At 46.7% G+C, this 42,858-nt stretch carries 36 protein-coding genes, 1 pseudogene and 2 CRISPR repeat arrays; of the genes and pseudogenes, 28 read left to right on the top strand and 9 right to left on the bottom strand.

All coding sequences use genetic code 11. The annotated features are described in order from the left end of the window. On the bottom strand, positions 1–1,275 hold a 1,275-nt coding region (locus tag B2899_RS18525; protein WP_414631792.1), incomplete at its 3' end, for a heparinase II/III domain-containing protein. A 1,354-nt stretch (positions 1,276–2,629) separates the two neighbouring features. Continuing rightward, positions 2,630–3,469, bottom strand: a complete 840-nt coding sequence (locus B2899_RS17835; RefSeq protein ID WP_146811214.1) for a YihY/virulence factor BrkB family protein — start codon at positions 3,467–3,469, stop codon at positions 2,630–2,632. Positions 3,470–3,576: 107 nt separating this feature from the next. Here B2899_RS17835 and B2899_RS17830 point away from each other — a divergent pair, with 107 nt between their 5' ends. After that, positions 3,577–4,872, top strand: coding sequence for a class I SAM-dependent rRNA methyltransferase (locus B2899_RS17830; RefSeq protein WP_146811215.1), 1,296 nt, complete (start codon positions 3,577–3,579; stop codon positions 4,870–4,872). A gap of 276 nt (positions 4,873–5,148) precedes the next feature. After that, a CRISPR array of direct repeats spans positions 5,149–5,918; the repeat unit is 30 nt; unit sequence GTTTAGAGACTACCTATGAGGAATTGAAAC. 672 nt (positions 5,919–6,590) lie between these two features. On the opposite strand, the gene B2899_RS17825 is transcribed toward B2899_RS17830, so the two are convergent. Then, positions 6,591–7,436 carry an IS4 family transposase gene (locus tag B2899_RS17825; protein WP_286887517.1) on the bottom strand — a complete coding sequence of 282 codons (846 nt, stop codon included), beginning with the start codon at positions 7,434–7,436 and terminating at the stop codon, positions 6,591–6,593. Positions 7,437–7,705: 269 nt separating this feature from the next. Here B2899_RS17825 and B2899_RS18520 point away from each other — a divergent pair. From B2899_RS18520 to cas2, 10 genes and pseudogenes are all read left to right on the top strand, one after another. Continuing rightward, positions 7,706–7,888 (top strand): annotated as a pseudogene (locus B2899_RS18520) (transposase); the annotation flags it as partial. 80 nt (positions 7,889–7,968) lie between these two features. After that, a complete protein-coding gene (locus tag B2899_RS17820) occupies positions 7,969–8,160 on the top strand; it encodes a hypothetical protein (RefSeq protein WP_286887515.1) in 192 nt (63 codons plus the stop codon). 10 nt (positions 8,161–8,170) lie between these two features. After that, positions 8,171–8,905, top strand: coding sequence for a CRISPR-associated endoribonuclease Cas6 (gene cas6 / locus B2899_RS17815; RefSeq protein WP_286887513.1), 735 nt, complete (start codon positions 8,171–8,173; stop codon positions 8,903–8,905). A gap of 19 nt (positions 8,906–8,924) precedes the next feature. Next, complete coding sequence (locus tag B2899_RS17810; protein WP_286887512.1) at positions 8,925–10,991, top strand: TM1802 family CRISPR-associated protein; 2,067 nt, start codon at positions 8,925–8,927, stop codon at positions 10,989–10,991. 20 nt (positions 10,992–11,011) lie between these two features. Continuing rightward, positions 11,012–12,076: a type I CRISPR-associated protein Cas7 gene (locus B2899_RS17805; protein WP_286887510.1), complete on the top strand. Its 1,065-nt coding sequence runs from the start codon at positions 11,012–11,014 to the stop codon at positions 12,074–12,076. A gap of 1 nt (position 12,077) precedes the next feature. After that, complete coding sequence (gene cas5, locus B2899_RS17800) at positions 12,078–12,845, top strand: CRISPR-associated protein Cas5 (RefSeq protein ID WP_286887508.1); 768 nt, start codon at positions 12,078–12,080, stop codon at positions 12,843–12,845. 75 nt (positions 12,846–12,920) lie between these two features. Beyond that, a complete protein-coding gene (gene cas3 / locus B2899_RS17795; RefSeq protein WP_286887506.1) occupies positions 12,921–15,416 on the top strand; it encodes a CRISPR-associated helicase Cas3' in 2,496 nt (831 codons plus the stop codon). A gap of 15 nt (positions 15,417–15,431) precedes the next feature. Then, on the top strand, positions 15,432–15,932 hold the full coding sequence (gene cas4 / locus B2899_RS17790) for a CRISPR-associated protein Cas4 (protein WP_286887504.1): 501 nt from the start codon (positions 15,432–15,434) through the stop codon (positions 15,930–15,932). Between the two features lie 28 nt (positions 15,933–15,960). Beyond that, positions 15,961–16,953 (top strand): type I-B CRISPR-associated endonuclease Cas1b, encoded by a 993-nt coding sequence (gene cas1b, locus B2899_RS17785; protein WP_146810865.1) that lies wholly within the window; start codon positions 15,961–15,963, stop codon positions 16,951–16,953. A gap of 14 nt (positions 16,954–16,967) precedes the next feature. After that, positions 16,968–17,231, top strand: coding sequence for a CRISPR-associated endonuclease Cas2 (gene cas2, locus B2899_RS17780; RefSeq protein ID WP_286887501.1), 264 nt, complete (start codon positions 16,968–16,970; stop codon positions 17,229–17,231). A gap of 168 nt (positions 17,232–17,399) precedes the next feature. Then, positions 17,400–18,969: a CRISPR direct-repeat array (repeat unit 30 nt; unit sequence GTTTGTAGCATACCTATGAGGAATTGAAAT). A 148-nt stretch (positions 18,970–19,117) separates the two neighbouring features. Here cas2 and B2899_RS17775 read toward each other — a convergent pair. Then, a complete protein-coding gene (locus B2899_RS17775; protein WP_286887499.1) occupies positions 19,118–20,053 on the bottom strand; it encodes a DMT family transporter in 936 nt (311 codons plus the stop codon). Between the two features lie 311 nt (positions 20,054–20,364). Here B2899_RS17775 and B2899_RS17770 point away from each other — a divergent pair, with 311 nt between their 5' ends. The 4 genes from B2899_RS17770 (at position 20,365) to B2899_RS17755 (ending at position 23,868) form a co-directional block, all read left to right on the top strand. Beyond that, on the top strand, positions 20,365–20,643 hold the full coding sequence (locus B2899_RS17770) for a hypothetical protein (RefSeq protein WP_286887497.1): 279 nt from the start codon (positions 20,365–20,367) through the stop codon (positions 20,641–20,643). A gap of 218 nt (positions 20,644–20,861) precedes the next feature. Further along, positions 20,862–21,605: an ABC transporter ATP-binding protein gene (locus B2899_RS17765; protein WP_146810853.1), complete on the top strand. Its 744-nt coding sequence runs from the start codon at positions 20,862–20,864 to the stop codon at positions 21,603–21,605. Further along, the gene (locus B2899_RS17760) at positions 21,602–22,816 is read left to right on the top strand and encodes an ABC transporter permease (RefSeq protein WP_286887495.1); all 1,215 of its coding nucleotides are present in this window, start codon (positions 21,602–21,604) and stop codon (positions 22,814–22,816) included. The genes B2899_RS17765 and B2899_RS17760 overlap by 4 nt, the downstream gene beginning before the upstream one ends. Positions 22,817–22,992: 176 nt before the next feature. Continuing rightward, positions 22,993–23,868 carry a cation diffusion facilitator family transporter gene (locus tag B2899_RS17755; protein ID WP_286887494.1) on the top strand — a complete coding sequence of 292 codons (876 nt, stop codon included), beginning with the start codon at positions 22,993–22,995 and terminating at the stop codon, positions 23,866–23,868. A 60-nt stretch (positions 23,869–23,928) separates the two neighbouring features. Here B2899_RS17755 and B2899_RS17750 read toward each other — a convergent pair whose 3' ends face one another. Then, positions 23,929–24,813 carry a helix-turn-helix domain-containing protein gene (locus tag B2899_RS17750; RefSeq protein ID WP_146810847.1) on the bottom strand — a complete coding sequence of 295 codons (885 nt, stop codon included), beginning with the start codon at positions 24,811–24,813 and terminating at the stop codon, positions 23,929–23,931. A gap of 178 nt (positions 24,814–24,991) precedes the next feature. On the opposite strand from B2899_RS17750, the gene B2899_RS17745 reads away from it, so the two are divergent. Both B2899_RS17745 and B2899_RS18515 read left to right on the top strand, forming a co-directional pair. After that, complete coding sequence (locus B2899_RS17745; protein WP_170230290.1) at positions 24,992–25,141, top strand: hypothetical protein; 150 nt, start codon at positions 24,992–24,994, stop codon at positions 25,139–25,141. A gap of 32 nt (positions 25,142–25,173) precedes the next feature. Then, positions 25,174–25,329: a transposase gene (locus B2899_RS18515; RefSeq protein ID WP_146810845.1), complete on the top strand. Its 156-nt coding sequence runs from the start codon at positions 25,174–25,176 to the stop codon at positions 25,327–25,329. A gap of 180 nt (positions 25,330–25,509) precedes the next feature. Here B2899_RS18515 and asnB read toward each other — a convergent pair whose 3' ends face one another. Continuing rightward, positions 25,510–27,354 carry an asparagine synthase (glutamine-hydrolyzing) gene (gene asnB, locus B2899_RS17740; protein ID WP_286887491.1) on the bottom strand — a complete coding sequence of 615 codons (1,845 nt, stop codon included), beginning with the start codon at positions 27,352–27,354 and terminating at the stop codon, positions 25,510–25,512. Positions 27,355–27,512: 158 nt separating this feature from the next. On the opposite strand from asnB, the gene B2899_RS17735 reads away from it, so the two are divergent. Both B2899_RS17735 and B2899_RS17730 read left to right on the top strand, forming a co-directional pair. Beyond that, the gene (locus tag B2899_RS17735) at positions 27,513–27,863 is read left to right on the top strand and encodes a DUF3905 domain-containing protein (RefSeq protein ID WP_146810814.1); all 351 of its coding nucleotides are present in this window, start codon (positions 27,513–27,515) and stop codon (positions 27,861–27,863) included. A gap of 164 nt (positions 27,864–28,027) precedes the next feature. Then, positions 28,028–28,252 (top strand): DUF1450 domain-containing protein, encoded by a 225-nt coding sequence (locus B2899_RS17730; RefSeq protein ID WP_146810812.1) that lies wholly within the window; start codon positions 28,028–28,030, stop codon positions 28,250–28,252. Positions 28,253–28,383: 131 nt separating this feature from the next. On the opposite strand, the gene B2899_RS17725 is transcribed toward B2899_RS17730, so the two are convergent. Next, the gene (locus B2899_RS17725) at positions 28,384–28,680 is read right to left on the bottom strand and encodes a spore morphogenesis/germination protein YwcE (protein WP_286887488.1); all 297 of its coding nucleotides are present in this window, start codon (positions 28,678–28,680) and stop codon (positions 28,384–28,386) included. Positions 28,681–29,097: 417 nt separating this feature from the next. Here B2899_RS17725 and B2899_RS17720 point away from each other — a divergent pair, with 417 nt between their 5' ends. From B2899_RS17720 to B2899_RS17705, 4 genes are read left to right on the top strand one after another with little or no spacing between them, the layout of a single operon-like run. Next, the gene (locus B2899_RS17720; protein ID WP_286887486.1) at positions 29,098–29,865 is read left to right on the top strand and encodes a sporulation protein; all 768 of its coding nucleotides are present in this window, start codon (positions 29,098–29,100) and stop codon (positions 29,863–29,865) included. A gap of 32 nt (positions 29,866–29,897) precedes the next feature. After that, a complete protein-coding gene (locus B2899_RS17715; protein WP_246147342.1) occupies positions 29,898–30,845 on the top strand; it encodes an RluA family pseudouridine synthase in 948 nt (315 codons plus the stop codon). An 11-nt stretch (positions 30,846–30,856) separates the two neighbouring features. Continuing rightward, positions 30,857–32,158 (top strand): HD domain-containing protein, encoded by a 1,302-nt coding sequence (locus B2899_RS17710; RefSeq protein ID WP_146810807.1) that lies wholly within the window; start codon positions 30,857–30,859, stop codon positions 32,156–32,158. A 16-nt stretch (positions 32,159–32,174) separates the two neighbouring features. Beyond that, the gene (locus B2899_RS17705) at positions 32,175–32,672 is read left to right on the top strand and encodes a YwhD family protein (protein WP_146810805.1); all 498 of its coding nucleotides are present in this window, start codon (positions 32,175–32,177) and stop codon (positions 32,670–32,672) included. Positions 32,673–32,935: 263 nt separating this feature from the next. Here B2899_RS17705 and B2899_RS17700 read toward each other — a convergent pair whose 3' ends face one another. Continuing rightward, positions 32,936–34,966, bottom strand: coding sequence for a transglycosylase domain-containing protein (locus B2899_RS17700; protein ID WP_146810803.1), 2,031 nt, complete (start codon positions 34,964–34,966; stop codon positions 32,936–32,938). A gap of 212 nt (positions 34,967–35,178) precedes the next feature. After that, positions 35,179–36,777: an alpha/beta fold hydrolase gene (locus B2899_RS17695; protein ID WP_286887482.1), complete on the bottom strand. Its 1,599-nt coding sequence runs from the start codon at positions 36,775–36,777 to the stop codon at positions 35,179–35,181. A gap of 248 nt (positions 36,778–37,025) precedes the next feature. Here B2899_RS17695 and speE point away from each other — a divergent pair, with 248 nt between their 5' ends. From speE to B2899_RS17670, 5 genes are all read left to right on the top strand, one after another. Then, complete coding sequence (speE, locus tag B2899_RS17690) at positions 37,026–37,856, top strand: polyamine aminopropyltransferase (RefSeq protein ID WP_146810799.1); 831 nt, start codon at positions 37,026–37,028, stop codon at positions 37,854–37,856. Between the two features lie 12 nt (positions 37,857–37,868). Continuing rightward, positions 37,869–38,735: an agmatinase gene (speB, locus tag B2899_RS17685; protein WP_286887479.1), complete on the top strand. Its 867-nt coding sequence runs from the start codon at positions 37,869–37,871 to the stop codon at positions 38,733–38,735. Between the two features lie 237 nt (positions 38,736–38,972). Then, complete coding sequence (locus tag B2899_RS17680) at positions 38,973–39,422, top strand: DUF1934 domain-containing protein (protein ID WP_146810795.1); 450 nt, start codon at positions 38,973–38,975, stop codon at positions 39,420–39,422. An 11-nt stretch (positions 39,423–39,433) separates the two neighbouring features. Continuing rightward, on the top strand, positions 39,434–41,104 hold the full coding sequence (gene argS / locus B2899_RS17675; RefSeq protein WP_286887476.1) for an arginine--tRNA ligase: 1,671 nt from the start codon (positions 39,434–39,436) through the stop codon (positions 41,102–41,104). A gap of 465 nt (positions 41,105–41,569) precedes the next feature. Continuing rightward, the coding region (locus B2899_RS17670) for a methyl-accepting chemotaxis protein (RefSeq protein ID WP_286887473.1) at positions 41,570–42,858 on the top strand (1,289 nt) is incomplete at its 3' end.

The raw sequence follows: 42,858 nt of genomic DNA, 5'->3' as shown, positions 1-42,858 counted from the left end.
CCAGCCGCTGCCGGCTTCCACCGCAAAAGCGGTCACTTCTCCGCCGCGGGCATTAAGCCGGTGCAAGCCTGTTATCCGCAGTGGATTTTCTTTTTTCGTCGTATGGATAAGCGCGGTGTACTGTTTGGTGGGCCGGTGGCTGCGCACGATGAGAATCGGATGCTGCTCTGTTCCAGACAGGTTCGGGTATTTCCCGGTCATGACCCGGTCGTCCGCATCCATAAGTCCATGCCAGGCCATCTCATACCCTTCTTCCGATTCCCAGCGCGCTTTTATACAGGATAACTGCGGGTGGTATTGCCGGATATCATAGATAAATCCGTAGCCATTATTTGGTGCGGGCGTCCAATACTGCGTTTTCTCACCTTCCAGCAGCGGCACGAATGTCTCTCCCGTTGTCAACCGCTCCCCGAAACTCTTGCCCGGTTCGTCAAAGTAAAGTTTGGCGCTGCTTTCGACCCCGGCCAGCGTCCAGCCGCCTTGTTCTTCCGTTAGCTGCCGTACGCCTTCGAGGGTCAGCTCCGCTTTTTCATGAAAGGCGCGGAATGAGTAATCGCATGTACCGGCTCCGCGAATGTAGAAGAAATCAACCAGATATGAAGAGCCGTCCGGAAGCGGAACGAGTCCTACCATGCGCTGAAACGCATCGGTTCCGTACAGAGATGGCGCTTTCCCCTCATATACCACAGCTTCGGGCGAGCGATACAGAAGCGAGAACTCCCCGCCGGAAAAGGGTTTGTAAAGCTGGCCTTTTTTCATTTGATTGTCTTTATTTACAACCACCGTATTATGAGCGATGGATTTCGTTGTCCAGCCATAGTGTCCGTTGGATCCGTATACGCTATAGCCCAGGTCGGCGGAGATTTCCTTGCCGTAGGCATAGCAGGTAAGGGCAAGCGCATCGTCGTGTGCGTGCGTATGGTTGGCTCCTGTTCGCATGAGAACTGTTGTTTCATTGGTGTCCCGCAGAATGCCGATACCGGCCTGCCCGGTGATGGTTACGTCTTTCGGCAAGTGCAAAGGCGCCGCATGTTTCCACACCGGATGCCAGAGAAATAAGTCGATGCCCTTCTCTCCCAGCTGGCTAAAGACAAGAGGGTACAGGCGCTTAAGCCAGTCGGCCGCTTCATCACGTATATTGGATTGAGGGGAAACGTGATAGAAATGAAGCGCGGCCCGGTATGTGTCCCTGAGCGTTTTCGCATCGGGTTCTCGACTGCGTACCCGATCCTGTCCCCAGTCTCCGTAGCAGGGAAGGTGGCCCTGACAGAGCATCTCCATCGGATTCTGTACGGCAAACCGGAAAAATCTCTCGCTTGCGAAAGGGTGGGAGGGGACGGAGGGTGTGCCGGAAACGGCCCGCACGGAGAGAAGAGCCATATCGAGAAAGACGGTAATGGTAAACATGGAGTAGCCGTACGACCCTTCGAAATACATGCCGTCCCGTCCTACCGCGTTGGAGAGAAACACTTCTGTAGCGTTGATGCCCCATTCGCAGTACTCCCGCTGTTCCGTGACAAGTCCTACCGCCAGCATGGCACGCACCCCGTCCGCCTCGTGGTTGTGCAGCTCCGTCAGGTTTCCGTCTTTGAGATTGTAGGCGGGTCCGCCCGGCTCTGTCAGCATATAATCATGCAGCATTCTCTCGATATTTTCCCGCACCGTTCCCGGCTCGCCGAGCAAAGTGAGCGCGGGTGAGAGTGTATCCATATCTTCCAGGTGATAGAGCCAGTCATAGTCATGGGCGAGAAAGACCTTTACACGATGGACAATGCTTGTCAGCAGATGCAGCCGTCCCATTTCGACTTTGCTTGCGTACGGAGTGAAATCGCGGGGCCCAAGCGTACCCGGAAACACGGCGGCAAACGCATCCAGAATCACAATCGCTTTTTGGGCGTATTTTTTCTCTCCTGTAAGCATATACATATAGGTTAGCTTTGTGACCATGCCCTCATGGTCACGTACGCCGCCCAACAGCCAGCCGGCGGTATAGAAATTCCACATGCCAACCGGATAGTATGCGCTGCCTTTATGGACGAAACCGCGGCCGTCGTCGGGAAAATCCGTATTTGGAAGCGTATGTGAACAGTTGGGGCAGGTTAGTGTTTTATCGGGAAAAAGAGAAAACATCCGGCTTTGCGCTTCCGGTGAGAAAGGGAAGGATTTTTGGCAATACGGGCAGCCGGAGATACCGTAGGCAAATGTCTGTCCCCGCATGGACAGTGTGCACTGGTAAATTACTTCATCGGAATATCCGGCAAGAAAGTCGTCGCATTGCTGCCGCATCTGCTCGAAGCGTCGTTTTGCCCATTCGTGCGTCTCGATATTGCGTCGTGCCATTGCCACGTTGTCCGGCGAGAAGTAAAAACCGATTTTCGGCACAGGCGTCTTCATCCATACTTCCTCCCTATTCTGTTGAGATAAGGAAAAAAGAAAGAGAAGAGGAGGAAAAAATATTCAGGGAAGAAAAAGGCGTTCACCTTTTTCCTCATTGAAATCATTCTCTTCTCTCTTTCCCCTCCATTCGTAAGCAAGGAAAAAACCATGGGGCGTATGATGGCCGTTGCTTTTTCCGTGTGGAGCGTGTGGCCCGAAGGGAGGAAAAAGACCGGCACCGCCCGCGAGTTTTTCAGCTTTTCCCTGTGTATTTTTCGATCAGGGCGTTAATCTGTCCGCCCATAATCAAAATCATCGCCGAGAGGTAAAACCAGATCATCAAAATAATGACGCCTCCAAGGCTTCCGTACGTGAGCGAGTAATTGCCGAAGTTGTTAACGTAATAAGAGAATCCGTAAGAAACGGCCAGCCAGCCAAGACCGGCGAACAGCGCACCGACAATCGTCACCTTCCAATTCACGTCGCAGCTGGGAGCGAAATAGTAGAGAAAGGCAAACAGGCTAATCAGAAACATCAGGCTGACCACCCAGCGCAGCAAGTTCCATATAAGCAGCACGTAGTCGGGCACATGCATACGCGAAGTGAAAAACACTTCAATCGTTTTGCCGAAGACGGGCAAAAGCAGCGTTACGAAAATTGCCATGACCATGCCAATGGTAAACAGAATGGCCAGGAGCCGTGACATGAAGTAGGATCGTTCGTCCGCCACATTGTACGCCCGGTTAAGCGCCACAATGATCGCGTGGATGGCACTTGAGGAGGTCCAAAGCGTACCGGCCAGACTCAAAAACAGCAGCCAGCCCCGGCGGGTATTCAAAAAGCTGTGCAGATTCTGCTGCAGAAGCTCGGTCACTTTCTCCGGAGCGATTACCTGGATGATCGCCAGTGCATTTTCTGTCGAAATGGGCATGTAACCAATCAAAGTGAAAGCAAAAATAAAAAAGGGGAAAATCGACAATAAAAAGTAATAGGCCAGCTGGGCGGACATGCCGGATACGTCGTCTTTTATGAAGCGGTCCACCAGTTCGTAACCGAACCGGACAAAACGGTTTTGTTTCCAAATTCTAGTCATAGGAATCTCCATTGACATTCAAGATTGTTATCGTTATTTTACCATTATGTCTATTGTATGCTATAAGTTTGTAAGACAGACGATTTGAAATATGGAGGATTATGATTGTGACAAAAGTTTTTCTTGTGCGGAATCGACGCAAACGTCTCGAACAGGGACATCCGTGGATTTTCCAGAGCGAAGTGGAGCGGATCGAAGGCGACGTTGTGCCCGGAGAGATTGTGGAAGTTGTGAATCATCAGGGACATTTCATGGGCAGGGGATATATTAACCCCAAATCGCAAATGATTGTGCGGTTGCTGACGTGGAATCCGGATGAAGAGATAAACCAGGAATTGTTCACGTCCCGTATTCGGGAGGCCTGGAAATTTCGACAGCGCTTCCTGCCGGGCATTCGTTCCTGCCGTGTCCTGTATGGTGAAGCCGATTTTATGCCGGGTCTGGTAGTGGACAAGTTCGAAGACGTACTTGTCGTGCAGATTCTCTCCCTCGGCATGGAAGTGCGCAGAGAATGGATTCTGAATGCGCTGCTGGATGTGTTCGCGCCAAAAGCCGTATATCTGAGAAACGATGTGTATGTGCGCGAGTTGGAAGGGATGGAGCAGGAGAAGGGATTCTGGTACGGAGAATCGGAAACGGAAATCGAGATTGAAGAGAATGGTCTGAAGCTGATCGTCGATATCGAGAATGGACAGAAGACCGGATACTTCTTCGATCAGCGGGAAAACCGTTCGGCGATTGCGCCCATCATGACCGGATGGGGAGAGGCACATGGCATCCGTATGCAGGAGGTTGAGGTGGATGGAATAAACGAACTGCGCCCGGTAGACCGCCGCGGCAAGGTTGTGAAGAATCCGTTCTGGGACGGCGCGGAAGTGCTGGACTGCTTTACGCACACCGGCTCGTTTACGCTGAACGCATGCAAGCATGGCGCGAAAAAAGTAACGACCCTGGATATTTCTGACCATGCGATCGAGACGGCGAAACGGAATGTAAAGTTGAACGGCTTTCTGCATCGCGTCGACTTTGTGGTTGCCAACGCATTCGATTATCTGCGCGAATCGGTCAAAGAAGGCAAGCTGTGGGATGTAGTTATCCTTGACCCGCCGGCGTTTGCGAAATCCCGCGGTGCAGTCAAAGGCGCGCAGCGCGGCTACAAAGATATCAATCTGAACGGCCTGAAGCTCGTGCGTGACGGCGGCTATCTGGTCACGGCGAGCTGCTCCTACCATATGAGTCCGGAACTGTTCGCAGAGACGATTCAGGAAGCAGCGGTGGACGCCAGGAAAGTACTGCGTCTCGTACACTGGAGCGGCGCAGGCATCGATCATCCGAAACTGACCGGCATTGATGAAGGCGATTATCTGAAGTTTGCGATTTACGAAGTGCGGTCGCGGGGATAACGCGCGAAGGAAAAACGAAGCGCAGGCGACCGGATTTTTCGCTATGATAAGAATAGAGAGGTTGGCCGAAGGCAATAGGAAGGAATTGTCGTCGATCTCCGGTAGTGCGAAAATGCCGGGGGATCGACGACAATTTTATTTTTGATGAATGTACGCGAGAAATAAAGTTTAAAAGAGGAAGAGCGGGAAGACGGGATTTTTTGTTTGAAGTATAGAAGGAGTTTATCTGTAGAAGGAGAATATCATAGTATACAGATTCTATAAGGGATAAAATGGGTTTAGAGACTACCTATGAGGAATTGAAACTCTTTGTCGGAGCCAGCCACGGCAACCGGGTTTTCGCGGTTTAGAGACTACCTATGAGGAATTGAAACTCTGCAATACCACCTAATGCTATAACAAAAATGGATGGTTTAGAGACTACCTATGAGGAATTGAAACGTGACTGAGCGAAACAAACGGCGCACCGTTGATTTCCTCGTTTAGAGACTACCTATGAGGAATTGAAACGAATTTGATGTGAATGATATTTCTTTAGAAGACTTAAAGTTTAGAGACTACCTATGAGGAATTGAAACAAGGAAAGATCGAGAAAAACCAGGATATAAAAATTGCCGTTTAGAGATTACCTATGAGGAATTGAAACTTGGGAAAGGTTGGTCTAAAGCATATCAAAATTATCTGGTTTAGAGACTACCTATGAGGAATTGAAACGATAAATTGAATGAATCTCATATTGAGGAAATTGAGTTTAGAGACTACCTATGAGGAATTGAAACGATTTTGAGAATATTTTTGATAACAAAAAAGCGCAAAGTTTAGAGACTACCTATGAGGAATTGAAACTCATCAATTTCACACGCTGGTTGATTTCTATAATCCGTTTAGAGACTACCTATGAGGAATTGAAACAGTTTGCAATGAATTTTCTCACAGAGAAGTTTGCGGGGTTTAGAGACTACCTATGAGGAATTGAAACCTCTCACACAGCTTATCCAAAAGATCATGAATGTCCCGTTTAGAGACTACCTATGAGGAATTGAAACAATTGGAGAACATCAAACCGGATGTAAATGCCGCCAAAAACATTCTCAAGTGGGCATTACAGCAACTACAAAACGTGTCATAAGACACGCCAGGCTAGGAACTAGTCTTCGTGGAGAGTACGACAATGGTCGGCTCGATGAAGCGAGAAGCTCTCCAATTTATTGGAGAGAGGTTCACATACCCAAACCAACACTGGTAGGAAATCCTCTGCCTTTGAAAATTTAAATAATAAGTCTGAGTAACCGGTTCAGCGCAGTCTGGGTCGGTTTTTATTTTATCTGAAAGTCATATGTCCTACCTTTCGGGGATAGGATTTAACTTAACTTAACAGCCAAGAAGTCTCCCGCTTCTATAAGCGGTGAGATGAATTGGCTTCGGATAAGGACAGGCTGTAGCCTGTTCAGTTATCCAACATCATGGTAAAATTAAGTTATGATGTTCTTTGATAACTGGATATATGGGGTTGCATGGAGAAATAAAAAATGCGAAAACCAAGCTGTTCCTTCCATGCGTAAAATATCCAAGGTAATAAAGAACTCCGAATGTCGGACATCCAGGGTAGGGACTACCCGAAGTAACGCTCAGGGAGACGAAGGGTTGCTTTCATCATGGAACTGAGAAGCTCCCGCTTCAAGCGTTAGCTAAGTGGCGAGTAGTTCACATACTGTAACTCAACTTTCGTACACAGAAACACCTAATAAACCCTTGATATATTTGGGTAAACTGGATAAAAATTTATCAAAAATCTCTTGAAACTTCTCCTCGGTGAGGATAAGGACTTCCTTACCTTGTTCATCGGTTCCCAACGTGATGATAACGGAAGCTAACATTTTAGCTTTTCCACGTTTCTTGCGAACTGCTCTGTATAGGGCGTTCAAATTGAGTTTTTGTTCGTCGTGGACATAGTACACTCTAGGTATGGCCCTGAGCATACAAATGACGTGAACACCCTGCTCCAGCACGTTCAAAATGGTCAGGGGGAAGTTAAACCAGCTGTCAAACAAAACATACGAAGCCTGTACTCCCGCATGCAATGCTTGTTTTAGAAGACCCTGCAGGGTTTCCGAAGATTTCTTGACAGCCTCTTTTCGACGCTGGTATTCGGCTGTCCGTTTGTCAATGCCGTCATTCATTTCGACGTAGCGACTGCTTTTCTTATGGGAACTGAGCAAGGAAAAGCAGAGTGGAACAAACGTATTCCCGTCTGACCAGCCTAAGGTGAGCATGCGGAATCCACGAATATACTTGCCCGTCGTATGATCATGCACATTCGCCAAAAGCTCTACCGCCTTGCTGCGGGTACGAGAAAATAGGGAATCGTCAAAGATGAGTACCTTCACACGCTCTTCTTTTGTTAATGAATTGACCTTTGTTTGAATCAAACCGCAGCCCAGAAGGAGCAAGAACCTTCGCCAATTGCAGCGGCTGGAATTGAGGAAGCGATACAAGGGTTTAAGGTGTTTTTCAAGGTGCGAAAATTGGGTACTGTAAGCAACAATGTTAAATTGAGTTTTCACTATAGCCTACCTAATTATAAGGATTTGAAACATAGTAATTTATTTATATGTGTGAAAACTCTAACTAAATATAGCCTTCCTATAAGGATTTAGAGAAGACACTTCTTTGTATTACAAAAATAAAGGTGTCTTTTATTTTTTTATTTTTTGAAATTTAATATTGATTTTCCATCCAAAATGTGTAAATATTAATATACATAGCAGATAATTAATATACACATATAATAAATAACTATTAAAAGCGGAAGGAGACAGTAAGGTAGGGAATTATGCAAAAAAGGAAACGATATACCCCGGAATTTAAGGCTCAACTTGTACTTGAAATTCTGAAAGAAGAGAAATCCTTGGCTCAACTTTCTTCGGAACATAGGATCCATGTGAACCGACTTCGACAGTGGAGAAATGCAGCTTTGGAGCAGCTGCCCGGCCTCTTTACTAACGAAAACAAGAAACAAGAACAGATGAAAGCCGAGTACGAAGAAAAAATCGAAACCCTCTACGCGGAAGTCGGACGCTTAACCACGCAATTGTCGTGGCTCAAAAAAAAAATCTGGCCTCCGAGACGACTAGAGCCAAACGCATCGAGATGGTGGAATGGGAGCATCCTGAACTTCCGATCAAGACGCAGGCGGAATGGTTAAGCCTGAACCGTTCCAGCCTGTACTACAGGCTTACTATTGAGGAATACAGGGATAAAACAAAATTAAAGAAAGCTAAAAAATAAGGGAGAATTCATGAGATTTAGTATTTCGCTATCTGGAAATGGTTCTTATATCAAGTTGCCTATTCACTATAACGCGCTAATTCAGGCGGCCCTTTACAATCAACTAAGCCCTGAAGTAGCAGATTTCCTACATAACAAGGGGTTTATTGTAGATAACAGGCGCTTTCCTCTTTTCGCTTTTTCGCGCATCATTGGGGATTATCGTTTATTACGAAAAGAAAACAAAATCGTGTTTTCTAATCCGGTCCAACTTATCGTTTCCTCGCCTGTTCCTGAGTTTGTGAGAGATATTGCGCAAATTCTGCTTAAAGATGGATTTCGTGTTGGAAATCAAATGTTGACTGTAACATCTCTTAAGATGGATGCTCCTACTGTAGATAATGATGAGATTATCGTTCAGACTTTGTCTCCGATTGTTGCTTATTCCACAATGAAGCGTTCGGATGGTCGAAAGTATACGGTGTACTTTGAACCGAAAGAAGACGATTTTCAATCTATAGTAATCAATAATCTGCTTCGAAAAGGCAGGTTGCTTTATGGAGAAAATACACCGTTTCAACCGATTACCATTCGTCCGGTATGTAAATATAAACAGCATGTTGTAATGTACAAGCAAACGATCATTAAGGGGTATAGCGGAAAATTTTTATTAAAAGGAGACCAACGCCTGCTTCAAGTAGCAATTGATGCCGCCCTTGGAAGCAAGAATGCGATGGGGTTCGGTCTTGTGGAGATGAAACAGTAAAATTGAAAGGAGGGAGCATATGAATCTTCCGCAAATTACGGCTCAGATTGGCCAAATGGAAAGTCAAAACGAAAACGAGCTGCATTCGCTTGTTAAGAAACTAAAATTTAAGCCGAAAGCTGGAGAGAGCGCCTATGCAGTATATATGACGTTTGATCTTCAAACACAAGACATTATTTTCGAAGCACCTATGAAAGTATCGGAAGATTTGTTGTATCGTATTCACTATTTTGGCAATAATGCAGCTGCTGCGGCACAAACCTATATGGTTCGGGAAACAGACTCGCTGAATTATTTGCTGACCAGCGTGTGGAATGATTTTCACCTATCTTTAAAGCAAAACGGGTTTGCTGATTGCGAGCTGACACATTTGATTGAAGAAGTACAGAAAGCCGGGTTGATAAGCGTAAGCGAAAAAAAAGGCGAAGGAAATGTTTCGTTTAACCGGCTGCGCCTTCCATTCATATCTGCACTCTCCGATATCAGAATTGACAAACAGAAAAAGGCAGTTATTATCGATGGAACAGAATATAAGTATGAAGCTTTTATACGATTGTTTATAGCGGATGATAATAAGAAAAACCGCATTGTACTGATAATTCCCCGCATTCGTAATGTATCAGGTGAAGAAATTGTTCTGTCCACCCATCAGGATTATATTCAACTCGTTAAAAAGCTGAATAATCTTGAAAAAAGTGAAACTGAACATCAGGTTGATGATACCGCATTACGTATATGCTATGTCTGCCAGCAAAACAAACCGAATGTCTCAAGTGAGTATACGAAAAAGTTCAGCCGTTCGGGAATCAACAAAATATTTATCACACAGAAAACGAACATGGCTCCTTTTTTTGAAAAAAAAAGATATGATGATAACTATTCTATCTGTTTAGATTGTTATCAACAATTGTTAGCCGGTGAAAAATTAATCGAAAAAACGTTCAAAGGACGGATTGCCCGCGAAAATGCGTATATTTTGCCGGAAAGTTTAATGGGGACGTTTAATTACAAATATATAAGCACACTGAAAGAAAACGTGGATTTAGCGTTTAACCAGGAAGATGCACAGAAATTTTTAGATAAGGTACAGGCAGAAGCCGAGGCGGATTTCGACCACGCATTGTATATGCTGCACTTCTTTATTTATCGAACCGATGGAAACTCCGTGACCGTATTAGATGTAATTGAGGACGTTCCGGTCCTTCGTTTTCATAAAATTATGAACGAATTTGCCGAAATTGTCTCGTTGATGAGTGATCACCTGCGAAGAATGTCGCTGGCAACTGTTTACCGTATTGTGCCGGTACGCGAGACACCCAAGGGGCAAATTGATATTGGAAGAGTGCTTACACTATACAAGTCGATTTTGTCAGGCCAACTTATTGATAAAAAAACCCTCTATTCGTATGCAAGCGAAGCGCTTGACAAAGGCTTAAAACAGCTTGCGAAGAGCCGTCCTGATAATTATTACAATATGGGGCTTGGGTATTATACCAACGGTAGAGAAGACTTTTTTATTAAAAGAATCATCATGTCGTACCTTGCTTTATTTCGTCTTTGTGAAAGGCTTGATATTTTGAACAGAACTCTTTTTGCCATAAATGAGGGGGGAGAAAGTACAGTGACCGTGGAACAATTACCGAGCAAAACAAAAGAATCTATTGAAAAAATGGAGAAGTTTCTGTCTGAACAAAAATTTTCAAGGGAAGCAAAAGGGTTATTTTATCTCGGTACCCTTATTCATCGTGTGGCTACCGCTCAATATATTAAGGAACATAGGAAGAAACCTATTTTGAAGAAGATTCAATTCCAGGGAATGAAACAGAGAGAAGTTATCAGGCTTTACGAAGACGTTTTAGAAAAACTACGCCAATACAATCGGTTTACATCGTTTTCTGAAACACTGCTAAGCCGCTTCCATGAGTATTACGGAAACCAAAAAGAGGATAAGTATTTCGACGAACATGAAAACGTTTTTTACATTATGTCGGGCTACGCCTATATGGTAGGACAAAAAGCGCCCGATTTTACAAAACAGGAAGAGGAAGCGCAATTGGAGGAATCAACCCCGGCTGAGGAAGAATAATTTAGAGGAGGAAAATAATCATGGTAGTAAAACAAAACGGAGACTTTTTATTTTTATTTGAAGCAGCGATGACTAATCCGAACGGTGATCCAGACCAGGAAAATAAGCCTCGGATGGATTATGAAACTTCGACTTGTCTTGTTAGCGATGCGCGCCGCAAAAGAGACAGCCGGGATTTTCTAAAAGAAAAAGGATACCGTATTTTCGTGGATACGCTTGGAGAAAAGAAAGTGCCGATGGATAAAATGTTTCTGGCTATTCGCGATGAGTGGCTGCAAGACGAACAGCGCATGGAAGGGCTCTTTGCGAACAACATTCCTCTAAGAGAAAAGTGGGAGTTATTCGCAGGCAAAGATCAAGCTTCTTACTATGATATTTATCAAAGATGGAGCGCAGATAAAAAAAGGAAATCTGAGCTAACAGAGTTTAATAATTTGTTTCTTACAGAAATTATTAAACATTCATTGATTGACATTCGTTTATTTGGCAGTGCTATGGCGGTAGAAGGAGTTTCCCGCACGTTTACTGGTCCTGTTCAGGTAACGTGGGGCTACTCTCTGCATCCTGTCGAACTTGTAAAATCCAATACAATTACTTCCATTATGAATGATGATAATTCAACATTCGGAAAAAAACATAAGCTGCATTACGGGCTTATTGCACATTACGGAACGATTAATAAATACAGCGCTCAGTTAACCGGAATGACCGAAGAAGATCGGCATTTGTTCCGCCAGTCTCTCGTTCAAGGAATGATGAACAACCAAACAGACAGCAAGCAAGGACAAACTCCGCTTTTGTATCTTGAAGTTGTTTATACACCGGAGTTTGACGGGTATTTGGGTGATTTGCGCCGCTTTTTACAAGTAGAGTACGATGAAAATAAAGCCATTCGTAAATTGGACGAAGTACAGGTTGATTTTAGCAAATTATCTACTGTAATTCTAGAAATGAAGGAAAAAGGCTATGTGGATAAGGTGGTTGCATGGGTTCACCCATTTGTAGAAAAAACTGCATTCAGCCAGCTTCCACCTTATGAAGTAATTGACTTGTGGGCTTCCATCCCGGTTTTTGTGGAGGCGTAAGATGCGTCTTCTTTGTTTTCGAATCCAGGGGAAAATGGCACATTTTCGCCGGTATTATTCCAATTCATCTTCACTGACATACTCGATTCCGCCACGCACAACTGTTGCGGGAATAGTAGCTGGATTATTGGGATTAGAGAGGGACAGTTATTATGAAATCTTCTCTCTGGACCAATGCCGTATTGCCGTAGCTTCTTGTTCTCCGATTAAAAAAGTAATGCAGAAGATGAACCTGCTAAAAGTAGAAAGTGTAAACGATTTAAACGGTTTTCAGGAGCATCATAGTCAGACAGCGACGGAATTTGTTTTACCGCAAAATATCCGTACAGGAATGATTGATTATCGTGTCTGGTTCTATCATGTTGACCAAAACATCATGGGAAAGCTTGAGAAGATTCTTTCAAATTCCTCTGTTATAAACGGGTATGTAAGTGCAGGTATTTCACTGGCGCTTGGGACAGCCGGAAACCTTGGTTGGCTTACTTATGAAGGAGTACTAGAGGGAGAGGAAATACAGGAAGAAGTGAATGTTCCTATCTTCTCATCTATTCCTGCATCCGGAATTAAAGAAATAGTAGTAGAAAAGACAAATATGGTGGAATATCGCCTTGTAAAAGAGGATATGCCATTTGAATTTGATAGGAGTAGAAGGCTGACGAACAGGGGAAAAGGAAGCATGATTATTAACTTAAATTCTGCTCCTATTTTTGCGAAGGTTTCACACCATATCAGGTTAGCGAATCATGAGTCCATTATGTGGATGCAGTAAAAGCAAGTAATTATTAGGGTATCCGTTAGGCGTATGTTTGAATGGATACCCTTATTTTAAAAAGAGGGGCTAAGCATGAACTATTTAGCACATTACGATAAGGAGAAAGACATAGAAGAACTACTATCGGTACATTTACAGGCAATGGCTGATTCTGTAAAGGATGCTGTTCCTCCCGTTGTGGAATTTCCAGAACTTAAAGGGGAAACAATGATACGATTTGCCGAGTATATTCTTCGCCTCCACGATTTTGGAAAGTACACGGATTATTTTCAGGATTATATACGCGATGGGAAAAATTCGGAGTTAAAGGTGCATGCGCACATTTCTGCCTGTATTGCCCATCCGGTGCTTGTAGAGATTCTCTCTTCTCTTCCGCTTGAGTACCGCTACGCCTGGACATTCGTTGCCTATGTTTGTATTCGGTTTCACCATGGTTCATTGATATCTTTTGCGAACCTGTTCAATAAAGAAAGAGAGAAGGAAATGTGGAACATGCTTGAACAGCAGGCTGTCCATTTGCTTGCCAAAGGAGAGAGTATTTTTCTCGATGCGAATCTCTTGAATGAATGGAAGACAATCTCCTTGATAAATCCTGACTTCTTGAGTGATTTAAGAACGAATAAGAGGCATTTTCTTAATATGCCGCATTATTTGACGGGACGTATGAAGGGAGAACACTGGTACTTTGCTCTTCTGTATTTCTTTTCGCTTCTGATTGATCTCGATAAATTGCATTCATCCGGAGTTGATATCAAGAAGGTTAGAAGTATATCTCATGAGAGGGTCGAGCAATACATAGAAGAAAAACACGGAAAGAAATCGTCATCCTCCCTTGTAAATAGAAGAGAGCAGGCTAAACAAACAATGCTTAACCAAATCTTCGCACTTTCGGATGAGCAAATACAAACAGAGCGTTTTTTTACTGTAACGGCTCCAACAGGCATTGGAAAGACGCTTGCTTCTCTGCAATCGGCTCTTTTGCTACAAGAAAGAATTCAACGCATAGAAAAGTATACTCCGCGTATTGTTACGGCCATTCCTTTCATTAACATTATTGAACAAACAAAAACAGATTATGAAAACATATGCGGTGATAGTGTACGGCTCATGATTCATCATCGCTTGACAGATATTGTACCGGAAAAGGATGCATCATTAGATACGGAAGAAAAGGCAATGGAAAAAAGAATGATGGAAATTGAATCATGGGAAGCGGATATTATTTTAACCACATTTGTTCAATTTTTCTCCTCTCTTATTACAGGAGAAAATCGTCCATTAAAAAAAGTGCGTAAGCTTGCAGGCAGTATTGTCATTTTGGACGAGGTTCAATCGCTTCCTGAAAAATATATGCCGCTTCTTGGTGCTGTTCTTCGTAAAATAGCTCAGTACTACGGTACTCGCTTTATTCTCATGACAGCAACACAACCAAAGCTTTTGGAAATGGGTGATCAGTTACTCCGCTCCTCCTATGTGCCACCCGTTGAATTGCTTGTAGACTATCCCAAGTTCTTTAAAGAGATGAGGCGTACAAGAATAGTCCCGGTTTTAGACGAAACAGTAGAGAATGAACAATTTTTATCTTTTTTCTTTGATAAGTGGAAGAAATCTCAATCGGCATTGATCGTCGTGAATACGATTCAAAGAAGCATTGAACTTTATAACGAATTAGAGAAGTTAAAAAGAGAAGGGGAGGTTCCATCAACAGTTTCTTTATTTTACTTATCAACAAATATTGTTCCTAAACATCGTCAGGATGTTATTCAGGAAGTAAGAGACAAATTAAAAGGTAAGAAACCCGTAATTCTTGTATCTACACAAACCATTGAAGCAGGAGTAGATCTTGATTTTGATATTGGGTTCCGGGATCTGGCGCCTTTAGAGTCTATTGTACAAACAGCAGGCCGTGTGAATCGGGAGGGTGGTAAGGGAGAATATGCGCCTGTATATATTGTTCAATTTAAAAGAGATTGCAGTCGTGTTTATTCTCTTCATCATTGGGAACGTACAAAAAGCGTACTTCAGAAGCATGAAGATATTAAGGAGCCAGAGTATCAAGCGTTAATTGAAAAATACTATAGAGAACTAATGGAGAGCGGGATATCCGATGAGTCCAGGCAATTATGGGAAGAGGGAATCCTTGGATTGAATTTCGAAAAGCTAAAGGAATTTGCACTCATTGAAAACATTGGCCAAGTTGTTGATGTTTTTGTCGAAATGAATGAGGAAGCAACTCAGTTTGCTGATGCATATGAAGAGATAAAGTCTTTCTCCAATGAACTGGATAAATCAAAACTTTATTCTGTTTTTGATAAAAAACTTGTAGATGATCTGAAGACACAGCCTTCCGCTTATGAAAGAAAGACATTACTCCGTTTAATTTTAGCAAAAATGAGCAGATATATGGTTCAAGTTCGTTTACAGCGCGCATTCAAAAACAGACCGATCGAATTCTCGGCACGTAATGGCATTGTTTCTGATATATTCTGGGTGCCACCCAATCAGCTAGAGCAATTTTATGATCAGGCTACCGGATTTATTGACGAAACAGGAAGTTCATTCTTGTGATGGGTGGGAAGGAGAATGGAGGATTTTCAGGTTACAGGAACACTTGTCTGGTACTATCACATTTGTCCTCGTGAAACATGGCTCATCGCCCATCAAATTGTCGCTGACCAGGACGACTCAAACGTTGAATACGGCCGTTTTCTCCAAGAGCATGTATACGAACGTGAGAAAAAGGAACTCACAATCGGCCACCTAAAAGTTGACGTAATGAAATCAAAAGATGGACAGCTTATCATCGGGGAGGTAAAGAAAAGCTCTGCCTCCCAGCAAAGTGCAAGGATGCAGCTTCTTTTTTACTTGTATGAGCTAAAACAAATGGGGATTGAAGCGGAAGGAGAACTCCTTTTCCCTGAAGAACGGAGGAAACAGCGGGTTGTACTAGATGAAGCAGGAATCCGGGAAGTAGAGATTCTAAAAGAAAAAGTAGTTGACATCGTAAGCAAACAACTGCCACCTCCCCCTATGAAAATAAAATGGTGTCGTAACTGCGCATACCGTGAACTGTGCTGGGCATAACGGAATACCAGGAGATGAGAGGGAAGACATGAAAAAAAGCATATATATTTTTACTACAGGCTCCATATCCCGCAAAGATAACACGCTGTGCTTTGAAACCGAGCAGGGAAAGAAGTACATTCCTGTTGAAGATACTAAGGAGATTTTCTTGTTTGGTGAAGTCGATTTTAATAAACGCATGCTGGAGTTTATTTCACAAAAAGAGATTTTGCTTCATATGTTCAATCATCATGGATATTATATGGGAACATTTTATCCGCGTGAACACCTGAACTCAGGCTATATGATTCTTCAGCAGGCCCAGGCCTATCTCGATGAAGGTAGGCGCAGGGATATCGCTATGAAATTCGTATACGGTGCGATGGATAACATGCAGCAGGTGCTGCGTTATTACAAGAATCGTGGAATACATGTTGAGGATATACTGGATTCCCTGTCGAGCCTGGTGAACAGACTTCCGGCATGCGAAACCATTGAACAGATGATGGCGATCGAAGGGAATTATCGCGAGCAGTATTACCAGGCGTTTGACAGGATTATCGATGAAAAAAATTTTGTGTTTGAGGGTCGGTCACGCAGGCCGCCGTTAAATCGTCTCAATGCCTTAATTAGCTTTGGTAACTCTGTATTATATACAATAGCTCTTAGCGAGATTTATAAAACACATCTTGATCCGCGGATCGGCTATCTACATACAACTAATTTCCGAAGATTTTCATTGAATCTTGATATAGCTGAAATCTTTAAACCAATTCTTATAGACAGGCTAATTTTTACTTTGCTGGGTAAAAAGATGATTACAGCCAAGGATTTCGAGAAGAAGCTGGATGGAGTGATTTTAAACGAGAAGGGGAGACGTACATTTCTGGAGGAACTTGAAAAAAGGCTGACAACTACAGTGAAGCACCGTGAACTGGGACGGGAAGTGTCTTATCGCCGGCTTATTCGAATGGAAGTATATAAATTGCAAAAACATATCATGGGGGAAAAAGAATATGAGCCCTATGTCTCACGCTGGTAAGGAGGCAGGGAAGCATGTTTGTTATTCTTGTTTATGACGTTGGCGTAAAGCGTGTGGGAAAAGTGTTGAAAACGGCGAGGAGGTATCTTACCTGGGTGCAGAATTCGGTTCTTGAGGGGGATATTAGCGAGACAAATTTTAAAAAGTTGAAGGCGGAGTTGCTTATGACGATTGTTCCTGGAGAGGATTCATTGATTTTCTATACGTTTCGCACGAAAAATTATTCGAAGCGGGAAGAGTATGGGTTGAAAAAAGGAGGGGAAGATATTTTCTTGTGAATGGAAAAGGAGTGGGTGTTTTGCTGTCGTCGTCCATCGGTAATGCAAAAAGGCCGGGGGATCGACGACAGTGAAATGTAAGAACTGGTAGGGTTTTTGACGAAAAGACAGATTTTATTGATCGATGTTCAAAGAGAGGGAAGTAGTGGTTTTATGCGGGAAAAATGGGTTTGTAGCATACCTATGAGGAATTGAAATCCGTCCATTATGTCGGCGTTTTGCATAAAAAGGTGGTTTGTAGCATACCTATGAGGAATTGAAATTTTCTCTTTCTGCGATTTAAACGGAAGTGATACCGCATGGTTTGTAGCATACCTATGAGGAATTGAAACAATCTGGACGCAATGACGATTGATCCGACTCTCGCGCGTTTGTAGCATACCTATGAGGAATTGAAACGGATAATAAACTGCACTCTTCATCTGCCAGGCGCGGTTTGTAGCATACCTATGAGGAATTGAAACGCAGCACACCGATCGTTGTATTCGGACTGTCGAATAGTTTGTAGCATACCTATGAGGAATTGAAACTCTGCAATAATGAGCGCTTTTGCTTGGTCGATTCGGCGTTTGTAGCATACCTATGAGGAATTGAAACCAGCACACCGTTGATAGATGAGTTGTACCAGGAATGGGTTTGTAGCATACCTATGAGGAATTGAAATGCCTTTCGTTCGCGGGCCACGCTTAACGCTATTTCAGTTTGTAGCATACCTATGAGGAATTGAAATTATAGATGCCGAGCCTCCAGAGCTTTTTCTTTTGCCTTTGTTTGTAGCATACCTATGAGGAATTGAAATACCGATCGGGTATCGCGAAAGGTAACTCCGACTCCGTTTGTAGCATACCTATGAGGAATTGAAATGCGACCGCTATTCTCAATCGACGATTCGCTTCGCTAAGTTTGTAGCATACCTATGAGGAATTGAAATTAGAAGGTCTCGACCGGTTACACAAGCAAATGTTAACGGTTTGTAGCATACCTATGAGGAATTGAAATTCGCAAGTTGGAAGATGCGTATAAAAGCGCAAAGAAGTTTGTAGCATACCTATGAGGAATTGAAATGACTGGTGCTTTCGCCCAGTCATTCAGATATAGAAAAGTTTGTAGCATACCTATGAGGAATTGAAATTTGAAATCGTCTTCCAATTCGTCGTCCCAAATGGTTAGTTTGTAGCATACCTATGAGGAATTGAAACTGCAGTATCGTTGCATAACGTATTCATATCGTATAAAGGTTTGTAGCATACCTATGAGGAATTGAAATTCAGCTTTGGATAATTCAAGCACGGTACTTCAACGAGTTTGTAGCATACCTATGAGGAATTGAAATATAACAAACATCTCTCCGTCTATCGAATATGGCCCTTGGTTTGTAGCATACCTATGAGGAATTGAAACGCGTGATAACTCGTACACAAGCGGAGTATCAACGTGATAGTTTGTAGCATACCTATGAGGAATTGAAACCCATAAAGCACGCGCATTTCAGACGTCACACCAGGCCGTTTGTAGCATACCTATGAGGAATTGAAACTTTGGTGCATCGGGAATCTGGCCGGGAGCGCAAGCTTGTTTGTAGCATACCTATGAGGAATTGAAATCCGGACAACAGGCAGGGTGATGGAGCCGGATGAGTTTCGTTTGTAGCATACCTATGAGGAATTGAAACGGAGAAGGGAGAACATTATTTCTTGTTCTCCGCTTCGTTTGTAGCATACCTATGAGGAATTGAAACGTAAGTGATTTCTCTCGACAGGGCTATCGAGTTCCCAGGTTTAGAGACTACCTATGATTCGCAATTTGTCCGCAAAAAAATCCTTTGCAATGGAAAAGTACAGATCATTCCTGTTCAAATCCAATACAAAGGACTTCAGTTCTTTCTGTTATCTCTTCATCAATGTTTCGCCTCGTCTTCTATTTTGAAGGCGCTCCTGTACGGGCATCGACATCAGCAACACCCCGAACAAAATCAGTAAACCGCCGGTAAAGAACGAGACGCTAAGATGCTCGCCCAGCAGCAACCAGCCCAGCAGCGCTCCGACAACCGGCTGAAAAAAGAAAAACATCGAGCCGGTTCCGGCTTCCACCATGTGCATGCCTTTGTTCCACAAATAGAACGCTCCCGCAGTCGATACGATTCCAAGATAGAGAACCGCAAACCATACAGAAGGTTGATCCAGACCGTTTACCGGAAGAAACTGCCACTCGATCACCATCACAGGCGTTGTAAAAAGAAACGCCCAGAAAATTGAATAGGTAGTCACTACGAGCGGTGAATAGTGTAACGCCGCTTTCTTCGCCAGTACAGACAGTAACGCCCACGTCACCGCAGCTCCGATAAGCGCCAGATTGCCTGGCAGCTTTCGGCTGTCGCCCAGCAGTTGAACGTCCCAGCCGACCACAACGATTACACCGATCATCGCCAGGAGAAGTGCTGTCATCTTCCGTCCGGTAATCGGCTCACCCAGCATATAAGAAGCGAACAGAACAATAAATACAGGACTCGCCGAAGTCAGAATCGCTCCCATATGGGCGGAAGACAGCCCTGTTCCGATGAACTGCAGGCCAATGGACAAAAAGTATCCGACAAAACCGATCGACATAAATAGACGCCAATCTCTGGCCAGAGGCTGACGCAATCCCTGCCTGACCACAAAAAGCCACAGAAAAGTCAGGCCGACAGCGTAGCGCAGCCACAAAAGCGTGAAAGGCGGGAGAAAATCCAGGGCCATCTTGCTTACGATATACATGCCGCCCCAGATGCTGGCGGCGGCGGATAGGGCCAGGTAGCCCAGTGCGTTTTTATTGACTTGTTTCATTATTATGATACCTCCGTTCGCGTAATTTCGGCGTAACGGGGCATCTTGTCCCCGCTACGAAAGGCGAACGGCGGGTACATCCCATTCCTGACGGATCGGCTGCATAAGCGGCCCTCCTTTCTGCCAATGAACTCCATACATTTACATTTTCGCACTGATTTTGCAATCTTCCAACAAAAATTTCTGTATATCGCACATTCCAACAAAATTCAGCGCGTTAAATTGCGCGAATTGTCGGACGATTATTGTGTTCTTTTTCCGGCTTGTCCGTTATACTGAAATCACCAGAAACGGACAGGGAGGAATAAAGCATGAATACCCAATTTGAACAGGAGACTTTCTCATACTACAAGGAAGGAGTGCTGACCTGGATTCATCTGAACGAAACAGGTGAAAACGAAGCGGAGACTGCGTCGTTTCCCTGGCAGGAGCGGACATGCCGTTTTACACGGGACCTGCGTACACTGGATGTCGTACAGGAAGGCGGACAGGAAGGCGGACAGGAACAGCACAAAGAGGGGGCATGGCTGGCGGCGGTGGACGAGAAATCGTATGGGTATGCGGAGGCGGGGTACTGGGATACAGGATGAAACGCGGCCGGGTTCTTTTTCTTCTTTTTTCGCCGCGAACGCTCTTCCTCGTACAGGTCAAAGTCGCTGCTCCTCCGTCATCAGCGACCGAACGTCGTACTCCTCCTTCATTTTCAGCGACTTCTCCTTTTTCTTGCACTTTTCCGATTCATCCCTCCCATTGTATAGCGCTCCGGACGATTTGTTATAATGGAAGAAAAAATGTCTGGAGATAGGTTATGAATCCCATTTTACAAGTGCAAGACTTGACGGGCGGATATCGGAAGAAGCGCCCGGTCATTCATAACATTACGTTTACCGTTTATCCGCATGAAATGGTCGGCCTCATCGGTCTAAACGGTGCGGGGAAGAGTACCACAATCAAGCATATTCTCGGTCTGTTGCAGGCTTCAGAAGGTTCGGTTCGTATTCACAATCAGACGCTCGAAGAAGCACCGGAAGCGTACCGCTCATCCTATACCTATGTGCCCGAGTCGCCGCTTGTCTATGAGGATTTAACGCTCTGGGAGCACATGGAACTCACGGCGATGGCGTACGGATTGGAGCGCAGGGTGTTTGAAGAGCGAACCGCTCCGCTGCTTGAAGAGTTTAATATGAAAGACAAACGGGACATATTTCCGCAGCACATGTCCAAGGGCATGCGCCAGAAAATGATGATTATGAACGCGTTTCTTGTGCAGCCCTCGCTTTATATTATCGACGAGCCGTTTGTCGGTCTGGACCCGATCGGGATTCGTTCGCTGCTGGAGCTGATGGTGAAGATGAAAAATACAGGAGCCGGCATCCTGATGAGCTCGCATATTCTATCGACGGTGGAGCGGTACTGCGATAAGTTTGTGGTACTGCATGGTGGACGGATCCGCGCGGCGGGGACGCTGGCGGAGATTCAGCGTCAGGCAGGCATGGAAGGTGCGCCGCTGGACGACGTATTCTATGAGCTGACAAAGGACGGGGACCGATGATGGACATTCGACGGCTCTGGAATCAGCGCATGGGCGCGTTTACGAAAGAAGCGCTTGGCTATACCCGTTATATAGCCAATAGCGGCACGATTATGTTTCTCGTATTTGCGTTTATCGGCTCCGCGTATTATTATTCTCAACTGCTGGACAAGCTGCCGCGTACGTACCCGATCGAATGGCTGATTGCGTTTCTGTTTTCGCTGCTTATCACGGGTGGCACGGTGCGTACATTTTTAAAAGAAGCGGATCTGGTGTTTCTACTGCCGGTAGAGGCGAGAATGGGGCCGTATTTTAAGTCGTCCATTCGCTATACATTCGTGTTTCATGCCGTGTACATATTTTTACTTCTGCTTGCGGTGTGGCCGCTCTATACCCATAGAATGGGGGAGAGGGCGGAGCCGCTTGTGTTGCTTCTCGTATATTTGCTGATGCTGAAGTTGGTAAATTTGCTGGGAAAGTGGCAGGAACAGCGTCTGCGGGAGCAAGGCGCCAGAATCATTCATATATTCGTGCGCTGGCTTGCTAATGCGGCGGTGCTGTTTGTGTTGTTCTCGCAAGGGTTTATGGCGGACAGCATTATCGCTTTGCTTGTGTTTCTTGTCGCGGCGTTTTTCTATTACCGGGCGCTTTCGCGTGAGTCCATTCACTGGGAGCATCTCGTATGGACGGAGAACAGGATGCTGGCAAGGTTCTATTCGTTTGCGAATCAGTTTGTCGACGTGCCGCACAGGCAGAATAAGGTGCGGCGCAGAAGCTGGGCGGCGAATGCGGTAAACCGGGTGGCGTTCAAGCAGAAGAATACGTATATGTATTTGTATGGCAAAGTGTTTGCCCGCTCGGAACTATTGCCGATGTTTCTCCGGCTGACCGTCATCGGGTTGCTGATCATTGGTTCTATTCAAGATGAGTGGGGAAAGGTGGCGGCGTACTTTATCGTATTGTCGCTGACCGGGACCCAGCTATCGACATTGCGGCAGCATTACCGCCACGTGTTCTGGACACATATTTATCCCGTTCCGCTTGTGGCGAGACGGGAGGCGGTTGTGCGGGTTGTATTTGTTATGATGCTGGTGCAGGCCGCTGTTTTGTATACGGCGGTGTTTGTTCCGTTCTCGGCGGGCTGGCATCTGATGACGGCGCCGTTGATCGGTATCGTTTTTTCGTATATGTATAGCTTTAGGATGCTGCGTGGAAAGCTGATGGAAAAGTAGCTGCAATCGGACCATCCCTCTATAATGCAAGTGTTTCTATAAGGAAAAAAGTTTTCCTTTAACGCAAAAAATTTTCTTTACCCTACAATGCTAGTTACCGGCAAAAAGGTTTCTCTAGACCCACACGAAACTCGTCTGATAGCATACTTATACAGAATACGTGGGGGTCTGAATGAATGGAAGAGCAGCAATATAATAATTTGAAAATGGGAGAGCACGGTGCCTGGGTTAGCATTATCGCGTATCTTGTGCTGTCCGCTTTAAAGCTCATTATCGGATATCTAACTGCTTCCAAAGCGCTAATGGCAGACGGTTTGAATAATACAACGGATATTATGGCCTCCGTTGCAGTGCTCATCGGCCTGCGCTTCTCGCGCAAACCGCCGGACGAAGACCATCCGTACGGCCATTGGCGCGCAGAGACGGTCGCTTCGTTGATTGCTTCCTTTATCATGATGGTAGTAGGTCTGCAAGTGCTGTATAACGCCGGAAAATCCATCGTCGATTTTCGCGTGGAAACGCCGGATCTGCTGGCGGCATGGACTGCTCTGGGAGCGGCGGCAATAATGTACGGTGTGTATCGATTTAACAGGAATCTAGCACGTAAGATTAACAGCCAGGCTGTGATGGCCGCGGCCAAAGATAATCTGTCGGATGCCCGGGTCAGCATCGGTGCGGCGGTCGGAATCTTTGGTGCGCAGTTTAATCTCCCGTGGCTGGATCCGCTGGCTGCGGTGATCGTCGGCTTCATGATTTGCCGCACGGCTTGGGAGATTTTTCGGGAAGCTTCGCACAGTCTGACGGACGGATTCGACGAGCAGGAGCTGGCGAGACTGCGCAAGACGGTAGAAAATATCCGGGGAGTAAAGATGATCGATGACATTAAAGCCCGGGCGCATGGCAATATAGTACTCGTGGATGTGGTTATCCATGTGGACCCCCGTTTGAATGTAATAGAGAGCCACCGAATTACGGAGGAGATTGAGGAAAAGATGCGGGAGGAGCACGGCATTATGAATGTACACGTCCATGTAGAGCCGTGGAAAGAGTAAAGCCCGGTAAATAAGCTGGAGTCTTGCTCTGACACGTACGGAATGCTCCCCGATAAAGCTTCATGTTTGCCTGCGCCGCTCGATTTCCCGTAACCGTTTTTTCACAAATTGCGCAAACTTATGATTCTGCTGTAATTCAAAAATCATAAGTGATTTGCGGAAGAATTCGATCGCCTGCTTCTTTTTGCGCAATTGAAGCAGGTTTTCCCCTTTCTGATAATGAAACTCCCCGAATAAATATAGGTATTCGTGCTGCAGGCACAGTGCAAGCCCCTTATCGCAGTATTTCAACGATACAACATAATCTTCGAGAACAGTCAGCACTTTGGCGTAATTGTAGAACAATCGGAGGTAAATCGTGTAATCCTGTACAAATGCCACACCGCTCATATGTTGAATGGCCATGGAGAAAATATCCATCGCTTCTTTGTACCGGCCTTCTTCGCTGTAAATAATACCGATACTGTTTAGTATTTCAATTTCTTTCTCCGTATAATTTTCCGTGCTGACGGCCAATTTCATTGCTTCATTCAGCAGCTCCAGGCTTTTCTCTACATCCTGTTCAAGATAGTACGCGCAGATGCCTTCATGCCAGGCGAGAAACTGCCGATTTTCCCGGTTTTGGAATATCGGGTTATTGCGCTCGGTCTTAATGAGTGCGGACACTTCTTCATAATTCCGCTCCCGGATTAGCTTGCGAATTTGATAGAAAAACTCCTGAACATAGGTGAACTGGGGATTCTCCATTCGATCGAAAAAGTAATCCAGCGTAATCCCCAGTCGTTTGGCGATATAGTAAAGAATTTCGGCGGAGGGAATCACTTCGCCTCTCTCGATTTTGCTGATGAGTGCCTGGGTACAAATGCCTTTTGCCAGCTCCGTCTGTGAGATGTTTAAATACTTCCTAATTTCCCGGACGACTTCTCCAATTCGTTGAATACTCATGCAGCAGCTCCTATATAATTATTTTTATAGCTATGTATGCATTTGCAAGCAAAAGCTCGAAAATGCGTTTTTTTCCCTGAAAATGCCCTTTCAGCCTAAATTCGTAATTAAATGTAATATATTATCATGGAACTAACATATATTTCATATTTCTAAAGGTTGAAAGGAGGGTACTAAAGTGAAGAACAAATTCCTCTCACTAGTCGTTACGGCCCTTATATTTATAAGTATTAGCGGAATTCCGACTACCAAAGAAGTGGATAAAGAATCAGTAAAAAATACTCAGGATACAGTAAATGCTATCCTTCGCCTTCCTTACCAACACTAATTAGTTTCTGGCTGAAGGGAGAGAAAAGAGAAATGAGAAGAAAGTATTCATTGGAGTTTAAGAGGGAAGTAGTTAAAGACGCACTTGTAGAAAAAAGTCTTAGTCTGGTAGCCAGGAAATACAGACTTAACAGCAAGATGATTTATCGTTGGGTACATGAATATAAGCAGGGCAAATTCAGTTCATAGCAAAAAGCATGGGAATACTGCTTTTTCATAGTATCCCCATGCTTTTTTTCGAAAATTTAGAATGAATAAAGAGAGAAGAAAGAAGATCCAGGAAAGAAAAAGGCGAAAGCCTTTTTCTTCCGTAAATCTCAGTTTTTCCTCCCTTCCCCCGTTCAGGCAACCTTTCTTATAACAACCAGATTATTTCACTACAACCCTATACTCTCTCATCCACATATCCACCTGCACCAGATATGCGAAAAATTGCGGCACATTCATCAACTGGCCGAACCAGGGCATATGCACTGAAGCCAGATTCAGACTGGCAAACTCCTTGACGGCTTTCACATTAATGAACGGCAGAATCGGTGACGAGGTGTCATGTAAGACCGCCAGCGCCTTATCGCGTACGGAGGCCAGGTAAGACGGGTTGTGCGTTTTCGGGTAGGGACTCTTGCGCCGCATCAGAACATCGTCCGGCAGTGCACCGCGCAGCGCCTGACGCAGGATGCCTTTCTCCCGCTCGCCGTACGTTTTCATGGACCACGGCACATTCCACATATATTCCACCAATCGGTGATCGCAGAACGGCACCCTTACTTCAAGGCCTACCGCCATGCTCATGCGGTCTTTGCGGTCCAGCAGCGTCGGCATCCAGCGCGTCAGGTTCAGATAGAACATCTCGCGAATGCGTGCATCATGGCCGCTTTCGCCTTGAAGCCGGGGTACTTCATCCAGCGCTTCCTGATAGCGGTCCTTTACGTACGCTTCCAGATCGACCTCCGCATGCAGATCGGATGAGAAAAACTTCGTTTTCTCTCTCAGGTTGCGCGCCCAGGGAAAAGTGGTTGCCGAGAGTGCTTCTTCCCGATGAAACCAGGGATACCCGCCGAACACTTCATCCGCACACTCTCCCGATAAAGCCACTGTCGCTTTTTTCTTGATTTCGCCGCAGAACAGATACAGCGAGCCGTCAATATCGGTCATGCCGGGTAAATCTCTGGCATGAAGCGCCACCGGCAGCGAGTCGATAAGGTGCTGCGTATCAAAATAAATATCGTGGTGTATGGAGGCGAGGTGTTCTGAAACGCGCTTGGCCCAGGGAGCGTCCGCATTTGGTTGAAATTCGTTTGCCCGGAAATGTATGTCATTATCTACGTAATCAACGGAGAAGGTGTGCAGCGGTCCCATTCCCTGCTCTTGAAACGCCTGCGCCGCAAAGGCGGAAATGGCGCTGGAATCAAGTCCGCCGGACAGCAGAGTGCAGACCGGTACATCGGCTACAAGCTGCCGGATGATGCTGTCGCCGAGCAGATGGCGAATCGTATCAATCGTTGTTTCCAGATCGTCCGGATGTGCATGGCTATCCAGTGACCAGTAGCGTTTCGTTTTCATTCCGTGCCGGGTGTGCAGGAGATAGGAGGCCGGCAATAATTCGAAGACATTGTGGAATACGCCGACACCCGGCGTGCGCGCAGGACCCAGGCCAAAGATTTCAGCCAGCCCCTCCTTGGTAATCTCCGGTTTAACGGCAGGATGGGCAAGCAGTGCTTTAATCTCTGATCCAAAAATAAAACTTGAACCCTGCTGGGTATAAAACAACGGCTTTACACCCAGCCGATCGCGGGCAAGAAATACGCTTTCTTCGTTATGTGACCAGATGGCAAATGCGTAAATACCATTCAGCTTCTCCAGACATTCAGGTCCCCATTCGATATAGGAGACAAGCAGTACTTCTGTGTCAGAGGTAGTAGTGAAGCGATAACCGCGTGCTGCCAGTTCGCCGCGCAAGTCGTCCGTATTGTACAATTCCCCGTTATAAACAAGCGTATAGGTCTCACCGCCGTGTGTCCGGCTCATCGGCTGTACGCCGCCCTCGGGGTCGACTACAATCAGGCGGCGGTGGGCGAAGCCGGCATGCCGCGATGTCCAGATTCCTTCACTGTCAGGTCCGCGGGGAACGAGCGTTTCAGCCATCTCTTCAAGGATCGCCCGTTGCCCGGTGAGGTCGGCCTGCCAATCTATCCACCCTGCGATTCCGCACATAATCATCCCTCCACTTCTAATCATAACCCAGTACTACACTATGCCTATGATGTACGAATGGGTGCCTGGCCCGGAAAAAACAGCCCGAGTAACCGGAGGAAAAACGGTCAACACTAGAAGGAGAAGAAGTAAGCCTAACGAGGAGGCGATACGATACAATGGAAAACCAGGGGAAGAAACGGATCGGCCAGGAACCGGCCGATACATCCATGCCGCATCAAATTGATGCGCCGGAGCGAGCAGAGGCGAACCAGAAGTTGAAGCAGCCGTTTACAAATCAATACGGTGTCGTGATCGGAGACAGTTTTTATGATTCAGCCAACTCTCCGCTGAACAACTGGAGCAAGGAGGTAGATCCGGCGATTATGGCCGGAGACGAGTGGGTTCATCCGACCAACGATATCGGATGGAACACGGCGGAGAATCAGGCGCTGCTTGAAGAAGGCTATATTCCGGGAAGCGGCCAATTTATGCACCCAAGCAAGGATGTCAGCTATCGTAACGATTAAAGAAGTGCGGCGGAAGCAATTTTTCCGCCGTATTTTCATTTGGAGGGGAAAGAGGAGAAAGCGGAAGGCCCGATTCAGAAGCAGGAGAAAATGTGGTATGATGAAAGGTAACGTGTATTATATGCTGGTACACTAGTAGCCGAGTAAGGAAGGGAACGTACGTTATGAGCAACGAGTTTCGTGTATGTGATGAATGTAAGATGATTAATATAAAAACATTGGTGCCTCGGCTGAAAGAAATCGATGCGGACGCCGAAGTAGAGCTGGGCTGTCAATCGTACTGCGGAATCGGCTTTAAAAAGCACTTTGCCGTGGTGAATGGCCGCTATTTAACTGCACTTACGGAAGATCAACTGATTGAAAAGGTGAGGAAGCATTTGAAAAAATAAGCCGGACAGGACAGGGGAACATGAATATTTAATACTGCCCCGGACCAGCTGGACAGCAGTATACACAGAAGAAGGCGCGCCTCGTATCCCCTGTGTTTTTGAGATGCGTGGCGCCCTATTTTATGTCTGAACTACATTATATTTCTTTCTTCTTCTCTTTTCTCTTCCGTGCCCCAGAAACGGTTTGCCCAGCGGAATAACAGCATACCCATTCCTAAATATCCGAAGGCCATATTGAAGTAGAACAGGGTCCACCACAGGAATGTAGAGTCTGCACGTGGTGCGCTTAACGGTAGCATTTCCGGCAGCATAATCCACATTGCGACAACGAACGGAACTTGCAGGATTGCCAATGCCTTCTGGCGAAGGCGCCAAAGCAAGAGAGGTGCCACACTTGAAAATACCAGGTTGATAATCAGTAAGTCCATAATTGTTTCCTCCTTCTTTTCTGCTTCCACAGAAGAAAACGCTTCCAAACCTGTTAACAATAAAGTGCGACGGTTGCTGTATGTGGTGTGATAAGAAATCTGTTAATTATATCATACAACATGTGACGGAAAATTGAAATTATTTTGAATAAAATGTGAAATTTAGATTATTCCATGGACAGAAAGGGCTATAGGGATACTTTAATGTTTTAACATGGCATAGTGGTGAGAAGTTTAGAGGTAGGAGGGGGGAAGGTAGAGGCGACCTACGCATGCCCGATGCCTTTGCCTCCCTTTTTTACCTCAACTGCAAAGAGAGGAGAAAATGCTTGGGATGCCGAATACGTATTGATGAATCTTTTTTTGGCAGGGTACGTATATACCCATACTTATAGCTTTGAGGAGGGGTGGGACAAGATGCTGAATAAGTTTCTTGCCAGTTTTGGAATCGGGGCGGCAAGGGTGGACGCCCGCCTGTCTGAATCAAGGGTCTATCCAGGCAGTGAGCTGCAGGGTGAGGTGCATATCGAAGGCGGAAATGTGGAGCAATCCATTTCCCAGATTTATATGTATTTATATACTGAATACTATAAAGAAACGAATGACTCCAGGACAAAGCATAAAGAAGTGCTGGCGTCCTACCGGGTGGCGGATGCTCTGTTGATTAAACCGGGGGAGAAGAAGGTGCTGCCGTTCCAGCTTCGCGTGCCGTACCATGCTCCGATTTCGTTCGGAAGACAGAACGTATACTTGAGTACGGGTCTCGATATCGAGATGGCCGTCGACCCGAAGGATACGGATATTGTGACCGTCCTTCCCGATCCGCTTGTAGACCAGCTGTTTGCGGAGATGGAGGGAATGGGCTTTCGCCATTCACACGACAGCGGCATTTGCGAATATAAGAAGCATATTCATCGGATGGTTCCGTTCGTGCAGGAATTTGAATTTAAGCCTACCGGGTTGTTTCGTAGCGAACTGGATGAGATTGAACTAATCTTTGAGGTGTATCCGGAAGGGGTGGATGTGCTGATGCAGGTGGATAAGCGGGCATCAAGCCTGCGCGGTATCTTCGAAGAAATGCTTGATTTGGATGAACAGTCCGTACGGTTCAGCATCGACCGCCAGCGAGGTGTCGTGCCGGGTGAGCTGGAGATGCGAATCCGTCAGGCGCTCCAACACCGTTAGATGGAGCGTGTAAATAAAAAGCGGGTGAAAGCGTGGCATCGTGGAAAATAGAAGGAAAATGGCTGGAGTATGAAGTGAAGACGGTGGACAGCGGATTGTCTTTAGAGGCGCTGCTGAAAGAGCGCTTGTGCGTTTCAGGGCGCATGCTTCAGCGATTGACAAGAAAAAACGGACTGTTCGTAAACCGGAAACGCCCTTTTCTCAAAAAGAAAATGAAAGCTGGCGATAGAATTCGATTGTTGGTTGCAGATACGCCGGAAACGACGCTTCCGCCTGTAGAAATGAATATCTCCGTGCTATACGAAGATGATGCGGTACTGGTGGTGAACAAGCCGGCCGGAATCCCGGTACATCCGGTGAAAGAAGGCCAGAATTATACGCTGGCTCACGGCATTGCCCATTATTGGCAGCAGCAGGGAAAGCCGCGTGCCGTTAGGCCTGTGCACCGGTTGGATAAAGACACGAGCGGTGCGGTGCTTATCGCAGGCAACTCATTTATTCATCAATTGCTGGATAAGCAGTTGCACGAGCATACGGTTCGCCGCACGTACCTGGCCGTCGTGGAGGGACATCCGGGAGTGGAAGGAGAGACAGGGACAATTGCTGAACCGATTGCCCGTGATCCGCATCATCCGACTCGTCGGCGTGTCCAGGCGGATGGTGACGAAGCGATTACCCGCTATCGGGTCGTGGAACGCTTCTTGCCGGTTCCGGGCATGATAGAGGGCGGGGCATCCCTCATGGAAGTCGAGCTGGAAACAGGGCGTACCCATCAGATACGGGTTCACTTCAGCCATCTGGGTTTTCCGCTTATTGGCGATACGCTGTACGGAGGCGTAAAAGCAGGAGGGATGCGGCGGCAAGCACTGCATGCGGCCTGCCTGGAGTTTGGCCATCCTGTAACAGGAGAGGTGCAGAGTTGCAAGGCGCCTTTGCCGGAAGATTTGGAGCGCTTGTTGAAGCGGCTTCGTCAAACGTAGGAGGAGTGCATATGGCGGAACGTTTACGGGAAGAAAAAGTATTTAAGGACCCTGTACATCGCTATATTCATGTGCGGGATCAGCTTATCTGGGATTTAATCGGCGCAAGCGAATTTCAGCGGCTGCGCCGCATTCGCCAGCTCGGCACTTCTTATGTAACGTTCCACGGCGCGGAGCACAGCCGTTTTAATCATAGTCTCGGCGTTTATGAAATTATGCGCCGGATTCTTGGCCAGTTTGGACGGCGGCTTTCCTTTTCGTTCTCTGAAGAAGAACGGTTGTTGTGCCTGAGTGCGGCGCTCTTGCACGATATCGGCCATGGACCGTATTCGCATTCATTTGAAAAAGTCTTTCATACTGAACATGAGGAGTGGACGCGGCGCATTCTGGTGGGCAATACGCAGGTTAATAAAATCCTGCGCAGCGTCTCGGACGACTTCCCGTGGAAAGTGGCTGCGGTTATCGGAAAGACATACGAGAATCCGCTGGTGACGAGCTTAATTTCAAGCCAGATTGACGCGGATCGGATGGATTATCTGCTACGAGATACGTATTATACGGGGACAAACTACGGTTTTTTCGACATGGAGCGCATTCTTCGCGTACTTCGTCCGCTTGAAGACAAGGTTGTCGTCAAGCATACGGGAATGCATGCGGTCGAAGACTATATCGTAGCTCGTTATCAGATGTACTGGCAGGTATATTTCCATCGTGTTACACGCAGCGCGGAAGTAATCCTGCGCAAAATCTTTGAGAGGGCGCGCGATCTGTACCGGGCCGGTTATACGTTCAACTGGCGACCCGCGCATTTCATTCCGCTGTTCGAACAGAATATTACACTGGAAGAGTACCTGGCGCTTGATGAGCCGACGGTGATGTTTTATATGAACGAATGGTGCAGAGAGAAGGATGAGATTCTGTGCGATTTGTCGCAACGATTTATGAACCGACGGCTCTTTAAGTATGTGGAATACGGTGAGAAAGTCGGCAGTGTAGAATGGAAACGGGAAGTCGATGAGCTATTCCGGTCCGTCGGAATTGACCCGACGTACTATCTGGGAGTGGATTCTCCTTCGGATTTGCCGTATGATGTTTATCGAAGCGGCGATGACGGAGATCGGACACCGATTTATTTATTGATGCCGGACGGCAAGCTGGAAGAGTTGTCGAGGCGTTCCGTTATCGTGGAATCGATTTCGGGCAAACGGAGGTACGATCACAAGCTGTATTATCCACTTGACTTACTCGATGACGGTACGCGCGACCCGAACACCGTTCGGGAGATTAAGCGGCGTCTGCGTGTTCATCAATAAAGGAGGATTTATACGTATGGATATGTTCAAAGGAAAACAGGGCGGATTCAATATCATTAGCAACAAAAACCAGGTGCATGGCGGATATGGCGCAGGCATGATCGATTTGAGCAACGTGTCTTCCATTATCGTGAATGAAGAGGAGGCCGTAATTGATATCGGTGCTCTCCACGCTAAGAGCGCGGTGGAGAAGGGCATAAAATTCTCCATAAATAAAGAAGATGTGCCGAACGGCAAGCGCTACTGGCTCGTCTGGGTGGCGACCGATATGGGAGAGAACGGGGCGTACTATGCAGGAGTGACTGCATGCGAGATGCTAATTGACAGAGAAGCACGCCGGGGCTGGAAGATTCTCGCCGACCATGTTAACAAGATGGACTATGCGATGAAACGCCGGTTTATTCTGGATGGCATGAATGAGAAGGAAAAACAAAATTTGCGTAAGCTTTTAGAAACCCATAAGCCGGAGATGTGGAAAAACTCGCCGGATGAGCTGAAAGAAAAATTAGCCTAATTCAGGTATTTTATCCCAAAAACGCTGATGGAAAAATGAACAGAATGTGAATTTTTTTGCCGCTAATTGATTGCCGCATTACGACTACGCTAAAATGTAAAAGTGTATTATGCACATCTATTACTAGGACACGTAAAAGGGGAAGCGAGTGTCAGGGAACACGTTCTGCTTCCCCTTTTACAAAATTAAGAAGAGACAGGGCCAAAAATATGCCCTGTCTCTCGCTTATGTGCAACAATTCGTTTCCCTGTTCTGTTCCCTTTTTAATTCCAGAACTTTAGCTTATCCCAGAAGGATTCTTCCTGTTTTATCTCTTCTTTGGGTTCCGGTTTCGCTTTCGGCGCTTCGTAGTATTCTTTCGGTTCCGTGCCCGGAATGAAGTACATTAATTCCTGTTGCTTTGAATCCTGGCTTGCCAGTTTATCGCTGGCCGTGTCAACATACATCGGGACGACACCCGGCGGAACGGGAAAGACGGCGGCTGGTTTCCCGGCAAGTGCCTGTTCAATGAAGTCGGCCCAGATGGGTGCGGCCTGTCGCGCGTCAGCAAAACTATCAATCTTACGGTTATCATCGTACCCTACCCACACGGCCGCAGCCAACTGCGGTGTAAACCCGCCCAACCATGCGTCGTAATCGGTCGTACCCGTTTTCCCGGCAACCGGCCGGTGCAACTGAGAGTGTACCCGTTGCCCGGTTCCGCCCGGTTCAAATACTTTCTCCATCATATGCGTCAGCAGAAAGGCGTTTTCCCGGCTAACGACCTGTTGTATCTCGGGCTTAGTTTCTACCAGCGGATTGCCTTCACGGTCCAGGATGCGCACGATGGCGAGCGGCTCCGCTTTCTGACCCTGGTTTGCGATGGTCGCAAACATGCGCGCCATCTCCAACGGCATGACGGGATTGCTGCCAAGCGCAAGTGAAGGCAATGGCTGAAGCGGCGAATTTATCCCCAGGCGTTTGGCCATATTCAACATCTTGTCCGGCCCAATGGTTAGGTGGGTCTGTACAGCATAAATATTATCTGATCGGGCAATCGCCTGCCCCATCGTAATGTAGTCATACAGATACTGGTCACCGTAATTTTTTGGAATATACGTTTCGTTATTACCAAATGTGAAAACGGTCGGTTCGCTTTTAATTTTTGTTAGCGGTGTGAACCCGTTTTCCAACGCGGCCAGATAGAGTGCAGGCTTCAAAGACGAACCGGGCTGGCGACGGGCCAAAACTCGATTGAATTGGCTCTCTTTGTAGTCGCGTCCTCCGATCATGGCGCGGATATACCCGGTCTGCGGTTCGATGGCTATAAGTGCAGCCTGCAGTTGACGGTCTTTCGGCAGATATTTTTGCACCGCTGCTTCTGCTTTTTGCTGCATGACAGGATCTAGCGTAGTGTAAATGCTCAGGCCGCCATGCTCTATTGTATCCTCATCGATCCCATACTTTTCTTTTGCCACCTTAACCACATAATCACGGAAATAGGGCGCGATTGTTTTGCCTTTCATATCATCAGGCGAGGCCAGTTTAAGCGGCTCGGCGAACGCTTCATTCGCCTGCTGACGCGTGATATAGTGTTCGCTTACCATTGCATTTAGCACGATACGCTGGCGATCCTTTGCTGCCTTCATATTGAGGAACGGCGAGAAAAAGCGCGGACCTTTGGGTATTCCGGCCAGCATGCTGGCTTCGGCCAGCGTTAATTCGCTTGCGTTTTTGCCGAAGTATGTTTTTGCCGCCGCCTGAATGCCGTACGCTGCATGCCCATAGTAGATTTGATTCAGATACAATTCCAGTAGCTCCGGCTTGGTGTAATTCAGCTCCAGTTGGATGGCCAGCATCGCTTCCTTGTATTTTCGCGTCCATGTTTTGTCATGGTTCAGGTACAGGTTGCGAGCGAGCTGCATCGTAATCGTGCTCGCGCCTTCCCGCTTGGACATGTGGCGCAAATCTGTCAGTGCGGCTCCGGCGATGCGTTTAATATCGAAGCCTGCATGCTCATAGAATTTCCGGTCTTCGATGGCAACAGACGCCTGCTGCATGTACTTTGGAATTTGCGCAAGCGGCAGGAAGACGCGGTTTTCTCCTTTATAAAGCGTAGCGATAACCGTATTATCGGCACCGTAGATGGTTGTGGTTTCGTTTATATCCGTTTTTGGCAGGGGTTGGGAACGAAGATAAAGAATAAATAATGAAAGCAACGCCGCAAGAATGAGCAGTGCGATAAGCAGCCAGCGCACTGTTTTACCGGCGATTCGCAACCAGCGGATTAGCTGATCCTCCTGTTTGATTTCCATTGTGAAGACCTCCCTATGCCTTCTACTATCTTGCAGTATCAGTATGGGGAAATCTAGCAAAATCTATACGCAGAGAAAAATGAGAGGACAAAAGACAAAACGCGAGGGTAGAGACGGAATAAACCGTGAGGGTGCGGACGAAGGCGTCCCGGTTTCCCGAAAAGAAAAACCATGCTCGAGAACCTTTTGGTTTCAGGCAATGGTTTCTATTATTATCTGGCATGAATCCAGGCTGCAATATCATCGATGACATAAGAAGGAACGTTAGCCGGATTGAAATATTCCTCCGGGTTGCTTATCTGACCTTCGCCTTCCGTGAAGAAATGGTTTAGCTTCGGATAAAGCTTATACGCTACGTTGTCCCGATGTGCCAGCGTTTCTTTCCAAAGTGTAAATTCAGTTTTTGCCGGTACCTGATAGTCGCGCTCTCCCTGGAGAATGAGCAGCGGCTTGGTTTGCTCCTTTGCCATATCGGCCGCTTTAATATTGCGAATGGAATCCCAGAACATCGGCTGTCTGAACGTAAACTCTTTCGGCGGATTTTTGCCGGAGAAGTTCGGGTCTTTAAGCAGCTCGATCTGCTTTTTCATCAGTTCGAGGTGGTCTTTCGGCAGCTGTCCGATGGAAGCCAGATACTCGAACTGATCGAGCATAATATCGGGCAGCGTGCGGGCCGGTCCGGCCAATAAGATGCCGCCGGCAATCGGTTTATCGGCCCCTTTCGACAAAATCTGCGGCAGCATTAGGCCGCCTTGGCTGTGACCAAGCACATAGATCTGGTTTGTATCGATGTTTGCCGTTTTTGCAAGCAAGTCAACTGCGTGAAGGGCGTCCTCCGTTGTTTCTTTATCTACCGTGTGCGCAGGATCGAACATTGTTTTGGCTGCATGCTCGAAGGTGCGTTTATTGTAGCGCAGCACGGCGATATTTTGTGAGGCCAGTCCATGCGCCAGGTCGCGGAACGGCTTCAAGGCAAAGGCGGTTTCATCCTGGTCAAGCGGCCCGGATCCTTGGACGAGAATAACAGCCGGGAACGGCCCTTCCCCTTTCGGCATAGTTAGCGTGCCGGGAAGCGCAAAGGTACCTTCTCCGATAATCACTTCTTTTTCTGTGAAGGTGTCAGGCTTGCTGTATGTAGGTTCTTCCGCGATTTTCTGCGCCGGAGGAAGAAAAAGGACACTGAAATCGTCGATTTGACCCTGTCTGTTCAGGCTTACCGTGAGCGGCACGGTGGCTTTTTCGAAGACAAGCGGAATTTCTACGCTTGTATGGACAGCATTTTTGCTTTTCAGTTTGGCGTCTCCGATGTGTTTCAAAGCACCTGCTTGCATTTGTTGGGGCAGGGCGGTCCAGTATCCCTCCATTCTTTTTTCGTCCACTACCTTAAGCAGAGCGGGGGAGAAGTTTCGGACGGCTTTATCGAACTGTCCTTTTTCTATCGCTTCGATGAAAGCGTCTGCCGTTTTCAGACTTTCTTTTTCCACTTTTTTGGCGGTAAGTTTCTCCAGCAGAAGAGAAGGATGGACCATTAGCTTGCCGCCTATCATTTCCGCTTTTCGCGGCAGCGATAAAGCTTCGCCATTAACAGTAATCTGATCGCTGTTTTGCGTCACAACGATCGTAACGTCTCCCAGCGTAACCGTGGCGGTATGGGTTTTCGGATTCCAGGCTATCGCTGCACCTGTTTCCTGAACTATTGTTCGCAGGGGAGCAAGCGATTCTTGTGGCGGCCCGGAAGCGGATGCAAGCGACGGGATGCTAAGCGCGGCTGTCAGAGAGGCGGCAAGTACCTTTTTCTTCAATGAATTCACAGGTAAATTCCTCCTTGTTACAAAATGGATACATAAGGTTATACGAAGAAAAAATGTAAAAGTTTGATTATTTTTAATGTAATTTGCCTGGAGAGAGGGAGGAGTATTGGGCAGGATAAAAATGAGTGCTTGATTTTTAGGATAAGTCCTATATAATTTACTTGTTTTGAAAGTATTGCAGCAAACGTCAATTGCGGAAAATATTGATTTTTACACAAAGTAAGGCATGTGAAAGGAGACTGGGAAACATGGGTGGATTCTGGTTCACGGAGAAACAAACCGAGAACTTCGGCATTACGATTAAAGTCAACAAAACTTTACATACAGAACAAACCGAATTCCAAAAGCTTGATATGGTGGAAACGGAAGAGTTCGGCAACATGCTGTTCCTCGACGGTATGGTTATGACATCGCAAAAAGACGAATTCGTCTACCATGAAATGGTGGCGCACCCGATTCTCAACACGCATCCGAATCCGGAAAACGTGCTGGTAGTCGGTGGCGGAGACGGCGGCGTTATTCGCGAAATCATGAAGCACGACAAAGTAAAGAAAGCTACGCTGGTGGAAATCGACGGCAAAGTTATCGAGTACTCCAAGAAATATCTCCCGGAGATCGCAGGCGAGCTTGATAACCCGCGTGTGGAAGTAAAAGTGGACGACGGCTTCATGCATATCGTAAAAAGCAAAAACCAATACGATGTTATCATGGTTGATTCTACAGAGCCCGTAGGTCCGGCGGCTCCACTGTTCGAGCGCGGTTTCTATCAAGGCATCTATGAAGCGCTGAAAGAAGACGGCATGTTCGTGGCGCAGACAGATAACCCCTGGTTCAAAGCAGATCTGATTCGCAAAGTGAACAAAGATATTAAAGAAATCTTCCCGATTGCCAAAGCGTACATTGCCAATATCCCGACATATCCGAGCGGTATGTGGGTTTTCCAAATCGGTTCGAAGAAATACGATCCGGAAGCGGTGGACGTACATAGCATTCCGGAGCGCGAGACGAAATACTACACACCGCGTTTGCATCACGCGGCGTTTGTGCTTCCAAAATTTGTGGAAGACTTAGTGAAATAAGGAGGGCCCACCGTGCATTTTTTTAACCCATCTTACAGCGGCCACGCATTTATTGAGGCACAGAGCACATATGAAGATGCGAAAGCGGTCATTTATGGTATGCCGATGGACTGGACGACCAGCTTTCGTCCCGGCACACGTTTCGGCCCGACACGGATCCGGGAAGTATCGATCAACTTAGAAACCTACAGCCCATATGCGGATCGTGAGCTTGAAGAAGTCGCTTTTTTTGATGCGGGTGACATTCCGCTTCCATTCGGAAGCGCACAGCGCAGCCTGGACGCAATCGAGGAATACGTACGCAAGATTGTGGCGGACGGCAAGTTCCCGATCGGCCTCGGCGGCGAGCATCTGGTGAGCCTGGCGCCCATTAAGGTCATGGCGGAGAAATATCCGGATCTTGTAGTGGTGCATATTGATGCACATACAGATTTGCGCGAGGAGATGGAAGGCGAAGCGCTTTTCCACTCTGCGGTTATCCGCCGTGCGCTTGATTATGTAAGACCGGAGAACGTATACCAGTTCGGTATTCGTTCCGGCTTGAAGGAAGAATTTGAATTTGCGAAGGAGCGTATGCACCTGCATAAATTCAAAGTGATTGAGCCGCTCAAGGAATGTCTGGAAGAGCTGAAGGGCCGCCCGGTATATGTCACATACGATATTGACGCGATAGATCCGGCATTCGCTCCGGGCACGGGCACGGCTGAACCGGGCGGAATTACATCTACGGAAGCGATCGAATCCATCTACCTTCTTTCCCGGCTGAACGTTGTCGGCTTTGACCTCGTAGAAGTAGCGCCGGTGCTGGATCAGTCCGAGAGAACGCAGATTCTTGCATCCAAGATGATTCGTGAAGTTATTTTGACGATGGTGAAATAGGGAATAAATAGAGGGAGTGCGGCCTGTGAATAAGCTGCACTCTTTCTTTTTTCCTTATTTTCACAGAAAACCACCATGGCTTTTCGCCCGCAACCCGGACATGAAAATGACGGGAAGGGCGGCTGCCTTTTGTGGTACGAAGGAAAAGAGAGAAAAGAACGAGCTCGGCTTGCGCCTTCTTGACCGTATCTCGTAGAATAAAGAGATAACGATAATTGAACTTTTCAGGTGATAGAATTGGGTAAACCCCCCGTACAGGAAGTCAACATCGAGTTAACCAGTAAATTCGCCATCAAAATCGCTCCTCCCGACATACATAAGGCCGCCTATTCCGGGCAGCTTCATTTCATGAACGGAACCTGGTACATAAAATATGTCGAGCAGGAAGAAGAAGGGCAGACGAATGCGACCGTCAAAGTGAAGGAGGACGAAATCGTCGTCATCCGCAACGGAGTCGTGTCGATGCGTCAGTCGTACCGTCCCGGCGTAAAAACGAGTGGTTCGTACACCAGTGCGGCCGGAGTGATGCAGATGGATACCGATACGAAGGACATGCGGCTTCATTATGATGAAGATGGCTATCTCTCGGAGGCGGTCTGGGTGTACGATTTGTATTTGAATGAACAAAAAATCGGGCGGTATACGGTGCAGTGCCGGCTTACCCGCCTACAACGCAGCATACATTGAGGAGGATTATTGTGAGTGTAGTAGAACAAACCAAAAGTAAGATTGTCGATCAAATTAAGCAGGCGGTCGTGGCAGCGGGGATTGTCGAAGCGGAACAAATCCCCGATTTCGTGCTCGAGCTTCCGAAAGACAAGCAGCACGGCGACTATGCGACCAACGTGGCCATGCAGCTAACGCGAATTGCCCGCAGAAATCCTCGCCAGATTGCAGAAGAGATTGTAGCCAAGTTCGATAAACAGGCGGCCAGCATTTCCAAAATCGAAATCGCCGGCCCCGGCTTTATCAACTTCTACATGGATAACAGCTATTTGACAGAAGTAATTGGACAAGTGATTGAGGCGGGTGAAAATTACGGCCGTACAAATGCGGGAAAACAGAAGAAAGTACAGGTTGAGTTTGTCAGTGCCAACCCGACGGGAAGTCTGCACCTGGGCCACGCACGTGGTGCGGCATTCGGTGATGCGCTGTGCAATGTGCTGGATATGGCAGGGTATGATGTATCACGTGAGTACTACATCAATGACGCCGGAAATCAAATCGTAAACCTGGCTCGTTCTCTGGAAGCGCGCTATTTCCAGGCGCTTGGCCAGGATGCGGAGATGCCGGAAGACGGGTACTACGGTCAGGACATTATTGACTTTGGGAAAGAGTTGGCCGAAAAAGACGGCGATAAATACGCCAAAATGGATCCGGAGGAGCGCTTTGTATTCTTCCGCAACTGGGGCCGCGACAAAGAACTGGAGAAAATTAAGAAGGATCTTGCCGATTTCCGCGTGAAGTTCGACGAGTGGTTCAGCGAAACATCGCTGTATGAAACGAATGCGGTAGAACAAATTGTGGAAAAGCTGCGTGAAAAGGGCTATGTATACGAAAAAGACGGTGCGACCTGGCTTCGTTCCACCGATTTTGGCGATGACAAGGACCGCGTACTGATTAAGCAGGATGGTACATACACCTACCTGACGCCGGACATTGCCTACCACGAAAACAAATTCAGCCGCGGCTTCGAACAGTTAATCAACATCTGGGGCGCTGATCACCACGGCTATATTCCCCGGATGAAAGCGGCGATGCAGTGTCTGGGGCATAATCCAGAGCAGTTGCAAGTGCTGATTAATCAGATGGTGAGCCTGTATCAGGGCGGGGAAAAAGTGAAAATGTCCAAGCGTACCGGTAAAGCCGTTACGATGCGTGACCTGATGGAAGAGGTAGGCACGGACGCGACGCGTTACTTCTTCACAATGCGCAGCCAGGATGCGCACCTGGACTTTGATATGGACCTTGCGGTGTCGAAGTCAAACGAGAACCCGGTATTTTATGTACAGTATGCGCATGCACGTATTTGCAGTATTTTCCGCCAGGCTGACGAACAGGGGATTGCATTCGATGTGGCAAAAGCGGATTTTAGCCGTATGCAAAGCGAAAAAGAGATTGACCTGCTAAAGCATCTGGGCGAGTTCCCTCAGGAAGTGGCAGGCGCAGCGGAAATGCTGGCTCCGCACCGTGTTGTGCGTTATGTGCATGAGCTTGCATCTCTATTACACAGCTTCTATAATGCAGAGCGTGTCATTACCGAAGATGAGGGGCTCACTCATGCTCGTCTTGGTTTAATGAGAGCGGTACAAATTACGCTGGTGAACGCGCTTCGTTTGATTGGTGTTTCCGCACCGGAGCGTATGTAGTAAATAAATATAGGGGAACTGACGGGCGGTTTCTCTCTTCCCTGGTGGGACAGCTTACTTAGAGTAGGCTGTCTCTTTTTTTATGGTATAGGAAAGTATATGTCACTTTACAGTGATAAAGCAATATACACTTTCCCTCTGTTAGTAAGCGAGAAAAAACTCGCGAGGCGTGCGCCAAACGTTATTTTTTCCATGTGGAGCGTGTGACACGGAGGGCGAGAAAGACCGGCAACACCCGCGAGTTTTTCTCATTGTTGTATAAATTTACTTTGATCTTTCGACATCTGTTCGGTGGCATGGGGATTGGATGGTCGGAAAGATGGATTTATACTTGCAGGCGATTTAAGGCTAAATTTTGAAGAAATATAGGCATATAGTTGCAATTATTATTTTTGTGTGATACAAAAGTACTACATGATGGAAAGTAAATAAAGTTAAGTAAAGAGAAAAGGAGGAGATGCGAAGGTGAAATGGACAATCGGAAAAAAGATTATTTTATGTATGCTTGTCAGCATATTCGGATTATCAGGAATTTTATCATGGATTAGCTACGTCACGACGAGAAATAATTTGATCGAAAGTATTGATAAAAAGCTTGTATCCGATCTTCAACTTGGCTATAAATACATCGATACAAAAATGCCGGGGGAATGGAAGATCATAAACAATGAATTGTACAAGGGAGAGGTGAAAATAAACAACAACTTCGAAATCGTGGATGAGATCGGGGCTATGACGGAAGGAAATACGGTGACGATTTTCCAGAATAACACACGTGTTGCCACAAACGTTAAAACAGAATCGGGGCAGCGGGCAGTTAACACAAAGGTTGCGCCGGAAGTCGAAGAGATTGTGTTAAAACAAAAGAAGCGTTACATCGGGCAGGCCAATGTAGTAGGAAAAATCAATCAGGCCGCCTATGAGCCGATCCTTGATGCGCAGGGCAACGCTATCGGAATCTGGTACACAGGCGTTCCGGAAGAGCCGTATCAAAAGCTGGCAGAGAAAGCCGCCCTGCAAAATATCTTTGCCGCACTCGCAGCTGCGGTCATTTTTTCAGCCGCCTTTTTTCTGTTCATCAAACGAACCCTTCTCATTCCGTTACGGAAACTTCGCGATTCCGCCCATGAAATTGCGAATTACAATCTGACTGCGAAGCTGTTCAATCCAAAGAAGAAAGATGAAATTGCGGAACTGGGCGTAGCCTTTCAGATGATGAACAAAAATCTGACGCGTATTGTACACAATGTTATGCGGGGTGCCAATCAGGCAGCTGAAGCGTCCCATGAACTGTCGGAAGCGGCCCATCAAACCGGGGAATCGTCTACCCAGATGGCGATAACTGTGAACGAGATCGCGGAAGGGGCAGGCAAGCAGGCTGAACAGGCAACGGACATTCTCAAAAACATGGAAGAGGCAGTAAAGCAGACTGAGCAGGGAACACGATATGTAGAACAGACAAAAGAGAACGCACTACAAGCAACCCGGGCAGCACACGAAGGAGAAAAAGCCATTAACGAAGCAATTAAACATTTAAGTTCTGTAACAAAAACCGTGGCGTTTGCCACCGATTCCATCCAGAAGCTGGGCAGGCGCTCGGATGAGATTGGCGGCATTATTACTGTTATTACGGATATTTCAAACCAGACCAACCTTCTGGCCCTGAATGCGGCCATTGAAGCGGCCCGCGCGGGAGAAGCGGGCAAGGGATTTGCGGTAGTGGCCGATGAAGTGCGGAAGCTGGCCGAGCAATC

Source organism: Aneurinibacillus sp. UBA3580 (assembly GCF_002375825.1).
Taxonomy (GTDB): Bacteria; Bacillota; Bacilli; order Aneurinibacillales; family Aneurinibacillaceae; genus Aneurinibacillus; species Aneurinibacillus danicus.
This window is presented reverse-complemented; position numbering and strand designations above follow the sequence as displayed.

Coding starts and splice junctions, on each gene's coding strand:
- B2899_RS17835 (WP_146811214.1), bottom strand. CDS start 3,469: ATGACTAGAATTTGGAAACAAAACCGTTTTGTCCGGTTCGGTTACGAA.
- cas6 (WP_286887513.1), top strand. CDS start 8,171: ATGAGATTTAGTATTTCGCTATCTGGAAATGGTTCTTATATCAAGTTG.
- B2899_RS17810 (WP_286887512.1), top strand. CDS start 8,925: ATGAATCTTCCGCAAATTACGGCTCAGATTGGCCAAATGGAAAGTCAA.
- B2899_RS17805 (WP_286887510.1), top strand. CDS start 11,012: ATGGTAGTAAAACAAAACGGAGACTTTTTATTTTTATTTGAAGCAGCG.
- cas5 (WP_286887508.1), top strand. CDS start 12,078: ATGCGTCTTCTTTGTTTTCGAATCCAGGGGAAAATGGCACATTTTCGC.
- cas3 (WP_286887506.1), top strand. CDS start 12,921: ATGAACTATTTAGCACATTACGATAAGGAGAAAGACATAGAAGAACTA.
- cas4 (WP_286887504.1), top strand. CDS start 15,432: ATGGAGGATTTTCAGGTTACAGGAACACTTGTCTGGTACTATCACATT.
- cas1b (WP_146810865.1), top strand. CDS start 15,961: ATGAAAAAAAGCATATATATTTTTACTACAGGCTCCATATCCCGCAAA.
- cas2 (WP_286887501.1), top strand. CDS start 16,968: ATGTTTGTTATTCTTGTTTATGACGTTGGCGTAAAGCGTGTGGGAAAA.
- B2899_RS17775 (WP_286887499.1), bottom strand. CDS start 20,053: ATGAAACAAGTCAATAAAAACGCACTGGGCTACCTGGCCCTATCCGCC.
- B2899_RS17770 (WP_286887497.1), top strand. CDS start 20,365: ATGAATACCCAATTTGAACAGGAGACTTTCTCATACTACAAGGAAGGA.
- B2899_RS17765 (WP_146810853.1), top strand. CDS start 20,862: ATGAATCCCATTTTACAAGTGCAAGACTTGACGGGCGGATATCGGAAG.
- B2899_RS17760 (WP_286887495.1), top strand. CDS start 21,602: ATGATGGACATTCGACGGCTCTGGAATCAGCGCATGGGCGCGTTTACG.
- B2899_RS17755 (WP_286887494.1), top strand. CDS start 22,993: ATGGAAGAGCAGCAATATAATAATTTGAAAATGGGAGAGCACGGTGCC.
- B2899_RS17750 (WP_146810847.1), bottom strand. CDS start 24,813: ATGAGTATTCAACGAATTGGAGAAGTCGTCCGGGAAATTAGGAAGTAT.
- B2899_RS18515 (WP_146810845.1), top strand. CDS start 25,174: ATGAGAAGAAAGTATTCATTGGAGTTTAAGAGGGAAGTAGTTAAAGAC.
- asnB (WP_286887491.1), bottom strand. CDS start 27,354: ATGTGCGGAATCGCAGGGTGGATAGATTGGCAGGCCGACCTCACCGGG.
- B2899_RS17735 (WP_146810814.1), top strand. CDS start 27,513: ATGGAAAACCAGGGGAAGAAACGGATCGGCCAGGAACCGGCCGATACA.
- B2899_RS17730 (WP_146810812.1), top strand. CDS start 28,028: ATGAGCAACGAGTTTCGTGTATGTGATGAATGTAAGATGATTAATATA.
- B2899_RS17725 (WP_286887488.1), bottom strand. CDS start 28,680: ATGGACTTACTGATTATCAACCTGGTATTTTCAAGTGTGGCACCTCTC.
- B2899_RS17720 (WP_286887486.1), top strand. CDS start 29,098: ATGCTGAATAAGTTTCTTGCCAGTTTTGGAATCGGGGCGGCAAGGGTG.
- B2899_RS17710 (WP_146810807.1), top strand. CDS start 30,857: ATGGCGGAACGTTTACGGGAAGAAAAAGTATTTAAGGACCCTGTACAT.
- B2899_RS17705 (WP_146810805.1), top strand. CDS start 32,175: ATGGATATGTTCAAAGGAAAACAGGGCGGATTCAATATCATTAGCAAC.
- B2899_RS17700 (WP_146810803.1), bottom strand. CDS start 34,966: ATGGAAATCAAACAGGAGGATCAGCTAATCCGCTGGTTGCGAATCGCC.
- speE (WP_146810799.1), top strand. CDS start 37,026: ATGGGTGGATTCTGGTTCACGGAGAAACAAACCGAGAACTTCGGCATT.